The 57,671-nt window shown below is 41.8% G+C and carries 44 protein-coding genes (2 of these 44 cut by a window edge); 14 read left to right on the top strand and 30 right to left on the bottom strand.

Annotation, left to right across the window (positions count from 1 at the left end; translation table 11 throughout):
• Together FQV37_RS02245 and FQV37_RS02240 are read right to left on the bottom strand one after the other, a co-directional pair.
• Positions 1-991, bottom strand: partial view of a 4-phosphoerythronate dehydrogenase gene (locus tag FQV37_RS02245; protein ID WP_160021155.1) — the 5' portion only. It extends 119 nt beyond the left edge of the window; the window shows 991 of its 1,110 coding nt (coding positions 1-991); its start codon is at positions 989-991; its stop codon lies off the left edge, out of view.
• 280 nt (positions 992-1,271) lie between these two features.
• The gene (locus tag FQV37_RS02240; protein ID WP_134292593.1) at positions 1,272-2,399 is read right to left on the bottom strand and encodes an AI-2E family transporter; all 1,128 of its coding nucleotides are present in this window, start codon (positions 2,397-2,399) and stop codon (positions 1,272-1,274) included.
• An 853-nt stretch (positions 2,400-3,252) separates the two neighbouring features.
• Between FQV37_RS02240 and FQV37_RS02235 the strand changes: the two genes are divergently transcribed.
• Together FQV37_RS02235 and paeA are read left to right on the top strand one after the other, a co-directional pair.
• A complete protein-coding gene (locus FQV37_RS02235) occupies positions 3,253-4,944 on the top strand; it encodes an NAD+ synthase (protein ID WP_160021104.1) in 1,692 nt (563 codons plus the stop codon).
• Between the two features lie 214 nt (positions 4,945-5,158).
• Complete coding sequence (gene paeA / locus FQV37_RS02230) at positions 5,159-6,433, top strand: polyamine export protein PaeA (protein ID WP_057758257.1); 1,275 nt, start codon at positions 5,159-5,161, stop codon at positions 6,431-6,433.
• A 46-nt stretch (positions 6,434-6,479) separates the two neighbouring features.
• Here the strand turns inward: paeA and FQV37_RS02225 are convergent, their stop codons facing one another.
• Positions 6,480-7,196, bottom strand: a complete 717-nt coding sequence (locus FQV37_RS02225) for a YggS family pyridoxal phosphate-dependent enzyme (protein WP_160021103.1) — start codon at positions 7,194-7,196, stop codon at positions 6,480-6,482.
• A 353-nt stretch (positions 7,197-7,549) separates the two neighbouring features.
• Here FQV37_RS02225 and FQV37_RS02220 point away from each other — a divergent pair, with 353 nt between their 5' ends.
• Positions 7,550-8,605, top strand: a complete 1,056-nt coding sequence (locus FQV37_RS02220) for a type IV pilus twitching motility protein PilT (protein ID WP_160021102.1) — start codon at positions 7,550-7,552, stop codon at positions 8,603-8,605.
• Between the two features lie 132 nt (positions 8,606-8,737).
• A complete protein-coding gene (locus tag FQV37_RS02215; RefSeq protein ID WP_160021101.1) occupies positions 8,738-9,859 on the top strand; it encodes a PilT/PilU family type 4a pilus ATPase in 1,122 nt (373 codons plus the stop codon).
• A gap of 126 nt (positions 9,860-9,985) precedes the next feature.
• Here FQV37_RS02215 and fur read toward each other — a convergent pair whose 3' ends face one another.
• Positions 9,986-10,420 (bottom strand): ferric iron uptake transcriptional regulator, encoded by a 435-nt coding sequence (gene fur / locus FQV37_RS02210; protein ID WP_057758249.1) that lies wholly within the window; start codon positions 10,418-10,420, stop codon positions 9,986-9,988.
• 317 nt (positions 10,421-10,737) lie between these two features.
• Between fur and FQV37_RS02205 the strand changes: the two genes are divergently transcribed.
• On the top strand, positions 10,738-11,157 hold the full coding sequence (locus tag FQV37_RS02205) for an outer membrane protein assembly factor BamE (protein WP_057758247.1): 420 nt from the start codon (positions 10,738-10,740) through the stop codon (positions 11,155-11,157).
• Positions 11,158-11,191: 34 nt separating this feature from the next.
• Here FQV37_RS02205 and FQV37_RS02200 read toward each other — a convergent pair whose 3' ends face one another.
• From FQV37_RS02200 to FQV37_RS02185, 4 genes are all read right to left on the bottom strand, one after another.
• Positions 11,192-11,563: an RnfH family protein gene (locus FQV37_RS02200; protein WP_240990914.1), complete on the bottom strand. Its 372-nt coding sequence runs from the start codon at positions 11,561-11,563 to the stop codon at positions 11,192-11,194.
• The gene (locus FQV37_RS02195) at positions 11,551-12,684 is read right to left on the bottom strand and encodes a hypothetical protein (RefSeq protein ID WP_160021100.1); all 1,134 of its coding nucleotides are present in this window, start codon (positions 12,682-12,684) and stop codon (positions 11,551-11,553) included. Before FQV37_RS02195 ends, FQV37_RS02200 begins: the two co-directional genes overlap by 13 nt.
• Positions 12,685-13,042: 358 nt before the next feature.
• Complete coding sequence (locus FQV37_RS02190; RefSeq protein ID WP_101205531.1) at positions 13,043-13,711, bottom strand: c-type cytochrome; 669 nt, start codon at positions 13,709-13,711, stop codon at positions 13,043-13,045.
• 318 nt (positions 13,712-14,029) lie between these two features.
• Positions 14,030-14,365: a c-type cytochrome gene (locus tag FQV37_RS02185; RefSeq protein WP_160021099.1), complete on the bottom strand. Its 336-nt coding sequence runs from the start codon at positions 14,363-14,365 to the stop codon at positions 14,030-14,032.
• A gap of 404 nt (positions 14,366-14,769) precedes the next feature.
• Here FQV37_RS02185 and yihA point away from each other — a divergent pair, with 404 nt between their 5' ends.
• Complete coding sequence (yihA, locus tag FQV37_RS02180; RefSeq protein ID WP_102078084.1) at positions 14,770-15,540, top strand: ribosome biogenesis GTP-binding protein YihA/YsxC; 771 nt, start codon at positions 14,770-14,772, stop codon at positions 15,538-15,540.
• A 124-nt stretch (positions 15,541-15,664) separates the two neighbouring features.
• On the opposite strand, the gene FQV37_RS02175 is transcribed toward yihA, so the two are convergent.
• On the bottom strand, positions 15,665-16,372 hold the full coding sequence (locus FQV37_RS02175; RefSeq protein ID WP_160021098.1) for an HAD family hydrolase: 708 nt from the start codon (positions 16,370-16,372) through the stop codon (positions 15,665-15,667).
• Positions 16,373-16,505: 133 nt separating this feature from the next.
• Positions 16,506-17,516 carry an RluA family pseudouridine synthase gene (locus tag FQV37_RS02170; protein WP_160021097.1) on the bottom strand — a complete coding sequence of 337 codons (1,011 nt, stop codon included), beginning with the start codon at positions 17,514-17,516 and terminating at the stop codon, positions 16,506-16,508.
• Between the two features lie 1,188 nt (positions 17,517-18,704).
• On the opposite strand from FQV37_RS02170, the gene FQV37_RS02165 reads away from it, so the two are divergent.
• Positions 18,705-22,883 (top strand): Rne/Rng family ribonuclease, encoded by a 4,179-nt coding sequence (locus FQV37_RS02165; RefSeq protein WP_160021096.1) that lies wholly within the window; start codon positions 18,705-18,707, stop codon positions 22,881-22,883.
• A 116-nt stretch (positions 22,884-22,999) separates the two neighbouring features.
• Here the strand turns inward: FQV37_RS02165 and FQV37_RS02160 are convergent, their stop codons facing one another.
• Positions 23,000-23,941, bottom strand: coding sequence for a DUF808 domain-containing protein (locus FQV37_RS02160; protein WP_134292602.1), 942 nt, complete (start codon positions 23,939-23,941; stop codon positions 23,000-23,002).
• A 405-nt stretch (positions 23,942-24,346) separates the two neighbouring features.
• Between FQV37_RS02160 and FQV37_RS02155 the strand changes: the two genes are divergently transcribed.
• From FQV37_RS02155 to FQV37_RS02135, 5 genes are all read left to right on the top strand, one after another.
• Positions 24,347-25,201: a DsbC family protein gene (locus tag FQV37_RS02155; protein ID WP_160021095.1), complete on the top strand. Its 855-nt coding sequence runs from the start codon at positions 24,347-24,349 to the stop codon at positions 25,199-25,201.
• Positions 25,202-25,634: 433 nt separating this feature from the next.
• On the top strand, positions 25,635-26,990 hold the full coding sequence (locus FQV37_RS02150) for a homoserine dehydrogenase (protein WP_160021094.1): 1,356 nt from the start codon (positions 25,635-25,637) through the stop codon (positions 26,988-26,990).
• A gap of 109 nt (positions 26,991-27,099) precedes the next feature.
• Positions 27,100-28,281: a thiolase family protein gene (locus FQV37_RS02145; RefSeq protein WP_057758226.1), complete on the top strand. Its 1,182-nt coding sequence runs from the start codon at positions 27,100-27,102 to the stop codon at positions 28,279-28,281.
• 398 nt (positions 28,282-28,679) lie between these two features.
• Complete coding sequence (locus FQV37_RS02140; protein ID WP_102090798.1) at positions 28,680-29,528, top strand: DUF2382 domain-containing protein; 849 nt, start codon at positions 28,680-28,682, stop codon at positions 29,526-29,528.
• 243 nt (positions 29,529-29,771) lie between these two features.
• On the top strand, positions 29,772-30,338 hold the full coding sequence (locus FQV37_RS02135) for a YsnF/AvaK domain-containing protein (protein ID WP_160021093.1): 567 nt from the start codon (positions 29,772-29,774) through the stop codon (positions 30,336-30,338).
• 124 nt (positions 30,339-30,462) lie between these two features.
• On the opposite strand, the gene FQV37_RS02130 is transcribed toward FQV37_RS02135, so the two are convergent.
• A complete protein-coding gene (locus FQV37_RS02130; RefSeq protein ID WP_160021092.1) occupies positions 30,463-30,996 on the bottom strand; it encodes a hypothetical protein in 534 nt (177 codons plus the stop codon).
• Positions 30,997-31,237: 241 nt separating this feature from the next.
• On the bottom strand, positions 31,238-34,039 hold the full coding sequence (gene secA / locus FQV37_RS02125) for a preprotein translocase subunit SecA (protein ID WP_160021091.1): 2,802 nt from the start codon (positions 34,037-34,039) through the stop codon (positions 31,238-31,240).
• A gap of 462 nt (positions 34,040-34,501) precedes the next feature.
• On the opposite strand from secA, the gene mutS reads away from it, so the two are divergent.
• On the top strand, positions 34,502-37,642 hold the full coding sequence (gene mutS / locus FQV37_RS02120; RefSeq protein WP_160021090.1) for a DNA mismatch repair protein MutS: 3,141 nt from the start codon (positions 34,502-34,504) through the stop codon (positions 37,640-37,642).
• 92 nt (positions 37,643-37,734) lie between these two features.
• Positions 37,735-38,058, top strand: coding sequence for a ferredoxin FdxA (gene fdxA, locus FQV37_RS02115; RefSeq protein ID WP_160021089.1), 324 nt, complete (start codon positions 37,735-37,737; stop codon positions 38,056-38,058).
• A 133-nt stretch (positions 38,059-38,191) separates the two neighbouring features.
• Here fdxA and FQV37_RS02110 read toward each other — a convergent pair whose 3' ends face one another.
• The 17 genes from FQV37_RS02110 to gspF all read right to left on the bottom strand — a co-directional run.
• The gene (locus FQV37_RS02110) at positions 38,192-38,698 is read right to left on the bottom strand and encodes a pilin (RefSeq protein ID WP_160021088.1); all 507 of its coding nucleotides are present in this window, start codon (positions 38,696-38,698) and stop codon (positions 38,192-38,194) included.
• 86 nt (positions 38,699-38,784) lie between these two features.
• Positions 38,785-40,197, bottom strand: coding sequence for a sulfatase-like hydrolase/transferase (locus FQV37_RS14135; RefSeq protein ID WP_160021087.1), 1,413 nt, complete (start codon positions 40,195-40,197; stop codon positions 38,785-38,787).
• 21 nt (positions 40,198-40,218) lie between these two features.
• Positions 40,219-40,962 carry a TfpX/TfpZ family type IV pilin accessory protein gene (gene tfpZ, locus FQV37_RS02100; protein ID WP_160021086.1) on the bottom strand — a complete coding sequence of 248 codons (744 nt, stop codon included), beginning with the start codon at positions 40,960-40,962 and terminating at the stop codon, positions 40,219-40,221.
• Positions 40,963-41,276: 314 nt separating this feature from the next.
• Positions 41,277-41,786, bottom strand: a complete 510-nt coding sequence (locus FQV37_RS02095) for a pilin (RefSeq protein ID WP_160021085.1) — start codon at positions 41,784-41,786, stop codon at positions 41,277-41,279.
• A gap of 326 nt (positions 41,787-42,112) precedes the next feature.
• Positions 42,113-42,586 (bottom strand): type IV pilin protein, encoded by a 474-nt coding sequence (locus tag FQV37_RS02090; RefSeq protein WP_160021084.1) that lies wholly within the window; start codon positions 42,584-42,586, stop codon positions 42,113-42,115.
• Positions 42,586-43,152 carry a type IV pilin protein gene (locus FQV37_RS02085; protein ID WP_160021083.1) on the bottom strand — a complete coding sequence of 189 codons (567 nt, stop codon included), beginning with the start codon at positions 43,150-43,152 and terminating at the stop codon, positions 42,586-42,588. Before FQV37_RS02085 ends, FQV37_RS02090 begins: the two co-directional genes overlap by 1 nt.
• Positions 43,152-47,609 (bottom strand): pilus assembly protein, encoded by a 4,458-nt coding sequence (locus FQV37_RS02080; protein WP_160021082.1) that lies wholly within the window; start codon positions 47,607-47,609, stop codon positions 43,152-43,154. Before FQV37_RS02080 ends, FQV37_RS02085 begins: the two co-directional genes overlap by 1 nt.
• 76 nt (positions 47,610-47,685) lie before the next feature.
• Positions 47,686-48,504 carry a pilus assembly PilX family protein gene (locus tag FQV37_RS02075; RefSeq protein ID WP_160021081.1) on the bottom strand — a complete coding sequence of 273 codons (819 nt, stop codon included), beginning with the start codon at positions 48,502-48,504 and terminating at the stop codon, positions 47,686-47,688.
• Positions 48,505-48,617: 113 nt separating this feature from the next.
• Positions 48,618-49,604 carry a PilW family protein gene (locus FQV37_RS02070; protein WP_160021153.1) on the bottom strand — a complete coding sequence of 329 codons (987 nt, stop codon included), beginning with the start codon at positions 49,602-49,604 and terminating at the stop codon, positions 48,618-48,620.
• The gene (gene pilV / locus FQV37_RS02065; protein ID WP_160021080.1) at positions 49,604-50,104 is read right to left on the bottom strand and encodes a type IV pilus modification protein PilV; all 501 of its coding nucleotides are present in this window, start codon (positions 50,102-50,104) and stop codon (positions 49,604-49,606) included. The genes FQV37_RS02070 and pilV overlap by 1 nt, the downstream gene beginning before the upstream one ends.
• A complete protein-coding gene (locus FQV37_RS02060) occupies positions 50,104-50,604 on the bottom strand; it encodes a pilus assembly FimT family protein (RefSeq protein ID WP_240990913.1) in 501 nt (166 codons plus the stop codon). Before FQV37_RS02060 ends, pilV begins: the two co-directional genes overlap by 1 nt.
• Positions 50,605-50,932: 328 nt before the next feature.
• Positions 50,933-51,769 carry a ComF family protein gene (locus FQV37_RS14190; protein ID WP_240990912.1) on the bottom strand — a complete coding sequence of 279 codons (837 nt, stop codon included), beginning with the start codon at positions 51,767-51,769 and terminating at the stop codon, positions 50,933-50,935.
• Between the two features lie 75 nt (positions 51,770-51,844).
• Positions 51,845-53,293, bottom strand: coding sequence for a phospholipase A (locus FQV37_RS02050; protein WP_160021079.1), 1,449 nt, complete (start codon positions 53,291-53,293; stop codon positions 51,845-51,847).
• A gap of 385 nt (positions 53,294-53,678) precedes the next feature.
• On the bottom strand, positions 53,679-55,808 hold the full coding sequence (gene dsbD / locus FQV37_RS02045; protein ID WP_160021078.1) for a protein-disulfide reductase DsbD: 2,130 nt from the start codon (positions 55,806-55,808) through the stop codon (positions 53,679-53,681).
• Between the two features lie 47 nt (positions 55,809-55,855).
• Positions 55,856-56,404: a protein-disulfide reductase DsbD domain-containing protein gene (locus tag FQV37_RS02040; protein WP_102094697.1), complete on the bottom strand. Its 549-nt coding sequence runs from the start codon at positions 56,402-56,404 to the stop codon at positions 55,856-55,858.
• Positions 56,405-56,649: 245 nt separating this feature from the next.
• Positions 56,650-57,087: a type II secretion system major pseudopilin GspG gene (gspG, locus tag FQV37_RS02035; RefSeq protein ID WP_102090915.1), complete on the bottom strand. Its 438-nt coding sequence runs from the start codon at positions 57,085-57,087 to the stop codon at positions 56,650-56,652.
• 521 nt (positions 57,088-57,608) lie between these two features.
• A protein-coding gene (gspF, locus tag FQV37_RS02030; protein WP_057758190.1) for a type II secretion system inner membrane protein GspF crosses the window boundary here: on the bottom strand, positions 57,609-57,671 show its 3' end. It continues 1,140 nt past the right edge of the window; the window shows 63 of its 1,203 coding nt (coding positions 1,141-1,203); its start codon lies off the right edge, out of view; its stop codon occupies positions 57,609-57,611.

The raw sequence follows: 57,671 nt of genomic DNA, 5'->3' as shown, positions 1-57,671 counted from the left end.
AAAACTTTGGCAGTCTGTCTGGATATGATTTTAGTTCAGACCATAAGAACATATTTAGCGGTAGCAGATTGGACATAGACTGAGTTGGAGGTATCGTTAATTTTTCACACAAGGCATCATAAATGATTTGTGTGCCACGCAGCTTACCTTCTAGCGTATAGCCAGCGATATGCGGTGTGGCAATAGCGAGTTTGGATAGTAAGCTTTCTTCAATTTCTGGCTCATGCTCAAACACGTCTAGCACCACTTGACGTCCAGTACGCTCAATGTCTGCTTTAAGTGCGCTTTCCTCGATCACAGGCCCGCGTGCACTATTGACCAGCATCGTATCGGCAGGCATCATTACTAATGCAGCTGCGTTAATAAGATGACGTGTTGGGTAATCACTACCTTTAGAATTCGTCGCATTCCTTTCATTGGTTAAAGGCACATGCAGACTAACCACGTCACTTTGGCTAAGTAACTGCTCCAAGCTAGCATTATTAGTTTTAGAGGTTGGTAACAAGGGATCATAACCTAGCACCTGCCAACCCAAATCATAGGCATACTGAGCAAGCGTATTACCGATATTACCAAGGCCAATGATACCTAAGGTTAATGACGCCGACTGCTGCCAATACTGCGGACGCAAAGTGAAAATAGCCGTCAATACATATTGAGCCACAGAATGCTTGCTACAACCAGCCGCATTGGCAAAAGTGATATTGCGAGACGCTAGATAATCTTGATCTACATGGTCGGTCCCAATAGTCGCAGACCCAACAAACTGCACACTGTTATTATCAGCCAATAGCGCTTCGTTTACTTTCGTCACCGAGCGTATCAACAAAATATCTGGCTGTACTTCGGCAAGTAGCGCTGCATCAATATCTCGACCAGCGACAGTGATAATTTTAACCCTATGCTCAGTCAGATGGCCAAGCGCAGCGTCATTAAAAAAATCATTCAGACTGGCGATATTACTGTCCGCTAAAATAGTGATATTTTTAATCGCGCTTAACTTATCGGTCTTATTATTCATCGATTCTGTCATATTCTTATTTATCATTTGCCATCATCCCTATTGATAATTTTTTACATCGTATTTTCTAGGGCGTGTCTTCATTTCAAAAATGGAGATAAAAATGAGATAAATTGCCGTCAAACAAGAAAAATAGCGTAGATAATATCAGGATATTAAATAGCTATTTGACGATGTTTGGCAAAATTTAGCCATTTTTAGCCCATTTAGATGGACATCGGGTGAATTGAAGACACGCCCTAATGACTTGTTATTCTGGTCCATGCACAGGATCTATCGCACGAGGGTCGGAAAGCATTACCTCTTGCTGAGCAAATATCTCATTCTTATGCTGCGATATCCACTCGCGCCATACCGCAAGCCCGATAGCCAATACGACAGGCCCGATAAATAAACCAACAAAACCAAATGCTGTAAGACCACCTAATACCCCAATAAAAATAATGATAAAAGGAATTTTGGTCGCGCCGCTAATGACGATAGGACGAATCAAGTTATCTACCCAGCTAATCACCAGTACACCCCACAGTGCCAAACCAATACCTTCTGCAGTATGCCCTTGACTCAATAGCCAAATCGACACACCGCCCCAAACGAATGGTGTACCAAAGGGAATCAAGGCAATAATAAACGTGACAATGGTCAATAGGATAGGACTTGGCGCACCAGCAAAGTAATAGCCGATACCAGCCAATAAAGCCTGAGCCAATGCCGTCAGCCCGATACCGTATACCACGGCACGCGTAGTTGTACCCACAGAGTCAATATAACCGTCGATGCGATTGCCGATGATATTGCGCAACGCTTGACGAATCTGCCGAACCAGACTAGTGCCATCACGATAAAAAAAGAAGAGCGTCATTAACGCCATACCCAGCTTGGCCAAACTACTGAACACCACGTCAAATGCTATTTTGCCATAATATAAATGCGACTGAACCCAAATGCGAAAAGCTTCTAGCGTTCCTTCTGGGTTTTTGTTAATGCGCCACAGTACATCTTTGACTTGCTGGCCGATGATAGGCAAATCTTTGAGGGAGTCAGGCACATCTAAGTAACCTACCTTGATACGGTAAATCAAGTTACTGATCAGACTCAAAGCTTCTTGCTGCAAGATAAACACACCGATGACCACTGGCACGCCAATTATCAGTGAAATGCTCACCGTCATAATAGCGGCACTAAAATCTGGGCTTAGCTTCACCTTTTCATGGAAGAAATTATAAATAGGAAAAGTCACATAGGCCAAAATCGCTGCCCACAGCGCTGGTACAATAAAAAACTGCACCACTTGAAAACACAATACGAATAGCACCACTAGCAACGTAATTGCCAATAAGCGCTGAATAATAAATTCTTTTGTCCAGTTTTCAATCATAGCGTATAAACCAAAAGCGGACAGCAAACGATAGTTTTGCTGGCGAGTTTATAAATGTGTGATGAATATCAGCTCTTAGACACTGTCTGTAAGCCATATCCATTAGCGAGAGTTGTGAATCATACAAAAAAGTATTGGGTCGGACTTATGAAGTCATATGAGGATTAAGTAATATGACAATTAAATAGTATGACTATGCCCAGTTTCATACCACGAATTCACAGCCATTTATTATTGTAAATAAAATAATAAAAATACGGCTAGCACGCTTTATTATGCAATAAAGCATGTGAATTATATAACGTGTTGTTGTAATCTTTACTTACAACTTTGTCTATGCAAGCTTACTAGATGACGACGATAATGACTAGCGCATAATGCATGAATTTAGTGTGTAAAAATGATGTATTGAAAACTGCTTTTATGTTCAGCTTTTAAACTGTTATCTTATAAGGGAATCCACTGGTGCGTTCTATTTGTCGCGACAATTGATGTTATACTAAAGCAATTATTTTAAGCTTTTCAGTGTAGTTAAGTTTATTTGCACATGTTTATTTACAGCGTTGTACAGACATGGAATCCTCTGAGACAGATTCTGACACCTGCTTATATCGTCTTTTTTTAGACTATCATAAGTTCTAATTTTGGGGTGTTACTATCACTTAGAATGAGCTACTTGAACAAAATCATAAGTCTTTTATAAAGGCTTACAGGAGATTCAGACTCAGCATATTAGCTCAATATTTGAGATTTATATGTAAGAGCGCAGTTTTGAGTTAATTTCGGATTTGATTTTATTTGAATCAATACAGACACACCAAATTTTAATAATATATCGATAGGAACAATAACAATGTCAAAAGACACTGATAACCCCAACTCTAACACCTCAAACGAAGCCAGTAAGAACAACAAACCACAAGATACTGTCACTTTTGCTTTAGCTCAATCGCATTTTTTGGTCGGTGATATCTCAACCAACGTCGAAAAAATGCGTACCCTAGCATTACAAGCACGCGAACAAGGTGCTGACGTAATCGTATTCCCAGAGTTAGCGCTACTAGGCTACCCTCCACAAGATTTATTGCTACGTCCAAGCTTGTCAGGTCGCGTCAAAAGCGCTTTGTCTACTTTGAGTGATATCGATGATATCGTAATGATTGTCGGCTATCCGCATGTCGATCATCACGGTACTTTTAACTCTGCTGCCATCCTACACAATGGTCATCAAAAAGGCTTTTACCATAAGCAAATTTTGCCAAATTATGGCGTGTTTGATGAGCGTCGCTATTTCGATAAAGGTCGCAATCAAGTTTTATTTGACTATAAAGGCATTACTATTGGTCTGCTTATCTGTGAAGATTTGTGGGAAAAAGGTCCTATCTCTGAGCTTAAAAAGCAAGGTGCTGATCTAATCGTAAGCTTAAACGCTTCACCTTTTGAGATTGAAAAGCAAGACAATCGCAAAACCATGCTTGCCAAGCGTAGCCGTGAAAACAAACTACCTATCGTCTATGTCAACGCAGTGGGCGGGCAAGACGATCTAGTGTTTGATGGTGGCTCTATGGCTGTACAAGCTGACGGTAGCATTGCTCATGAAGCACCACGCTTTATGAACCAGTTGCTACTGGCTACGTTAGATGTAAAAACTGCGAAGTTTAACGAGCAGACCAAAGCGCCTCTAACCTTAAGCCGTGAATCTGAAATGTATCAGGCGTTAGTCGTCGGTCTACGCGACTATGTCAACCATTCAGGGTTCTCTGGCATTATTGTCGGGTTATCAGGTGGTATTGACTCAGCATTGACGCTCTGTATCGCTGTTGACGCTCTAGGCGCTGACAAGGTATATGCAGTCATGATGCCATACGAATACACCTCTCAAATCAGTCTAGAAGATGCTCAAGCACAGGCACGTCGCCTAAATGTTTCTTACACCGTCTGCCCTATTTTTGACGCTGTCGAAGGCATCCGTCATACGTTAGCGCCGTTATTCAATAAGTCACCAGCGGATACGACCGAAGAAAACATCCAAGCGCGCGCTCGCGGTGTGATTTTGATGGCACTGTCTAATAAATTCGGTCATTTAGTTATCACAACTGGTAACAAGTCAGAATTGGCTGTTGGTTACTCAACGCTATATGGCGACATGGCTGGCGGCTTTGACGTACTAAAAGACGTATATAAGTCTCAAGTTTATAAATTGGCAAGCTATCGTAATCGTTTAGAAGATACGCCTGTCATTCCTGAGCGCGTTATCACTCGTCCACCATCGGCTGAATTACGTCCAGATCAAAAGGATCAAGACAGCTTGCCTGACTACGATGTGTTAGATGGTATCTTGACATCATATATCGATGAAGACATGGGCTATCAAGAGATTATTGATAAAGGCTTTGATGCTGAGATGGTCGCTAAAGTCATCAAAATGGTAGACAACAGCGAATACAAACGCTTGCAATCTCCTATCGGTACTAAGATTAGCCACAAAGCTTTTGGACGTGAGCGTCGTTATCCGTTGGTTAATAAGTGGTCAATCAAAGGTTAATTACCATACACCTCTTAACTTCTACTATCTATAAGTTGAGAGGTACTAGTTAGCCAGTTTTACAAGATATCGAATTTTTTACTATTAGCTGGGTGCTTGCCCAGCTTTTTTGGTTTTTATCTACCAAAAATTTTTACACCTAGCCATATTCTTTTCTACACAGTTTCACTAACTATTTTGCCTTAATTATCTTTATTCCTTTTTCGAGTACGTCATGAGTTTGCTAACCGCTAGTGTTTTTCTTCTTTTACTGCTTGCCTTAAGCACCTTTGTCTCTGCTGCCGAGATTGCCATCGCCGCAGGCCGCAAAATCAAGCTCCAAATTATGGCAAAAGAAGGCGATGTTCGCGCACTTGATGTGCTCAATATGCAAGAGCATCCTGGTAGCTTTATCACCGTCGTACAAATAGTGCTAAATGCGGTCGCTATTTCAGCTGGTGCCGTGGGTGAGTCGGCCATTAGTCCTTATCTCGAGCAGTTATTAAATAGTGAAACGATAGCATCAGTTATATCATTTGTACTTATCACGAGTTTATTTTCACTACTTGCTGATCTAATGCCTAGGCGTTTGGCCATGTCAAATGCTGAGACGATAGCGGTACGGCTCGTACGCCCAATGATGTTGTTGATATTTATACTAAAGCCTATTATATGGGTGTTCGATGGGGCTGCAAATATTCTGTTTAAGCTTTTTGGCATCTCAACCATCCGTCAAGATGATATGACACCAGAAGATATTTATGCAGTGATGGATGCTGGTGCTGAAGCGGGTGTACTAAAGAAGCAAGAGCATCACTTGATCGAAAACATCTTTGATATGCAGGAGCGTACCGTCACCTCAGTGATGAATCCTCGAGAAAATATCGTTTATTTTGATACCAAGACAAGTACCGAAGAAGTCGTGAATATCATGATTGAGCAGCCACACAATAAGTTCTTGGTCTGCCATGATGACGATTTAGAACATATCGTTGGTTATGTGGAATCTCGTAGCTTTTTAGCTTTGGTTTTGAACCAACAGGAAGTTAGCCTGACAAACAAGACTCTATTAAAACCAGCACTTTTCGTGCCTGATACGTTGTCTTTGTTTGAAGTATTAGAGATGTTTAAATCTACTGGCGCTGATTTTGCGGTCATCGTGAATGAATACGCCCTAGTCGTTGGTGTTATCACATTAAAGGACGTGATGAGCATTGTGATGGGTGAGTTGGTAACGTTAGAGGAGCAACCTATTGTCCAGCGCACTGACAACTCGTGGTTAATCGATGGCATGACCCCTATCGAAGATGTGATTCGTGCATTAGATATCGTCGACCTACCACGCAGTCAAAATTACGAGACTATCAGTGGATTTATGATGTATATGCTTCGAAAAATCCCTAAAAAGACTGACACGATTGAGTATGCCAATTATCGATTTGAGATCATTGCGACTGATAATCTTAAAATTACACAGATGCTAGTCACTAAATTAGAAGATGTCATTTAACTTACTGGCTAGTTAAAGAATACTTAGCTAGCCTATTCACATTTTTTTAAGCACGCTGACCAAAGATAGCAGTGCCGACACGTACCATTGTTGTGCCGTTTTCTATCGCTTCTGCCATATCACCACTCATACCCATACTAAGCGTATCCCAGCTATCTAGCTCTGGACAATCGGCTTTAACCTCTTCAAACAACTGCTTAGTTCGAGCAAAGGCATTCGTATTTGCTTTAGCAGGAATAATCATCAGACCACGTAGCTGTAGACGCTCGTAGCCTTTTATCGCTGTTATCAGCTCTGGCAACTGGGCTGGCAAACATCCGGATTTGCTATCTTCGTTATCGATATTTAATTGGATCAGCACATTCAATGGTGGCAGGTCAGCTGGTCGTTGGTCATTCAATCGTTTGGCGATGATATCGCGCTCAACAGTTTGTACCCAATCAAAGTGCTCTGCAATGTCACGTGTCTTATTACGTTGAATACTACCGATATAATGCCAAACGATACTTTTGCCTACAGGCTGAGCTTTAAGTTCAGTAATTTTTTCGATGGCTTCTTGTAGATAGTTTTCACCAAAATCACGCTGTCCCTGCTTTGCTAAAGTTGCAATCATATCGGCAGGTTTCGTTTTCGAAACAGCCAGCAGCATAACATTATCAGCCTGTCTGTCAGCATGATCACACGCTTGCTTCATCTGCGTATTAACTTGTTGCCAGTTATCGATAAGTGTCACTTCATCAATATTGCCATTCATTTCCTTCATATTTTGCCCTTATTGCTTGATTAATTTTTTGAAATTTTTTTCTGCAATTTTTATTATAAAAAACATAACTATCCGATTTTTAAAAGTAAATTAGAAATAACTTCTATGAAAATTATTTCAAAACGATACAGTTCTGGTTTTTCTTAATTTAGTAGATGGTTAAATACTCACAGTCTTGTTATGATATTGTTACATGCTTTAACATATGCTGCTGAATATGCTAGTGATGGTAAAGACCTGTACTGGTGAGCTTCTTATCATCTTTTATTATATTAAGGTTATCGATAAATAGTTTACCACGTACTTTTATAGTGTTTTGTCTTACCTAGACTAAGTGATAGGAATATCAAATTATGGCTGAAAAAAATAATCTTAATATCGAAGACTTGCTGCGCTTTACCGTTAAGCATAAGGCGTCAGATTTACATATTTCAGCGGGTATGCCGGCAATGATACGTGTTGATGGTGAAATGACCCGTATCAATATGCCAGAGATGACCCATCAGGTCGTGCATCAGCTTATTTATGACATCATGAATGATAAGCAACGTGCTGACTTTGAAGAGTTTTTTGAAACGGATTTTTCTTTTGAAATTCCTAATCTAGCACGTTTTCGTGTCAACGCTTTTAATCAAAACCGCGGTGCAGGTGCTGTATTTCGTACCATTCCTTCCAAAGTATTAACGATGGAAGACTTAGGTATGGGCGATGTTTTTAGACGCGTTTCAGACTTTAAGCGTGGTGTGGTATTGGTCACGGGCCCAACAGGTTCAGGTAAGTCAACAACACTTGCAGCGATGATTGATTATATTAACGAAAGCCGTAAAGAGCATATTTTAACTATCGAAGATCCGATTGAATTTGTTCATGAATCAAAGAAAAGCTTGATTAACCAGCGTGAAGTACACCGTGATACTTTGGGTTTTGAGCCAGCATTGCGCTCTGCCCTACGTGAAGATCCTGATGTTATCTTGGTAGGTGAGCTACGTGACCTTGAGACTATCCGCTTAGCGTTGACCGCAGCAGAAACTGGCCACTTAGTATTCGGCACCTTGCATACCAGCTCAGCGGCTAAGACGATTGACCGTGTTATTGACGTATTCCCAGCTGCTGAAAAAGACATGATTCGCGCGATGCTGTCAGAATCATTGCAAGCTGTTATTTCACAGACCCTGTTACGTCGTCAAGCAGGTGGACGTGTGGCAGCCCATGAAATCATGATAGGTACCCCTGCTATCCGTAACTTGATACGTGAGAACAAAATCGCTCAAATGTACTCTGCTATCCAAACAGGTGCAGGCGATGGTATGATTACGCTCGATCAAACATTAAAGAACTTGGTAAGTAAAGGAACTATTAGTAAGGATGTTGCACGTCCTTATGCCAAGCAGCCTGAGGCATTTTTATAGTACTGACAGATAGTATTGACAGATACCATCAAAAATAACAAACAACTCATGGTCTCTGTAATTACTTTCTTACTTTTTATTGACGTTTTTAAAATATGATTTTAACTGACTTACATCTGGTACAGGTGCGATATGGACATTGATAAACTATTACAGTTGATGATCAGCAAGAATGGCTCTGACCTTTTCATTACTGCTGACGTAGCACCTTCCATGAAAGTGAATGGAAAAATCTTACCTGTCGGTAGAACACCTTTGAGTGCTGAGCAAACCATGAGATTGGTCAAAGGTGTAATGACGCCAAGCCAGCAAAAAGAGTTTGAAGAAACCAACGAGTGTCAATTTGCTATCTCTGATGAAGCACAGCAAGCTCGCTTTCGAGTCAGTGCATTTGTACAACGCGATATGGCAGGAATGATTTTACGGAAAATTGAAAACAACATTCCAACGGTCGAAGAATTACGTTTACCGCCAGCGTTAAAAGAATTGGCCATGAAAAAACGCGGTATTATTCTATTAGTTGGCGCAACAGGTACAGGTAAGTCTACTACCCTTGCAGCAATGATAGGACATCGCAATCAAAACTCTCATGGTCATATTATTACGATAGAAGACCCTATTGAATTTGTTCATAAGCATCGCGGCTGTATTATTACCCAACGTGAAGTTGGTATCGATACTCATTCATTTGAAGCAGGCCTAAAAAACACGCTACGCCAAGCACCCGATGTCATCTTAATCGGCGAGATTCGTAACCGTGAAGTCATGAACTACGCTATCCAATATGCTGAGACAGGTCATTTAGTGTTTGCAACGTTGCACGCAAACAATGCCAACCAAGCAATTGATCGTATCATTCACTTCTTTGAAACCAATCGCCATAATCAGTTGTTTATGGATTTGTCGCTGAACCTACAAGCTATTATCGCGCAGCAACTTATCCCCACACCTGATGGTAAAGGACGACGCGCTGCTATTGAGATTTTGCTAAATTCGCAGCTGATTAGTGACTATATCCGTAAAGGAGAAGTCCATGAAATCAAAGATGTGATGACACGCTCACGAGACAGTGGCATGCAAACCTTTGATCAGGCACTTTTTGATTTGTATGAACAAGGAGAGATAACGTATAAAGAAGCGATTTTACATGCCGACTCTCCTAATGATCTACGCCTAAAAATTAAGCTCAGTAGCAAAAACGGCAAGGCTAATTTAGATGAAGGTGCTGATAGTTTATCGTTAGATGTGAGCTAAATTATTGCGCTTTCTAGGCATAATAGACATATAAAAAGAAACCCTCGTTATAAATAACGAGGGTTTTCTACTGTTCAATATCGTAGTACTAGTAGAAATAAGCGTTTCTACTAGTACGCTAGACAATTATTTCGCGCTATCTCTACAGGCTTGATCCGCACAAATGCCATATAGCACGAGAGAATGCCCAGACAGTTTAAAGCCATGTTTTTCTGCTACTTTTAGTTGCTCTTCTTCGATGACTTCATTATGAAACTCTATAATCTTGCCACACACATCACAAACTAGGTGATCGTGATGCTCTTCTTGGGTAATCTCAAATACAGATAGATTGTTTTCAAAGTTATGACGCTCAACAATACCTGCTTGTTCAAACTGTGTTAGGACACGATAGACAGTGGCAAGACCTACATCTTCACCTTGCTCGATAAGTGCCTTATATACTTCTTCTGCACTCATGTGATGCAGCTCTGCGCTTTCTAATAGCTCTAAAATTTTGATACGAGGTAACGTGACCTTGAGTCCTGCTCTACGTAAATCTTGATTGGTAAAAGAAGCCATAATATCCCTTTTGACTGTGACAGCCTTAACAGATAGAAAATATGAGATAAATAATCAACAAAGATTATTTTTATTTAATATAAAGTAAATGATCAATAATAAACTGATGAAACTTACGCAGACATCTCTCTTATTATTTTCTAAATATCGAGATGCAAGCCTATGAATTTAAAATATAATTAATCTAACTATTCAGATTGTGTTTGGTAAATAATGTCGTAAGTGGTAGGCAATTGCAAGTAAATGACGTATCATTTGTCCAAGATTGTCGGTCAGACTGGTACGACCTAACACTGGCCACACCTAATTCATTTCTTATGAGTCATCTTACCATGATAAAGACATTAAATTTCCGTCCGTTAAGCCACACAAGCGCATTACGTAAGATCGTTATCACCAGTATGCTTAGCGCTACTGTTGCTATGTCTGGCTGCTCATTATTGAGTGTTTATAAGATTGATTTGCCACAAGGCACAGCGATTACGCAAACCCAAGCCCAGAAGCTAAAAGTGGGTATGAATCAAAACCAAGTTCTTTATACTCTTGGCAGCCCTGCGATTCGAGATACGCTTGAACCTAAACGCTGGGATTATATCTATGACTACAAAGCAGGCACTGAAGGTAGCCGCAAAGGCATCGCAGATGTCAAAAATGCTAGCCAGCATTTAGTTGTTTACTTTGATGATAATGGTTTGGTCACGCGCATCGAAGGTATTGAGAGTCTGCCAGCATCATAGTCAGCGAAACCTATTAGCTTAGATAGTTAACGGTTTAGCTACGAGATTTATTTTTGCGCTGAGACATAGGATCAGCGCTTAAACTGCGATATACCTCGATACGATCAAAAGGCTGTAGCAAATAGCTTAATGCCTGTTTCTGTGCATAAATACCCACATGCCAACATTTCGCAGTTGGCGTGGTGATACCTATTACTTGCTCACACCACGCTGCGAGTTCTGCAAATTTCTCAAGCCATCCCGCTTGCGCCAACGCTTCATGCAAACTAGTACCTTGTTTGACCTGCAAAGCTAGATAATGCTGGCGCTGCTCATCTTCAGAATACGCCAGATATACGGTCATTAAATTAGCTTGCGTAGACTGTGGCACACTGTTGTCACGACCTTCGACTGTTAGCTCAACCACTGCATCACCCAACCTATCAGTGCTAGCAGTAATGCTAATGGTACGACTAAACGTATCGCCACTCGCCACAAGTTATAAACTGCTTCATTACTAAAATTTAGTGACTTGCGTAGATGGCTAATCTTCATCTGCCAACCCGCAAATACTGATAATAATAGTACAGCAATGCTACTAATAATGACCAAGATGCCAACTAACCATGCTGTCGGAATCGCAATCACTAATAGTAACGCTATAGCAAAAGTGATTATCAAACTAACTAATAATCCAAACTTATGCGTTAACTGTTGAGTGCTGTAATGTAGCAAGTAACTAGCCACAAATAACACCCCGCCCCAATATAATAGTTGTCCAACTGGCGGTAGCGACATACCGCTAGTAAATAAAGCCACTACTCCTATCAGCAGTTGCAATATCCAAATCGGTAACACTAACTTGGTTGCACGGTACTCACGAGTAGCTGCTCTGTTTTTTGCTTGCTGACTGTTTGCTTCTACCGCTGTGATTGTCTGCTTACTCACCAAGTTCTGACCGAACCAGTATAGTCCTGTACCCGCACCGACACTCACTAATGCTAACGCGACTGCGCGTGCCCATTCCGTCAAACTGACATCAGTCATGGCAAAACCAGCACTTGGTACATCGTTTGCGAACCCTAGCAGCAACCCTATTACCATCAATCCTAAACCAATAGGTAGAGGCGTAACACCTAGCAAGCTTAAAAGTAACGCAATGACCATCAGACCTGCAGCAACTGCGAAGTTCGGTACATCAGGTACGCTATTTAGCTCAGTTAATGCAGACAATATACCTGTACTTGCACCAGATATAACCAACGCTGCAATCACAATAGAGACCAGCGCCGCTAACCAACCAAAGCTGCGCCATATCGGACTGACATCTGCTTCACGAGTGAGCTTTTGCATACCCGCTAGAGGTCCTTCGACACTGCGATAGGCCAACGCTATCTCAGCGTAAACAACTGGCAGCGCAACCAATACCATGGCTAACAGCCATAGTAACCAAAAGTCAATCTCACCAATTGACGCAGGTGCAAACCAACGAAATAGCAATAACGGTAGTAGCGCCGCGATAAAATAAGAAGCATAACGGATCATCATAATTTCAATCCAAACGATCTAATGAATACCATTCACAAAAACCAGAGTAGCAAACAAAACAAGTGCAGTTGCCACGCATAGTAGACTGACCATGTTTTACACGGCTAATCGTATTTTGAAAATTGGTATAAAGTGAATAACGATAATTTATAATTATACAGAGCAACGACTGGCTTCTGTAAATGAATTCAGCTAAATACTGTCTTAATATAAGGGACAAACAGTTATAAAAAAACCCCGAAATCGGGGTTTAGTCATACAAATATAATCAATATGCGATTCAGTGCTCAGTGGTTTTACTCAATGACCTTCTATGCAAAGCAAAGCAGGTATCAGATATTAAATCAGTGCGAAACAATTAGTGAATAGCACTTACATAGTCTGACAAGATACGAATGTCACGATCTGATAGTTTCGATGCAACCGTTTGCATCATACCCATTTCGCCTTCTTTGGCTGCATCATTGACTCGCTTTTGATCATCGCTATCGATATCATCAACTCGTCCAGCAGCACGGAATAGTTTTAGCTGAGTAGCAATATACTGAGCGTGCTGTCCGCCTAGCTTTGGAAATGCAGCCCAAGTGTTACCTGCAGCATCTGGACCATGACAGCCGGCACAACCAATAACACCGCGCGACTTATCGCCACCCAAGAATAGCTTAGTCGCTTCTTGGTTGGTTGCAGGGTTGCCGTAGCCAACGCCCCAAGGCGCTTGACTGGCGTAATAACCTGCTACGTTGGCTAGGTCTTGTTGAGACAGATTAGCAACTTGTGACTGCATGATACCGTTTTTGCGATAGCCTGCTTTAAAATTGACTAGCTGTTTATATAGGTACTTTACGTTTTGGCCGCCAAGGTTTGGCTGTGCAGGAACAATGCTGACGCCATTAAGACCATGACAAGCGGCACAAACGGTTTCTGCAACTTTTTGACCTGCATTGACGTCATATTCAGGAACAATAATAGCAGCTTGTACGCTGAAACTTGCAACGCATAAGCTGGCAGCAGCGATTAACTTTTTCATTGATACAAATCCTACTAGCTCGGCGTAAGCATTATTTAGAGTGATTGCACTGGTAAGATACCTGATATAGCCGCCTCTTTAATCATGAGAATGGCGTATATTTTGAGGTCTTGGACACAAGCAGTCTGAAAGTACTTACTAACATCAGGGTTTATTTTCGATTATTATAGCAAGACTTTGTATCATTTGCCTACTTAATCATAGTATCCATCAGTTTTCTGACAACACAATATACAATATGACGCAAAAACAAAAAGCGCAGATAGGTTGTTAACCCAGCGCTTTATTTTATATGTTCAAATGATATTTATAAGTCGATTATTTGCTCATATATTCGATAAGTTTACGATAGTCGTCATCACTACATTTGTCGCAAAGACCACCTGCTGGCATCTGCGGCATACCACCTTTAACAGACTTAATGAGTGTCGGCATACTTTTTTGTTTAATCAGCTGTTGCCATTTGGCACTATCACCTTTTTTGATGGCATTTAACGCCCCACTATCGTGACAGGCTGCACATGAGTTATTATAGGTAGTGGCGATATCCGCCGCACTTGCGCTGCTAATCACAATGCCACTTAATAATAGTGCAGCACTGCCAGCCGTTATAGCGCGATAACTCGTGCTAAGAAGTTTACTGATTGAAAACATAGAGCACCTCCTCGTGATATTTCACGTGTCTCATCAATCGTTCTATTAAACATCCTTCGTTAAACATTGTAACAATATATGTCATATAAACATAGAGAATTTGGATATGACTTTGTTAAAGCTGAGAACTTGTCTTAATGACTGACCAACTTTAATGTTATCCTACTATTTATATGATGCTAATCGCAGTTATTTCAATAAGTAAGACACGGAATAGTATAGAATAGCCAGTAATATTAAATAACTACTTTTATGATTTGCACATAACTGCATCGATGAAAAATAACCTTTTAACTTGATTTACCTATCGCTTGACCAATTACTTGACCGCACCGATGACTTGAATCATCAGCTGACTAAAATTTTATAATCGCATCCAATTTTTTAAGATTAATGAGCCATTTATGAGTACCCCGTTTAACGATGTCGCCGCTGAACATGCCTTGTTCAATACCAAATCTCGTCAGAAAATTCAGCAAACTGAGTTTATGATGTCAGCACCTACTTTTCGTCTCTGTCCGCCTGATATGGGATTGGAAGTCGCTTTTGCAGGTCGCTCAAACGCTGGCAAATCATCAGCCATCAACGCCTTAACCAATCAGCGTCAATTGGCTCGCTCGTCTAAGACACCTGGACGCACGCAGATGATTAACTTTTTTAGTATCGGTGATACTGACAGACGTTTGGTCGATTTGCCTGGTTACGGCTATGCCGCTGTTCCGCTAGAGATGAAAAAAGAATGGCAAGTTGAGCTAGAAGAATACTTGGTATCACGCTCAAGCCTTGCAGGTCTGGTTCTGATGACAGATATTCGCCATCCGCTTAAGTTTTTTGATGAGCAAATGCTACACTGGGCAAACGATGGTGAGCTGCCAGTACATATTCTGCTGACTAAAGCAGATAAGCTGAAGTACGGTGCTTCTAAGAACGCCCTTCTTGAGACTCGTAAACGCCTGAAAAAACTGGGCTTAAACTGTACCATTCAGTTGTTTTCGGCGCTCAGAAAAGAAGGTCTCGATGAGTTGGCTGGGATAATGGGCAACTGGTATGAGTATCAGCTTGATGCAGACAAAATCATTGAGTCTTCTTTTGCATTGCTAGAAGGTGCTGAATTAGAAGATGCTATTGAAAAAGAAAGCGGTGAAAAAGAAAGCGTTGATAAAGAAAACAAATAGATATCGTTGTCTTTAGCAAAAAAGGGTTTATCGCTATTACGATAAACCCTTTTTTATTACCTGCTTAGTAACTCATTATTATCATCGGTATGCTATTAAAATAACGAGAATGATAAAAGTAGCTCTACCCGCATAACAAGTCTACTAGCGCTTGTGGAGTATCAACTTGATAGGTTGGATTTTGTGCAGCAAGCTCTGCACTCGTTGCCGTACCATAGTTCACCGCTATACTGGTCATGCCTAATGCTGTTGCCATTTGAATGTCATAGATACTGTCACCGATAAACACAGCATCAGAAACCTGCTGCTGCGTATAATCCAAGATATCGGTCAACATCTGCGGATCAGGTTTTGAGCCTGACTCATCAGCACAACGCGTAATCGCAAAGTAATCATGGCTATCGGAGGCATCTAATACACGATCTAGCCCTTTTCTTTTTTTGCCAGTTGCTACGGCGAGCGTTTTTCCCTGCTGCTGCAAAGTTTGCAACATATGCTCTATCGGTTCAAATAGCGGCGTACTATGACTATTGGCAATATAGTACTCTGCATAGGTTTGCTGAATCTCAAGCAACTGCGTATCGTTTGCCTGCGGATATAAAATCTTAATCCCATTCATTAAGCTCAGACCAATGATATCTTTTACGGCTTTATCAGTCGTCTCAAACCCATGTGCCTCCCCAGCCACATGCATAGAATCAACGATTAGACCGATTGAATCCATTAGCGTGCCGTCCCAATCAAAAATAATCAATGTCTTATCAGACAACCGATGTTCTGCTAATGGTTGAGCATTTATAACACGCTCTGAAGTTGTAGCTGGTTTGGTCATGGAGTCACCTTAATGAATATCAATAATAAATAGCAGATACTAAAACGTCACGGTGGCTTATTCGCAAAAATAAGATATCGTGACGTTTAGGGAAATACAAAAATAGTTGGGCTTAAAAATTTATTCTGAAAAACTATTCAGGTAGTTTCGTTGCTTCTGGTAGCCAATCTGCCATATCGTCTGGCAATGGCGCAGTAATGGTCTTGTAGCCTGGAATATCTAAGCGCCATGCATGTAGACACAGACGATGGACACCTGATTTATCATGGACGTTATATTTGTCATCACCCAAAATGGCATGACCGATATGTGCCAAATGCACACGGATTTGATGAGTGCGACCCGTCAATGGCTTGGCTTCAATTAAGCTGACTGGCTGACTATTAATCATAAAGCGATCATGGACAATGATATCAGTCTGGCTTTCTTTCGCTTGTGGATCTTGGCTATCTACTTTTACTCGGCGCTCACCACTGGCAAGTGTATAACGTAGCAATGGCGCATTGATACGCTGCTCATTAAGCGCAGGTTGTCCTTTGGCTAGACATAGATAGTGCTTTTGAATGGTCTTGTCTACCAAATGCTGCTGCAACACTTTGAGCGTTGAGCGTTTTTTGGAAATCATCAGCAGCCCTGATGTGTCTTTATCGATGCGATGGATCAGCTCTAGATATTTTTTACCCGTCACTTCACGCATGGCTTCGATAACCCCAAAGTCCAAGCCGCTGCCGCCATGCACAGCGATACCAGAGGGTTTATTTAGCACTAGCAAACCGTCATCTTCATAGACCACACGAGCCAGTAAGCTTTTGGCGAACTCGGTACTAATAATTGGTTTTTCGCGCGTTGCTAGCTCTACAGGGGCAATACGTACCACGTCTTCACGCTGCACTCTATCGTGTGCTTTGCAGCGCTTATTATTGACGCGTATCTCATCTGAGCGAATCATTTTGTAGATATGTGATTTTGGCAAACCTTTTAAACGGTTTAACAAAAAGTTATCCAAACGCTGATCGTGTTGATGGCGCGTTACTTCGAGGTAGTTCACCTTACCGAAGTTGCTAATCTCATCGTCAGCGCTTTGTGGGCGTGTTTTGCTATTAAAAATAGCAGGGGCTTCATGGGTAGTAGCGTCGTCAGTCATTTTTGAGTTTGTCATTTTTAGTTAGGTATTTACACAAAGATTTGCTATAGTTTAGCATGTTGAGCGACAATTAAGCAGAGGCGACAGCAATAATCATTGTTGTTACAAATAGTTGACCACCGTTTTATTGCTTGTCAGTTTTCTACTACTCGCCAGTAAAGAGGTTGACACTATTTATCCTGCTGACCTGACACGTTTCATCTGATTTTAGGGCGCGTTATTTATTTAGAGGTACTACTTACCAAATATAGCCCTACAAATTAAAAATACTGTACTGAATGTTATTCGGTACCATAAAATAAATAGTGACACTAAATACCATCGCGTTAATCACTCTGATAATAAATCAGCTTATTAACCGATTACAACACAACACTGACTCACTAATTGCATGACAACGACCGTACTCGATAACCAATCATTATTTAATGACTATTTATCTGATGGTTCTTTATGCCAGCATAGTTGAGCAAGTATGGGTAGTTTAGCGTTAGGATCGAAAAGTATATCGATAGCTGCCTAAGTATTGGTGGTCAAACAGATGACGATAACAATGTAAATACGATACCACGCTGACAAGCTGGTCCATTACTCTGTTTGCCAAGTACGCCCCGCTGATAACAAAAGCTGCGACAACTAACCTTGAGACACCCAAGATATTATTGACGTTATACAAAGAACGATAAACAAAGAGTAACCAATTGCTTCGCCTGAATAAACAACCGCTGAATGACGCCACTATATAGTAGCAATCATGACCGCGATATTATTGTTAGACTTTGATGGATGAATGGCAACAGCACCACGCCTTTTTAATATCAGTATTTTTTAGAACTGTAACTGACCCTCGCCCACGCTTACAACGTGCGCTGAAATCACTACCAATAGAACGTACTGAGAATAAGAGCGCTTTGACTCGCTGACCCAATCATATATGTACCAAGTTTACTGATGATAAAATATAAGTACCATAGCCTTACACCCTATATTACTGATATTAACGTGAGCACTGCTCATTACTTCAGGTAAAAAAGAAGCTGTTGAAAAAGCCCATGTGCTTTATAAACCCACGATTTACGTTCTACCGTTAATGAACATCTACACACGCTAATCACAATATTAGCCACACTTGCCACTATGTCCTAAAGACTGTCTTATCGTTATCATGCGTACTCATAGGATACAAATATGAAACGCATTTTGATCAACGCCACTCAAAACGAAGAGATTCGTGTCGCCTTATGTAAAGGCAACCACCTGTACGATTTCGACTTAGAAAACCGTACTCGCGAGCAAAAAAAATCTAACATCTATAAAGGCCATGTGACCCGGGTCGAGCCATCGCTTGAAGCAGTATTTGTCGAATATGGTTCTCAGCGCCAAGGTTTTTTGCCAATCCGTGAAGTCTCTGCTGAATACCTAAGCGGCAACCCACGTGACGAAAATATCAAAAAACTGATCAAAGAAGGCGACGAGCTAATCGTCCAAGTCGAAAAAGAAGAGCGTGGTAATAAAGGCGCTGCCCTATCGACGTATGTGTCATTAGCCGGTCGCTATCTGGTATTGATGCCAAATAACCCTCGCGGCGGTGGTATCTCACGTCAAATCTCAGGCAAACTGCGCGAAGATATGAAACGCATGCTGAGCAACCTTGATTTACCAAAAGGCATGAGTGTCATCATCCGTACTGCTGGTATTGGTAAAACTCAAGAAGACTTGCAACACGATTTAAACCACTTGCTCAATATTTGGCAAGCCATTCAAGAACAAAACCAAAAATACCCATCACCGCGCTTGGTTCACCAAGAAGCGGGCGTTGTCACACGTGCCGTTCGTGATTATCTGCGTGATGATATCGCTGAGATTTGGATTGATAACGAAAACGCTTACATTGAAGCGGCTGGGTTTATCGATGCGGTAATGCCAAAACAAGCCGAAAAGCTACGCAAATATACCGATTATGAACCGATGTTTTCGCGCTTCAATATCGAAAAACAAATCGAAACCGCTTATCAGCGTGAAGTTCGTCTGCCATCAGGTGGTTCAATCGTTATTGACCAAACAGAAGCACTGGTCTCTATCGATATTAACTCAGCTAAGTCAACCAAAGGTTCAGACGTTGCTGAGACCGCTTACCATACCAACTTAGAAGCAGCCGATGAGATTGCTCGTCAGCTTCGTTTGCGTGATATGGGTGGTTTGATCGTCATTGATTTTATTGACATGAATGACAATAAGCATCAAAAAGAAGTAGAAAAACGTCTAATCGACGCGACCAAATATGACCGTGCTCGTGTTCAATTTGGTGATATTTCTAAATTTGGTCTGATGGAAATGAGCCGTCAGCGTCTACGTCCTTCATTAGAAGAGTCAACAGGCTATATCTGCCCACGTTGTCATGGCAACGGTATGATTCGTGACTTGCGTTCATTGTCGCTATCTATCATGCGTCAAATTGAGCAAATCGCTCTAAAAGAACGTCAAGGTGAAGTACAAGCAGAAGTCCCAACAGACATCGCAGCATTCTTATTAAATGAAAAGCGCGATAGCTTGGTTTATCTTGAGCAAGACAGTGGCACTCGTATCACTATTTTGCCACACGCGCATTTAGAATCACCAAACTTCAAGCTCCATTTCAACCGTGATGGCTTTGCACCATCGAGCTATGAGCGTATCACTGATACTCAGCAACAAGAGCATAGTGACCTTGGCTACAACGTTGACTGGCAGACTGCTGAAAAAGAGCGCCCTGAACAGCAGCCTACTCGCCAGCCTCGTAAAACTGCAGATGATAAGCAGAGCCGCTCAAACACACAGCAGAATGCAGCCACGCAAGCACAGAACGATACGGTAAATCATAGCAATGATCGTCGTAATCATAAAAACACCAACGATGTGTCGCCTGCACATGCACCGCAAGCCAATAAAACTGCTAGTGTTGCCGCTCCAGTAGCACCGCAGACACAGAGTGTCGAAGCTACTGCTCAACCAAAAGCCGTTGCGTGGTTATCAAACCTATTTGCTCAAGCACCGCAAGCCACTACGACACCTAGTGTTAGTAGCCGAGATGCCGCTGAAGCAATCGAAGCGCTAGTAAACACGGGCGCGCAAAGCTTAGGCTCGTTTGGTCAAGTTGATAGCAATGCATTGAATAGTGCCGCTGCAACTGGCGAGCAGCCAACTCAACAAAGCAACAGCCAGAAAAACGACAGTCAACAGTCAGAAAACAACGCTAATCGTCAACAAACGCGTCGTAATGACAGCGATACTGACGACAACAGCAATGAAGACAGAAGAAGACGTAAGCCGCGTAAGTCTAGATCTTCTAAGCCGCGTCAAAGAAAAGAGACAACTGACGAGAATACTGGCAACGTAAACAGTAGCTCAGACAGCGCTGGCTCAAACAATGCTGATGACAAATCGTCTGATACTCAAGACCAAAGACAGCAAGACAAGCGTCAGAACGATAACAGACGTACGAACGATCGCAATCGTAATAACCGCCAAGATAGCAGTCAACAGAACAGCAATCGTAACGCAAGCGAGCGCAGTGATGCTGATAACGAAAACAGCTCTAAAGCAGATGAGCAAACTCGTACTAAGCGTAAATCGCATAGCCAACGCGGTTCACGCGGTAAGCTAGAGCGCGGTGAGACACTAACGGCTGACAGCGTTAAGCATAGCAAACAGCAGAACGCTAGAAACAACGATGCTGCCAATAGCAAAAATCAACATAGCGCACGCCGTAATCAGGACCCTAACGAGGTCGTGCTACAGGTTAATGAAGCGCCAACTGAGCTAAAAGCCCCTGAAGTGGTTCATCTATCTTTAGATGATAGCAAATCTACACAGGCCAAAACTCAGCCTAGTGAGAAGCAAAGTGCGACAAATAACGTAGCGAAAGATGAGTGTTCAAACGAAACAGCTGCTCAAAAACCTACTGATAAGCATAGTAGCAATGAGCAGAACACTGATAAGCAAAACACCAGTGCTTCGAATGCTGTTAAGAAAAGCGATAACGAAAAAAGTATGGTGGAAGCAAATGCCAATCAGGTAAATGACGATAAGCGTGCATCTACCGAACAAGCTAAGGTGCAAAACGATATACCTAAGCATGAGCAGGCTGCTGAAGAGAAAAAAGCACCTGTAGCTGTAGAGGCACCATCGACCTCTATGAGTAACACCGAAAGTAAAGCGGAAGCTCCAACGTTGGTAACTGCTGATGCTGAAAAAGCTACAGAGACTCCAAAACAGCAGGAAACCAAGACTGCTGAAAATGTGAGTAAGGGTGATGAAGCTCAAAGTACTCAGGCTGACAGTAATAGTGCAAGCACAAGTAGTGTGAGTAACTCAGCACTTGAGCTAACCCATGAAGCACTATTTGGCACACGTTACGTGACTGCTGAAAAGTTTGGGCAAGCGAGTAACGATCCACGTGTAGTACTCGCTAAGCAAGCCACTCAAGCGGACAAGCCAGCTGCTACTAATGTGCCAGCAATACGTGGTACGGTTGGTGAGTTTATTCGCACCACGCTACCAGAGGCGCAAACGCGCTTAGCAGAAGAAGGCATTATCAACTGCTTTATCGCGACTATTGCTTTGCATAATGAGCAATCTCAGAGTACTGATAACAGTCCTAATACTGCTAGCCAGAACTTTGACTTTAGCAACTATGGCTATCAACCATTGGCTGCCGACTACCTTGCACGCTTCGAAGCGATGACCCAAGCTGTCAGTCAATTCGCAGCAGCACAAGGTAAGACAGACGTTGAGCCACATGCTATCACTAAGCGTGCTAGCAACGATCCGCGCGGACAGCATCCTGATTATCAGGAACCCGCTGTATTGAGCGTACCTGCTGAACAAGTAAGTGACGCGGAACCAGCTATCACTGAGCAAACCGATAGCGAAGTCGATGCGCATGACGTTGAAGCAACTGCCCTCGCCAATCAGGCTCAAACTGATGATGTCAGTGATGATAGTGAGCAATTGCTAGAAGTCGAGCGTGCTCAGTCAGAAGCTAAGGACGCAGAAGTCGAAATCCCTGCAGAGCAAACTGGCAATGAAGTAGAAGATGCTGCAGAAAACATAGCTGCAGAGACTGAGCAAACGACTGAATCGATAGTAGTAGAAACTACTAAAGAAGCTAGCAAAGATGACAGTCAGGCAGCTAAGTCTAAGACGACTATAGCCAGCTATAAAAACATGATCGAAAATGTGGCTGAGCAATTACTACCACAGACTGGTATGTTCAATCTGACTACGCCAAAAGTACCAAAGGCGCGCAGTCGTAAGCCTAAGACGGAGCATAAGAAGCCGACGCAAGCTGAAAAGCTCGCATCTGATGATACAGATAGCGACAGTTAGTCATATAAGCTCAAATGTAAAAGCCCCAAAGCTATTCGTAGCTTTGGGGCTTTTTATTTTAATACAGCCGAACTTACTTGCTAATTCAAACGAGAGACAATAAAAAGCAAATAAGCTTAATGTGCAGAAGACGCTGTGTCATCTTTACCACGGATTTTACCAATAGTAGTAACAATAGCTACCACAATAGCGCCAACAATCAGTCCGACCAATCCATTTAATAACGAAGCGGTCAATCCTTCAAATACCCCAGTAAGATGGGCAATGTCTTCTACACTGTGATGCAAAAAGCTGATACCGTGAACGATAATACCGCCGCCCACCAAGAACATCGCAATCGTGCCTGCTATGGACAAAAACTTCATAAGCTTTGGCGCAGCTGCAAGCATAAACTCGCCAAACTTGCGCTTACTATCACCTGCTTGTGAGTTTTCAATCAAATGCAGACCCGCATCATCAATCTTTACGATGCCTGCAACTAAGCCGTAAATACCGACGGTCACGACAGCAGCCACTATTGAAAGTACGATGCCCTTTTGGACAATATCGCCACCAGCTGCTGTAATTGCGCCTAAAGAGATAACAATAATCTCAGCTGATAAGATAAAGTCTGTACGTATGGCACCTTTGATTTTGTCCTTTTCAAACGCGACCAAATCTACCGACTCATCTGCGTTGGCTTTTAAACGGGCATTTTGCTCTTCATCATGAGGCAACAACTTCGGCCAAAATTTGTGAATGACCTTCTCAGCCCCTTCATAACTCAGGTATAGCCCTCCGATCATCAATAGCGGAGTAATCAACCACGGTATAAAATAACTAATCAATAGCGCCGCTGGTACTAAAATCACTTTGTTCACGGCAGAGCCTTTGGCAACTGCCCAAATGACGGGGAGCTCACGATTTGGCTTAACCCCTGTGACCTGCTCGGCGTTGAGTGCTAAATCATCACCAACTAAGCCCGCGGTTTTTTTGGCAGCGACTTTGGTCATGACGCTTACATCATCCATTAAAACACTGATGTCATCGAGTAAGGTTAATAAACTGGCACCTGCCATGTGTGCTCCTTAAAGCAAATTTGTTAAAGTAAGTCGTTCTCAAATGGTTCATACAATGCACTTTATACAGATTTTTATAGAAACAATGCGATTAGCCATAGATTACAAGTTCAAGCAACTATGTTAAATAGCACAAATGTATCTTGTTTTTTGAATTTATGTTGATAGCCATTCTTTAAAGTTGGCTTTATTGATACTTCTTGGCTGCCTTCCGTTCGCTATTATTTGGCGTAAATATGGTAATATGAAGGCTATTACTGCCTATCTTTTATTATCAACAAGTTATAAAAACTTCTTCAATGTTAGACCTTTAAAACACTGCCAAGACACATTACTATATAGAAAAGTTTATAGCGTTTTTTATAACGAACTCATGATTAGGCGCGACGCCTATAGGAAACCCGTATGCCGTTCCCCACTATCAAAAATACCATCTTGCGTAATGCCCTTTCTCGTACCATTCTATCTCGTTTTATGATGAGTGCGCTGCTGGTTGGTATCGCTGCTGGCTGCTCAAACAATGCCGCTGATGCAACTAGCAATACCAGTGTTGTAAACGCTGCACAGACAAATGCTACTGCTACTAATCCCTCAGCTGGTAATGATGCAGCCGTGGTGAAGGCGTTACAGGCAAACCTAAAAAGCTCTGGTATCGAGGAAACTATCGTTTCAGCCGTACCGACAGATATGGATGGTATTTATTGGGTGACCGCTGAAGGTCTACCTTCTTTCTTTACTGATAAAGCTGGCAAGCATATTATTCAAGGTCAGATCATCGCTGTGGGTGGTGCCGCTCCAGTTGATATCAGTGCTGACCTAGTTGCTACGACAGCACAAGAAGCGCTAAAAGCCGTCGATAAAAAAGACATGGTGATTTATCCAGCAAAAGGTAAAACCAAGGCCGTCATCTATGCCTTTACCGATGCAGACTGTGGCTACTGTCGCAAACTACATTCAGAAATGGATGATATCAATGCGCGCGGTATCGAGGTTCGTTATCTGGCATGGCCACGCAGTCAAGAGTCTGTACCAAAAATGGAAGCGATCTGGTGTAGTCAGGATCGTAAAGCTGCAATGGATCAAGCAAAAATCGGTGCCAATATACAAGCCCCTAGCTGTGCCAACCCTGTACAAGAACATATGGCTCTAGGCTCAAGACTTGGTGTGCGCGGTACGCCTGCGGTATTTACCGAAACAGGACAACAAGTAGGTGGCTACTTGCCTGCAGCAGAATTGGCACAAGCAGTAGGCGCTAACTAATCATTTGAGTTATTAATATTAGTCACTCATATTAGAGCGACTAATATGAGTGACCCAGCATAAATGACATATACATATGCCAAACAAGATTGAAGCTACCGCTTTTTTATAATCGTCAGCTGATATAACCTTGATGACGTTGTCTTTGTAACATTAGTCTTTATGACATTAACCTTCAGAACATTGGCTTTTATGACATGAGCTTTTATGGCATTGTATAGACGTCACAATGCCTTGTCGGTATGATACGATAAAGCGCAATGCAAAATGAGCAACACCCTTTTTATTTGAGCTTTTTTTATTCAACTATGATGAAGTAGATAGGCAGGCAGTACTAGACAATGCGCACAGACATTCTGTTTGATGTCGCAGACTCATTTGACACTGTCACAGCTTATACTGACTTCATTGTATTTAACCTCTTGAGGATACTGTGAGTAATTCCATCAAACTAGCGATACTTGGTCTGGGCACTGTCGGAACGGGCGTGATCAATCTGATCAATGACAATTTAAATGAGCTAAAACGCCGTAGCGGACGCGACATTATTATTACCGAAGTCGGTACGCGTCGTCAGCGTGATGATATTGATACCAATATCATGCAAAACAGCGATCTGATGGCAATTGCCGCAAGCGATAATGTCGATATTGTTATCGAAGTGATTGGTGGTACCACCTTAGCCAAAGACGTCATTATGCAGGCCATTAAAAACGGCAAACATGTGGTCACGGCAAACAAGGCTCTACTCGCTGAACACGGTAATGAGATCTTTGCCTTCGCTGAAGAAAACAATGTGCATGTTGCTTATGAAGCAGCGGTAGCAGGCGGTATTCCAATTATCAAGGTAATGCGTGAAGGCCTTGCTGCCAATAAGATTGAGTGGTTAGCTGGTATTATCAATGGCACTGGCAACTTTATCATGACTGAAATGCGTGATAAAGGTCGCCCGTTCGCCGACGTATTAAGCGAAGCACAAGCACTTGGTTACGCAGAAGCAGATCCTACTTTTGATGTTGAAGGTATTGATGCCGCTCACAAATTGGCGCTACTTGCCTCAATCGCATTTGGTATCCCGCTACAGTTTGATAAAGTCTACTGTGAAGGTATCACTGGTATTACCCTGCAAGACGTGAACTATGCCGAAGAGCTTGGCTACCGTATCAAGCATTTAGGGTTTGCCGTACGTCGCGATAGCGAAAACGATGGTGACGCAGGGGTTGAATTACGCGTACACCCGACACTTATTCCACAAGATGCGCTATTGGCGAACGTCAATGGTGTAAAAAATGCAGTATTGGTTAACTCACATCCACTTGGGCAGACACTCTATTGCGGCGATGGCGCTGGTGCTGGTGCAACTGCTTCTGCAGTGATGGCCGATGTCATGGATTTGGTTCGTGTACTGGGTAGCAAAGACCGCGACGATCAGAGCAACAGTAATCAAAGCAACCACGGCCATCATGTCCCGCATTTAGCATTTATCCCTGATCAGCTATCAGACACGCCTATATTGCGTGCCGATCAGATGGTAACTGGCTATTATTTGCGTGTGCATGCTTATGATAGCCCAGGCGTACTGGCAGATATCACGCGCATCCTAAGTGATGCTGGTATCAATATTGATGCAATCTTGCAAAAGCCTGCGCATAAAGTAGGTCAAGTGCCGGTGATTATTCTGACGCTACCTGTGGTCGAGAGTCAGATGAATCTCGCTATCGAAAAAATTGAAAAGTTAGAGACCATTACTGATAAAGTAGTACGCATACGATTAGATGAGCTAGCATAAACCACATACTGAAGAAGACAGATGCTTATAATATAAGCAAAAGCTAGCCAATCGGCATCTGATTTCTTGGTAGATACTTAATCAAAACGCACAACAAGGAATAATAACGATGTCAAATGATGCAATTGTAATCCTAAACGGCGCACGTACACCAATGGGTGGCTTTCAAGGCGCACTAAAAGACATGAGTGCTACCGAGCTGGGCGCCGCCGCTATCAAAGCTGCTGTCGAACGCTCAGGTGTTAGCGCCGACAGTGTTGATGAAGTCATTATGGGTTGTATCTTGACGGCAGGTCTGGGTCAAGGCCCTGCTCGTCAAGCCATGCGTAAAGCAGGTCTACCGGATGCGACTGGTGCTGTCACTATTAATAAGCTTTGTGGTTCAGGTCTAAAAGCAGTCATGCAAGCGCATGATGGTATCAAAGCGGGCAGCTTCAACGTCGCTGTTGCAGGTGGCATGGAGTCAATGACCAATGCACCATATATCATGCCAGGTTCACGTGGCGGCTATCGTATGGGTCATAAAGAAGTTAAAGACCATATGTTCTTAGATGGTCTAGAAGATGCCGATACTGGTAAGCTTATGGGTATGTTTGCTCAAGAAATGGCCGATGAAAAAGGCTATACACGTGAGCAAATGGATGAGTTTGCAATTGAGTCATTAAACCGTGCGCTGACTGCTATCAAAGACAACCACTTCAAAGATGAGATTGAGCCTGTTACGTTTGCCACTCGCAAAGGCGAGCAAACTGTTGATACCGATGAGCAACCTGCCCTTGCTAACGCTGATCGCATTCCTACTTTACGTCCAGCATTTGCTAAAGACGGCACGATTACTGCTGCAAACGCTAGCTCAATCTCAGACGGTGCTGCAGCCGTCGTAGTAATGAAAGAGTCACAAGCGAAAGCTGAAGGCCTTGATTATCAGGCTCGCATTGTTGCTACTGCCTCAAACTCACGTCACCCAAGCGAATTCACCATTGCGCCAATCGGTGCCATCGAAAAAGTACTATCAAGTGCTGGTTGGTCAGTAGATGATGTAGATCTATGGGAAATCAATGAAGCCTTTGCGATGGTTACTATGGCTGCAATGGACGAGCTGAAACTTGACCATGCTAAAGTAAATATCGAAGGCGGTGCATGTGCCCTTGGTCATCCAGTAGGCTGTTCAGGTGCTCGTATTCTAATTACACTTATCAATTCTCTAAAACGTACTGGTGGCAAAAAAGGCATCGCAACGTTGTGTATCGGTGGTGGTGAGGCGGTAGCTGTTGCTATTGAACTTGCTTAAATAAAGTAGGTTTAACTGACTTAGAATAAGTCAATTGAATAATAGCTAGATAATTATTGTTTATTGAGAAACCGCGTTACTAATGGTAATGCGGTTTTTTTGTGTCTGCTTTCTTTCGATGAATGTTGAATATTACTCTGTGTAAAGACTCGTTAATTTCTACCCCCTTCTATGTTATGCCATTTACAGCCTATTACACGCAATTACTGCAAGTGCACACTTTGCTACCTTGCTCATATATCTCATCAAAAATCACGGTGTTAGGATAGCTACAAGTTGATAGGGAAGCTATTCATTTGGCTTACCATTAACTGTAATAAATACGGTTCTACTAAAAATTAATAACAACATCAACCATTACATTATAAAAAATAAACTCGCAAAAAAGGAATATAACAATGAGTCAACTAATCCGTTTAAAAGATATTCAAGCTACTCATCAAGATTTGATTGGTGATGACTATTATGACCCAACGCACAAAACTGCTTACGGTATCAATGAAGAAAAAATCGGTAAAATCGAAGGTGCCTTAGTAGAAGACACGACTGGTCGTATTCGTTACTTAATCGTAGATGCAGGCGGCTGGTTTAGTTCAAAAGAAGTACTGGTACCAGCAGGTTTAGCACGTATCGTTGGTGATGATGTCTTCTTTGATAGCTTGACCAAAACACAAGTAGAAGCCATGGAAGTATACGATCACGATTATCAATACAGCTATAAAGAGCAGTACGAAAGAGATCGTCAAGCATTTACTGCTGATACACTCCCTGTAGAAGATCGCGTCGATATTGCAGACCACTCGTATGATGCACCAAATACATTAGAGTTATTAGAAGAGCGTTTAACGGTAAATAAAGACCGTATCGTTGCTGGTCTAGTAAAAGTAGGTAAGCATGTCGTTACTGAAGAGCGCAATGTCGATGTAGATCTAGAAGAAGAACATGCCAATATCCAACGTACTAGCGTAGATCGCCCAACAGATCGTCGTATTGGTGATCTCGATGCTACTGAAACAGTTGAAGTTGAGCTACAGGCCGAACGTGCTCGCGTCAGCAAAGAAACCTATGTTTCTGAAGAAGTAAATGTTGGCAAGACGACCGATCATCACACTGAAACTGTGGTTGAGACCATTCAACGCGAAGAGCTAGATGTTGATGGTGACGGCAATGTGGTTGACCGTGAAGGTAACTTAGTAGACCGTGATGGTATCACAGCAGAAGATGTACGCCGTGCTCGTGGCATGTAATATGCTAATACATCATAGTTTAATGACGTAAATTTCCTATATCATCATTTAAATATGATAGTAACAAGTAGCTAAGCTCATCTGTTTAGCCATTAAGATCAGAGCATGTCTCTGGTCTTTTTTGTATTCATAACATGAGCGAATGGTTTATAGTATTAAATGTAGCTAGTTAATATATGTAGTTGGCATATAACGTTTTAGATTGTTGAAAACTCATCATTTTATAATTATAAAGGAACAACAATGACTACTGAAAATGGAAACAGCCTTTACCGAGATAACTTGGATAAAGAACAAAATATCTCAACGAAGCAGACGAATAATACCGTCAATGTTGGACACTTAGAGCTATTAGAAGAGCGTCCTGTGATTAACAAAGAACGCTTGGATGTGGGTAAAGTAACCGTCACCAAGCGTTCACGTACTAAGACTGTTGAAGTGCCAATTGAGTTGGTAGAAGAATATATCACCATTCGTACTGATTATCATGACGCAGAAAGCCAAGATTTACTCTCTGGTAACTACGATGAAAAAGATATATTGCGCCACGTCGAGCCTTCTTTGGATAGCAAAGCTGTAGTGACCATTAATGGTAAACAAATAGAGATTGGCGATGAACCGATTGATATTGTGCTATCTCGCCAAGTGGCTACTGTTACCAAAGACACCTACGCTATTCAAGACATCGAAATCAATAAGAGCACTCATGTACATACTGACAACATTCAAGTAGAGCTCAGACATGAAGAGTTAGATGTGACTGAAGAGGGTCTGTTGGCTCATGGTTCTGATAAAACTCCGTTAAAATAAGCGCTTATAGTTTAACCACTACGAAATCGTATGATTGATAAAGATTATTTCACAACATAAAAAAGCAACGCTATCTTAGCGTTGCTTTTCTGATGCTTATCACTCGTTAAGTATGGAAGACAAATTATGAGGCTTCATTACACTCAAATGTATTAACATTCGACTCATCTGCACCCGCAGTACGCATGACGCCAGTTTTACGAGCTTCATGCCCTACACGCCACTGTGTGAAGCCTTGACCACCATCAATTGCGGTCGCCACTTCAAACACTTCAGGATTACTACCTTCATTGGTCTGGTTCAACGTTACTGTACCCATATCGGTTGCGACAACAACTTGATTGGCATCTTCTTTATAAGTCGCCTCAACTTTTAGTTCAGGTGTACATAGATATGACATCTGCATGACGGCGCTATTTACTGAAGCGGTGGTATCACCTTCTACTTCATTAAGCGAAGCGTCTTCGGTATCGACGACGACATCACTAGGTTCAGCAGGCTCCGCTGACATTGGAACGGACTCTTCTGTATTAGCACCGTCTTCCATGCCCGACTCCGGCTCTGCCTGTTGCTGACAAGCACTGACCGTCAAGGCGCCAGCCAACAAACTTGTTAAAACTACTGAGCTGCGTACTTTTTTTAAGAATTCTACACTCATGACACTCTCCCAAATAAATATGTTAAACACTATAGCGTGTCCATAAATTCACGCCTATGCTGAATTTGTAAGTAATCAATACAAAGTGTTTGTTGGTCTTAGTCTAGCAAGTTTTAAGTTTGCATAAGTTATCTAACAGATATAAAAAAGCCCTTATCTACTTAAGATAAGGGCTTTTTTAGGTAAGAGCTTGCTTTAATAGCAGTTCAGTAAATAACTATTAACTTGCCATGACTAACGACTAGATTTTACCATGACACTGCTTGTACTTAAGACCTGAGCCACAAGGACACGCTGCATTACGACTGATGTTCATACCTGCATATGGGTTTGGTTCATTAGCATTACTACTGTTACCTGCTATAGCAGCACCAACGCCAGCTGCCGCAGCACCGCCATTTAGATTACGGCTTTGTGGTTGCGGCTGGGCAGCTGAACCACTCGCATTGCTATCCAAGTTATCTACATCGTCATGCTCAAACTGCATTTGCATATGGGCAGCGTTCTCACGTTGCTGAATTTCTAATGCTTCCAGTTCTTCCTTGGTTGGGATATGTACACGTGACAAGTCTTGTACGGTCTCAGACTTAATCGCACCAAGCATCATCTGGAACAATTCAAACGACTCACGCTTATATTCCTGCTCAGGGTTTTTCTGTGCATAACCACGTAAATGAATCCCTTTACGTAGCTGATCCATCTGCGTTAAGTGCTCTTTCCAATGCTTATCTAGACTCTGTAGCATGAAATGACGCTCAAGCTGAGCGGCGTCTTTTTCACCCATCTGCTCGCGACGACTATGATAACGATCTATCGCCGTTTGAACGATTTTCTCACGCAGACCTTCTTCATCCAGACGACGATCCTCATCTAACCAATCATTAATCGGCATCGAGATTTTGAACTCGTCTTCTAACTCGTCTTCTAAGCCGTCAATATTCCACTGATCATCAATAGATCCAGGCGGAATAAACTGATTGATCATCGCGTTATATACTTCATGATGCATCACTTCGATAGCTTCTAATAAGTCCATCTCTGCTAATAAATCATCACGCTGACCGTAGATAACTTTACGCTGTTCATTGGCAACATCATCGTATTTCAGTAGGTTTTTACGAGCATCAAAATCGCGACTCTCAACTTTGCCTTGCGCGTTTTCGATCGATTTAGAGACCATTTTATGTTCAATAGCTTCATCTTCTTTGAGACCCATCGCACGCATCATATTGACCACGCGATCGCCTGCGAAGATACGCATCAGATCATCTTCGAGCGATAAGAAAAAGCGTGACATGCCAGGGTCACCCTGACGACCAGCACGACCACGTAGCTGGTTATCGATACGGCGTGATTCATGGCGCTCAGAACCGATGATATGCAAACCACCAGCTGCTACAACTTGGTCATGTTTGACTTGCCATTGAGACTTTAGACGCTGCATCTCTTCTGGGCTAACCGCATCAATATCTTCGATAAACGACTGCCAGTTACCACCAAGGATAATATCCGTACCACGGCCCGCCATGTTGGTCGCGATCGTGACTGACTTCGGACTACCTGCCTGTGCAATAATTTCTGCTTCACGCTCATGCTGCTTGGCGTTTAGAACGTTATGCTTAACGCCTTCTTGGTCAAGCAAGTAAGACAATTCTTCACTGGCTTCAATCGTCGCTGTACCAACCAGTACTGGCGCGCCTTTGGCTTGAATTTCTTTAATTTCGCGAATGATGCCTTTGTATTTGCCTAACTTAGTTAAGAAAATCTGGTCATCCATATCGATACGAGCAATTGGCTCATGCGTTGGAATCACAATGACATCTAGATCGTAAGTAGATTTAAACTCGGCAGCTTCGGTATCAGCGGTACCTGTCATACCAGATAACTTGTCATATAGACGGAAGTAGTTCTGGAATGTCGTGGTTGCAAGTGTTTGGTTTTCTGCTTGGATCTCAACGTTTTCTTTCGCTTCTACTGCTTGATGCAAACCTTCTGACCAGCGACGACCAGGCATGGTACGGCCTGTATTTTCATCAACGATGACCACTTCGCCTTCATCGACGATATAATGAACGTTTTTGACAAATACGTGATGCGCACGGATGGCAGCTTGAACGTGAGCCAGAAGTGGCAGACGACTTGGGCTATATAAGCTTTCGTTCTCACCCAGCTCACCCACTTCGATTAAGAAGCGCTCGATTTTTTCATAGCCTTTTTCGCTGATCTCAATCTGGCGATTTTTTTCATCAATCCAGAAGTCTTCTTCTTCGTTATTCTTGTTTGCTTCTTCATCTTTTGAACGAATCAACACAGGAATGATGGTATTAATCAACGCGTACATGCGTGATGAATCTTCAGCTTGACCCGAAATGATAAGCGGCGTACGAGCTTCATCAATCAAGATTGAGTCAATTTCATCGATAATACAAAAGTTTAGCGGGCGCTGTTTTTTCTCAGCAAGACTAAAGACCATGTTATCGCGCAGATAATCAAAACCGTATTCGTTATTGGTACCATAGGTAATGTCGGCTTGATAAGCTTCGATTTTTTCTTGTGGCGGCTGCTGTGAGTAAATCACCCCAACAGTCATACCTAAAAACCCAAACAACGGACGGTTTAGCTCAGCATCACGTGCAGCCAAATAATCATTGACCGTGACCAGATGAACCCCTTTACCGCTGATCGCATTTAGGTACATGGCCAAGGTTCCCATTAGGGTTTTACCTTCACCAGTTTTCATCTCAGCGATTTTACCTTCGTGCAAGGTGATACCGCCGATCAGCTGCACGTCATAGTGACGCATGCCGTTGACACGCAATGATGCTTCGCGGCAGACAGCAAAGGCTTCTGGCAATAATGCATCTAAGCTTTCGCCTTTTTGATGTCTGGCTTTAAATTCTTCAGTTTTTTGTTGTAGTTGCTCATCAGACAGGGCTTGTATTTCAGCCTCTCGTGCGTTGATCTTGCTGACCACTTTACGCATGCGTTTTAATTCGCGGTCATTTTTGGTGCCAACCACACTGCCTATAATCTTTGATAACATAATTTTTTGACCTATGGAATATTCGATAATTAGTGCGCATTAGCCAAAGCTTAGCTCTCTGCCTTGTCATCACCCGACTAAGTACTACCTAATTTAGTATCGCCCAATTAAGTGTGCCGTCATTATATATGGTTATGACGCTGATGGATACAAGGGCAACGAGTAGATATTTGCCACAGTAAAAACCTAGTAGGACGTGTTAAAATAGCGAATACCTTCTTAAATTTCTTAGCTTTTTTAGCGACTTTATTTATTTTTTACATTTTGATTTTTATACGCTTGCTACCACTGCATCTTGGCTCAGAATTTGTCGTTAAGCCATTTATCTACAAGTGACTGGCTTATTGATAAAGCCAAAGCTCAAAGCTATACATCAAACTCATACATAAGACAAATGACCCTTTAGTACCCCTATCACAAAATACTCATTACCACTCATTAAAGCACTATAAGAGACTCTGCATGACCGTAAAGCCATCTGGACAAAATCAGTCGTCAAATCCTAACTCATCAGAAAAACCCTTATCAAAACAAGAGACCTCTGACTGCTTAAGTATAGGCGATGACGTCTACAATCTAGCAGACCATACGCCGATGATGGTGCAATATCTAACCATGAAAGCCAACTATCCACAAGCATTGCTCTTGTACCGGATGGGTGACTTCTATGAGCTGTTCTTTGACGATGCTAAGCGTGCGGCGCAAATACTAGACATTACATTGACACGCCGTGGTACGGATAAAGCAGGCAACACGATAGCCATGGCGGGTGTGCCATTCCATGCAGCCGATAGCTATATGGCACGCTTGATTGCTGCTGGTCAGACAGTAGTCGTATGCGAACAAATTGACGAATCGACAACTGGCAGCGCTGATAATAAGTCTAATGTCCCTGCGATGGGCGACAAGCAAAAGAAAGACAAAAGTAAATCTGCTGCTGGTAGCATCATGCGCCGTGAAGTCGTCAAAACGCTGACAGCAGGTACTATTACTGATGATGCACTCATTGCACCAAACCATACACCGACTGTCGTTGCCATTGATATTGCTCATTTAAAAACGCAAGATAATAGCCAGACGTTACAAGCAGCTGTTAGCCAAATGGATCTAGCTGCAGGTACATTGACTACCCAGACGCTAATAGCAGATAAAAACGATATAGATGAGTTGCAAACTCAGATGCTGACGGTGTTGGCACGGTTTGCACCCAGTGAATGTATCATTAGCGAGGCACTGGCAAGCGTCAGTGGTACTGATGCAGAGTGGATCCTATGGTTACGGCAACATCTGGACTGTCCCATCATAGAAGTTGCAGCTAATGACTTTCACCGCGTGCACGCGAGCGACACGCTTTGTCAGCAGTTTGAGGTGCAACGTCTTGATGGCTTGGGTATTGCAGATAACCTGCTGGCGCAAACTAGCTGTGCTGCGCTTATTCATTATGCACAGCAAACGCAGCAGCGCCATGTACCGCAAGTCAATCAGCTTATCGTCGAGTACAGCGATGACTACCTAATTATCGATGCCAATAGCCAGCAAAACCTTGAGCTATTTACCCCTGTTAGTAGCAATGGCACTTCTTTGATATCTGTACTAAACCACTGTCAAACTCCGATGGGCAAACGTTTACTCGTGCAGCAAATGAAGCGCCCATTGCGTCAGCATTCACGTATCAATATGCGTCTAAATGCGATAACTTGTTTGCTAAACCCAAAGAGTGACTCAATTGGATCAAACCAAGATGTAAAAGATAGCTTATTGGTTACACGTTTACGAGAAATGCTGAATACCATTGGCGATATTGAACGAATCAGCAGTCGAATCGGGCTAATGAGTGCTAAACCTCGTGACTTACGCAAGCTTGCAGATGGTATCGCTAGTAGCGCCCAGCTTACTACCTTATTAATAGCATCGGGAATCAGTCCTGAAGACGCTGGCCTATTACCAATGTTGATGCAGCAATTGCCAGATCAACTACCTGCTGTTCAATCCGTCGCCGAATTAATCGAACGCGCTATTGTCATTGAACCGCCTGCGCATATCCGCGATGGAGGAATGCTAGCAGCGGGCTTTGATGAAGAGTTTGATCGCCTTACTCATTTGCATGACAATATTCAATCGACGCTAGACGAGATGGTCGAGCGTGCCCGTCAAGACAATCAATTACCGAGTCTAAAAGTTGGCTTTAATAAAGTCAGCGGCTTCTATTTCGAACTGCCCAAAATGCAGGCGAAGAATGCCCCTGCCCACTTTATCCGTCGGCAAACGCTCAAAAGTAGTGAGCGCTTTATCACTGATGAGCTAAAGGAAGTCGAGACAGAATATCTAAGTGCCCAGTCCTTAGCGTTAGCTCGTGAAAAACAGCTGTATCACCAACTGTTGACACTGTTAAGCAGCCATTTAGCGGAACTACAACAGCTAAGCGCGGCTATTGCACAAATAGATGTGCTTAGTAATTGGGCGCAACTTGCGATTACTTATAACTGGCGGCGCCCAGTCATGAGTAAAGACTTAAAAGAGGCTAGCGGCTTAGAAAATAATAACTTAGAAAATAGCTTGAATAATAGCCAAACCAGTATCGATATCAAAGCAGGTCGTCATGTCGTCGTCGAAGCGGCGTTAAATCCAGCCAATACTGGAAATACTGTTAATAAAATCAACAATTCTCAACCTACGAGCCATTTTGTCGCCAATGATTGCGCTTTAGGCAGTCATGCAAACCCTGAAAGACTGTTAATGATTACCGGCCCTAATATGGGTGGTAAGTCGACCTTTATGCGCCAAACAGCATTGATTGTCCTACTGGCGCATTGCGGTAGCTTCGTCCCAGCAGCGCGTGCTTATATAGGTGACATCGACCGTATCTTTACTCGTATTGGCTCGGCTGATGATTTGGCAGGCGGTAAATCCACCTTTATGGTAGAGATGATTGAAACTGCTAACATTCTTAATCAAGCGACTAATAAATCGCTGGTATTAATGGATGAAGTCGGACGTGGTACGGCGACGACTGACGGTCTCGCAATCGCCCACGCTTGCGTCAATCGCTTGGTCGAGATTGGCTGCCTGACGTTATTTGCCACCCATTACTTTGAGCTGACAAAATTGGCGCAGAGTACAAATTACGCTGAAAGCAGCCATGCCAATATTCGTAATGTCCATGTCGCCGCTAGTGAAGTCGATGGCCAATTATTACTATTGCATCAAATACGTGAAGGCGCTGCCAGCTCTAGCTTTGGACTACACGTCGCTAAGATGGCTGGCATCCCTACTCAGGTATTGAATGATGCCAAGCGCTATTTAGTAGACAACTTGAAAATAAATAGCGTAAAAACAGAAAATGAAAAAGTTGTGATAGATAAGGTTGATGACAAAAATGACTTAGCTAAGTCAGTAAAGGATAAACGCCAGCAGGCTTATAATGACGAGGCAGAAAAAGAAAATGGCAGCAGTAATAGCCAAACTAGAACTACGAATAATAATCCACAGCAAAATCAGCTATTTAGCTTGCAAGATGAGCTTAACGCTATTAACCCTGACAACCTAACACCCAAACAAGCGCATGACCTGCTCTATCATCTTAAGAAATTCATTAGTCATTAAAGGGAATTGTCAAATAGCGGTAAAGGCGCTAAAATATGCTTTATTTTTCAAATATTCTATTTTGCTCAATCCAATAACAGGTAGACATCACTATGACCTTTGTCGTTACAGATAACTGCATTCTTTGCAAATACACCGACTGTGTGGAAGTCTGTCCTGTGGACTGCTTTTATGAAGGCCCAAACTTCCTCGTCATCGATCCTGATGAGTGTATCGACTGCGCGCTATGCGAGCCTGAATGTCCAGCCAATGCGATCTTCTCAGAAGATGAAGTGCCCAAAGGGCAAGAGATGTTTACGGAGCTAAATGCTGATCTGGCCCAAAAATGGCCGAATATCACTGAGATGAAAGGGCAATTGCCGGAAGCTGAAAAGTGGGATGGTGTCGAAGGTAAGATTCAGTATTTAGAGAAGTAATTGTATCTTCAGTTCTACTCAATATATTTAGACAATAAAAGGCCACCTAATAGCGATATGCTGTTAGGTGGTTTTTTTATAATTAACGAGAATTGGTTAGTCTAACTTTCTATAAGATATAAAATCCAAACAACTAATAAGCTCCCGTACATGAGCTAGGTAAATACTGAGTAGGAATAGTGGTACCATCTGTTGCTGAACCACAACGCCAGCCAGCAATGGTTTTCCCACCATCAGACGTACCGACCAATTCGGTAGTACCTGCTTGTATAGGGACAAGCGTCAATGTATTAGTTGCCACACTTAAAATTGGCAGATTAGCTTCATCAGCTGAAACTGTGATTACACCGTTGGCATCCACTGTAGCGCTTTTCACATATTTAGTAGTGATAAAAGTACATGTATTAATCAGCTCAGCTGATACATCGGTGTTTGAGGCTTGCTGTATACTTTCGGTTACTGAAGTTCGACACGAATAAGCAGCCAATACTAGTTCGGTAACTTGTGCTCTAACAGAGTAATTTTGATAGATAGGTAAGGCTATTGCGGCCAAAATACTTATAATAGCGATAACTACCATTAACTCTAGTAATGTGAAACCAATTTGAGCCTTTGAAAAATTATTTGAACTAAAAGACATGATAATATTAGACCGCATTATAACTGATACTATATTTCACTGCATACTATGTGCCATTCTTTCTAAAGTAAAAACCACTCCAATTATTATTTTATTTTATAATGCAGCCATGTGACTGACAAATGCTCATACTCTTTAATTTTTATTGCTCCATCAATTAAAGGCGGCACATGATCACCTACTAATATAACCTCGACACCTTTCATTTCAGGAAGAGTATTGAGCTTCGCCAAACCTTCAAAGAACTGTGCTTGTAGAGTCATGTTTCTACAAACCTCGTTGTCTTCAATATCATAGTATTTACAGTCGAGGCGTTTACTATAAATGTCTTTTTTTGCATATGGTGCATGTGAAGTAAGCGTCATCCAATAAAAGAATGCTTTCCGATCATCTTCAAAGTACTTTTTTATGATAGGAAAAACCTCATCATCACAGACGCCATTAAATGCACTACATCGCTCTGCTTCAACAAGGTTTTCAGAAAGAATTACCTCTTTGAATCCTGCTTTTCTGTACCAACTGAATCGATCATATAACTTACCACTTGCACCATGCAAAGCTGTTGTTTGATACCCTTGGTTCGCCAAAATTTTAGGTAAGCAAAGAGGAAAGCTTGAGTCAGGAACCAGGCGTAGTCCAAAACCTCTGATATCTTTAGCACAAAGCTCTTTGATTTCAGCTCCTACAGTAAAAGTAGGCGCCTCAAAAAAACCGTTGTCATAATGATCGAATAAATATTGTTGCTGATTTAAAGGCTCTAAAATTTCTTTCTGCAGACCAGGGTTAGAAGCTGCACCTAGTGACTCAACAATTATAAGTAAAATCTTATCATTCAAAGGTTTATCAAGCTTAGATACAACACGATTAAATTGGCTAGGAGAAAAGGAAGTCATGACTCCAGCCTCTTTAAAAAATACTGAATCTTGAAGTTCAATATAAAGTTCGGTCTGACTTGCCGCAATATAGTTATTTTCAGAACCAAAGGTCAACTTTGATCCTGCGCTATATTCAATATCACTCATGGATATCAAGTAAGTTAAAAGTAGAACAGAACTACCAGCTATCAAAGCGTGCAAACTGTCTATCGGTTTCGAAAAAGACTTGATTAAAAACGGTAATAAAAAAGTATATATAAAAGCAGCCAATATAAATATTATATAGCGAATAGGACCTTCTAGTATAAAAGGTGCTAAATATAAAACTCCCTGTAAATCCATAAATGGAAATAGCTGTATGACGAACATAGCAATGTCAGGAATTGTCATGATAGCCAAGCTAATAATACCAAGCCACTTTAACAACTTGTTTTTTAATAGAATAAATATCACTGGTATAACATAGTCTATATTTATTAATGGTCTAGAGGTTGTAGTTATAAGACTTATTACTAGAAAAACCAAATTCGGCAGCAGTATAAGCAATATTGCATAGATTATTTTATTAAACTTTATAGGAGATGACGGTAATTTGTATTCTTTAGACCATATAGATTCGGACATAAACGATAAGCTCTTATTTTATTACCAAGGACGTAAGTCTACAATTTTTATGACTTTTCCACCGCCTTGTTTTTCGATAAGCACTGTCATATCAACGGCATTTGCTTTAAGAGGCAGAAAGCTATCCGCTGTTGGATATCTCTCCAAAAATTTTCTTACTTCTATAGCATGGTTATAGTTATTCAAAAGATTAACATCTTGGCTATTTTTTATCACTAAAGGTTTGGCCAACTCAAAATCATTATAAAACTTAGGTTTTTGAGCAGGACTAATATTATACGTTGTCTCATCCAGTATGGAGTCTAATTTTTCACTAGCACTAAGGCTTGCTAAATCAACATAAATATATTTTGGACCAAACTTTGGTAGATAGTAGATTTGTTCATCTTCTTGAAGTATGTCATTGGCTCGAACCAGCTCAAACCTATCAACTACATAAGCAATCCATACGGGGCGCGCCTGATAGACTGAATATAAACCATAACCTAAAGCACTTAACTGAATCAAGACAATAACTGTCAAATCTAAAATCAACTTTTGTTTGTTACTTTTATATATAACGAAAGTTAATAATGGACCTAATATCAGATCTATTATTAGAATCATAATAAAAATCTTGCCGGCATCAGTAGCCTTAAATAGCGGTGCAGGATACCATAACAAGTTTATAAGCATATAAGCAGCTAATACCAATGTTAAGCTGATAGCGAGGTGAATAATAAATGCTTTTAATTTATCTTTAAATATTTTTGCATCATAACGCATGATGATCTCATCTTAATTTAAACATTCAATTAGCTTTACGTTGTTATCTAATACCAAACCCAAAAAGTGCAATTAACGTTGTCAAATTTGCTAAGACTACTAGGTGTAGTACTTGCGCAATTTTTCCGCGTTACTCTAATTTTTGGGAATGGTATAAAGTAAAATAGGTATTTAAAACCATATTACAAAATCAACAACTATCACTTTCCCTTGTAATTTGGTCGACCTTGCTCATACTTTAACGTACAAAAAAGCCAAACAAGATGTTTGGCTTTTTGACATGACTTACTAGATAAAATACTTACTAATAAAAATTAGCGACAAGATGCTGGTAAATATTTATCTGCAATACCATTAGTGGTAGGTGCTCCACATTCCCAAGCAACGATAGGTTTAACAGATGAGCGGTTAAAGTCAGCGGCTACACTTGCAGCTGCACCAGCGCCTGTAGAACTAACAGTGCTATAAGGTGATAATGTGAGTAATACATTATCACCAAGCTGGTTAATGTTTTGAGCAGTTGCTGTAATCACACCATCTTTACTAGTAGAGATATTCTGTACATATTGAGAAAGAGGTTTAGAAGCAGTGCCACCTTCTCCACAACCAAAACCATCTTTAGCATCTGGAGTTGCTTTGAGCCCAGTCTGTGAAGCTTCTGTAATAGCAGTACGACATGTTGATGCAGCTAATACCACTTCGCTTACTTTTGCACGAGCAGTATAGTCTTGATACGCAGGTAGAGCGATCGCCGCTAGGATACCGATAATAGCGATTACGATCATTAATTCGATTAAGGTAAAACCTTTTTGTACAGTGTTCATAGTATGTCCTTTAGGGGTATATAAGGATAAAGTGGCTATTGTTTCTACTAGCGCATTTTATCTTTAGGGATATAATAAATTTCTTTCTTGTTATAACTAATGCAGATAGCATGCCAAATATTCATTATTATTGTTCTTATAGCCCAAATAAGATTATAACTCTTAGAATCAGTACGACTTAAACATTTATTGGCTAATTTCTCCTTACAAACCGTTACCATTATTGCTACTAACCTACTAAAAATTGTCAATTGATATCTTTTTAAGAGCAGATAGTAAATTTTACTGACGCTTTTTGTCAGTTTTTTGGTGACAATTGTAAAATATTATCTATTCCATTCATTGCTATTACCGCATATACTCCCTCGACACTTTACGTTACGGTAATTTAGACTAAGGTTACCGTCAACTGCCATTTGACTGCCAGTTTTTGGCACAGCAGTGATTATCCATTTGTCAGTCAGTATATTATCCGGAGGCGTTAATGTTAGTGGATTAATAGTAACATCGTATAGAGCATTGCCCTGTTTAGGATACTCAACTGCAAACTCTGTTTTGATACTTGAACTGATATCACTATAGCTGCCCTGTGCCAACTTTCGGCTTTCTATCACTGAAGCAATATTCTGCATCTCACTCATCATATCGGCACGCTTGGCTTTGATGATGTATTGCTGATAGCTGGGATAGACAATAGCAGCCATAACACCAATGATAGCGATCACAATCATCAGCTCAATCAAGGTAAATCCATACTGAGTTTGAGTGATCTTATGTCGCTTACAATACGTTGTTGCCATCACCACTCCTCCTGACCTGTACCGCAGTTAGTCGCCGTAATCGTGATACTACTCTTGTTTTGACAACGTATACCTGTGCTGGTCATTAACATATTGTTCGCTTCTTTAAAGGTACCTGTACTATTAGGCGTTGCCAGCATCTTCCATGTCCTGCCTGTCGCGTTATCAATAGCGGTATCAGTTGTCACCAAAGACTTCTCAGGGTCAGCAGCACCATCGACAAGGGTAATCTGGTAGCGATAGTTGGTGGCATTACTGCCTTGTGGTACATAAATAATCGTGTTGCTGGCATCGTAACCATAGCTTGCCTTATTATCAGCGCTATTAATTGTCTGCGGTTCAAAACCTTTATAAGTTAATGCGGATGATCGCCATCGCTCCAGCTGCAACTCTAAATTAAGCATTTTAGCTTGCACATCACGCTCGGCATTTCTTATCACATATTGCCTATAGCTGGGAATAGCAATGGCCGCCAATATGCCGATGATAATGACAATAATCATCAGCTCTATGAGCGTAAATCCTGAGCTGGCGCTCTGATTAGACTTAGCGGGACGGATAAGCATTAGTTACTCTCAAACCACTGCGTTGGAGTCAGCTCAAACCTTGGCTTGAACAAAATACTGGCCATGATGCCATCACCATCGGTCGTAGTCGCGTTGCCATAAGGGTTAGGATTGTCAGGATCGGTAATAAACTTAATAGGATCTTTGTTCGGGTCACTTCCATAGCCTAACCGCGGATCATCCATACGCTCGCTCAAAGTACGGATACCTAACAGCGTTGTGGTATCTAGATTTTGCGCATTGACTGCTCCTAGCGCAAGCTCCTGAATACCCTTACCCGCGGGCAAGAAGCCACCGGTACCGGTAAGAGAGCTTTCGTCCATGCAGACGCCGTAAGGGAGACAGTATAGCTGAGTCTCTGAACCACCGAGCGTTTGTGCCTCACAGACATTGCCATCGTTATACGATATATTAGGATCGTAGATTGACGTATATAGGAAGCTATTGATGACGCGATAATCGCCTACGGCTTTTAGGTGTGAGACGTTTTCATGTCCTGCGAATCGGGTTAGTGGATAGTACCAGCCATTTTTGGTCTTATTGACCATCTCGGCGATTAAGTTTTCTTTAGCAGCACGCAGACCCGTACTCGCATTTGTCCTTAGTTTATCGCCGCCAAGCTCAACCAAGTCATCATCGTCCATATTCCTAACGTTAAGAGTTGATGTGGCTACGGTCAATAAATCAGGCAGCACTATATCTCTGTCGATTATCCCGTAAATCCGGTTGGCTTTGGAGTTATTAGTACTATTAACGTCACGACGCTTGGCTAAAGGTGAGCTACGATCCCCTGAAGCGAGGTTCACTAATGCAAATATCTTGCTCTGAGCATCTCTATAGAAGCTTACGACGGGACGATCGTAGAAACGGTAAGGCATCTGCTTTGCAGCGTCGCTACTAGAGGCTTCTAGCACTCTTACTACTCGTACATTGCTATAAGTTTCTGTCTTACTATTGATAAAGTCAGCACGGAACACATTTCCGCCTAAGTCAGCAAAGTATAAGTGATCAAATAGACCATCGTTATTACGATCAAGCGGGGTGACACCTGCGACGATACTATGATTATACGGGTTGTCCCACGACCATATATGCTCGCCTGTCTTGGCATCAGCGATGTATAGTGAGCTTCCTCTAGCAGCAGTGGTAGGTACAAACTGCGGATCTTCATAAGCCATATCATAGCCGCCACCGAAGATGATCACATCTTTGGCTTTGCCATTGGCCGTGCCAGCACCTATGCGTGCGGTAGTAACCCGATTCCAGATTTGACCTACATTGCTATAATTACTATTCACTGTGGTCTGTAACGTACCGTTATTATTCTGGTGTAGCACAGGCGTAGCATTAGTAGTATCAGCAGTAATACTAAATAATATCTTAGGCTTATCTTTATCCTCTAAATCTAAGCCGTATAGTCCATCAGCGCCCATACGAAAGCCGCCGTAGGCCGCCATAGGCAAGAAGTTGCTGGTGTTAGTAACGTCGTCTGCATTGCTACTATCAGGCTTATATAATGATACTTTGCGAATCTTGGTACCATCATTAGTCGTGGTTGACTGATAACGATATTTTGCACTCACTAACCAAGGAGCGTCGACCCCAAAACTTAACTCTCCCATCGCACCTTTGATTAACGCTTTGGGCTGCTTACGGAACATCTCATGTAGCACTAGCGCCCACTGCTCCTCACCAGTCTCAGCATCCACCAGATGCAGCGCTCCATCCATTGAGCCAAATAATAGATAGTCCTCACGGTTGTCCGCAGTAATGTTACCGGCTTCATCTACCTCTGCACTATAAGAGACTAACGTGGGTTTTGAATGAACCACACCGCCGACCTGACGAATAGTGTCAGTTGGAAGGTGGTTTTGCATTTTCATCTCGTCTATATAGGTAACCGTACCGTCACTATCTCTATAGTCAAATAAGTAATCAACGTCATAACCTAAAAACTTTAACATAATGCGTTTGGACTGCAGTAGTGACAAGCCACCAGAGCGATAAACGCTATCGTTGATTTTTGGGAAGCCTATCGGAGTACCTGTACTATCGACACCTACTTTGACTACGCCGCTAGGTATGGTTGTGTTATCTAAAACTTTGTAGTTTTCAATAAATACATTGCGCGTACTAGCTACTGCGCTGAGAGTAGGAGCGCGCAGACGAGAATAAAACCCGCCGTTAGTGACTGAAGCATTCCCTAGTATAGGGCTAGACTGCTGCCACTGATCCGCTGCACTATCATTAAGAGTGCCTTTTATATCGCTGTAGAGACGATGGTTATTCTTACCATATAAGGTGCCGTTCTTAGTTTCGTACTTTTTAAGATTGCCCGGCCATACCTTAAAAGTATCGCCTACCTTAGGCTCAATCATTGGCAGATAAGCGTAAGGCAAAGTGGTACTGGTTCTATATGGATCTTCAGGCACAGTAATCGTACCTGCTGGAGTGGTATTAATAATCTGATTTAAGTCAGTGATGAACTTTTGCACACTATTGGCAATATCCTCAGAGCTTTGTGCATAAAAGAAACCACCGTTACCGTAATTTGGCCCACCCCATTTACAAGCGTTTTTGGCATCTAGACTGGTTGCCGCTTCGCAGTTATAAGTACCATCGCTATTTTTAGGGATGCCTGCAAATGATGAGCCAAAGCCTGCTACCGCTGTTCTAATACTAGCCCCAGATGGATTCTCGGTTTTGTCATATAGTTTTTTGGCATATTCACCGATATATTCCCAACCGCCTGTTTCACCAACGAAAAGGTTGGATTGTAATTTTGGTGAGACCAATCCAGTTGGTACACCACTTATTCCATAAGAATTAGTTAATGATCGGTTCATAATCGTACGCGCCATTTCAGGCTTAGTCGAGTTTGGCGCGCCATCGGTTAAGAAATAGATACCATTACTATCACAGGTCTCTGTGCTACTACCTTGAATATAAGCTGTGCCATTAGGGTTTTTAGTGTCGGGTGCTGAGTACCTCAAACCGCCAAATAAGTTCTCTGTATCAGGAACTATGGAAAACGGGCTGGTTCGATAGGACACTAAGCCTCTAATACCCTCACCATAGCCCCATACTGTACCAACGATAGGTTCGATATCCAGTGGTTCTTGATCTACTTTTAACCAACCGCCGTAACGCCAGCCAACGGGTAGCGCCTCATAAGTGTCCCATAAGTCATTTATGGAGACATCTTTACCAGTTAAACTTTTTATTTTCGTTTTAAAATCAGCTTGGCTAGTCACTCTTCCCCATCCACCAGAACCGTTAGGGTAATAAATACCGTTATTGACAGTACCCTGAGCGATATTACTGCCATTACGTCCTGGCCAATTGTTCACGCATTGTTCTACAACGGCTCCGATTGCTGAGGTTTTATTAGTACCTAACTCAATGCAAACAAAGTATACCTGTTTATCTTCATTAACAGATTTCTGCTTCACCATATAGCCATCGTAAATGATTCCTACATTTTTTACAGTCTTAGTATCTACACCTGTACCAGTCCCCATCATATATGCCCCTGCTTCTGCATAAGCATGAGCAGTAGGTGTACCACTTGAGGGCTTAGTGACATCTGGATAGCTATCGCTAGAGAGCTTGAGATCAGAATCCTTTTTACCCTTTTCATCTGTGGTGGTGTCAAGTGACTGAAAGCCTGCCAGCTCTTTTGCTATTTTCTGGCGCTGGGCTGTCGTCAAAGGTGCTGCAGGCACTAGTATGCGCCCGGAGTGACCATCTACTAATACGTTAGATGCATTACCAATAGTAATCGGCTCACCTGCGCTAGGCTCTGCCTTTGATGAAAAGTGTCCAAGTCCCATATATACAGTATCACTGATCTGATCACTGGCTAATAAAGGTAGTAAGGCATCTTTTAGACGCGACAGTCGATCTAGTTCTGTAACCGTTTTGGCATTCGCTCCCTGTCCAACCTCCTTCGTACAGCCGCGCACATAATAATCAATCGTTTCAGAACCAATCGTGACGCTCTTTTTTATAGAGGTTTTATTGAAAGTCTCGTTAGCTGGATTTTTATCGGTGAGGTTATAAGCCCATTCAAAAATATTATAAGCCGTATTTCTAGAGTTATTATACTCTGCGACTGGGACACGATCACACAAGGGGACATCTACATCACCCGGACTACCAAAAGGGTTGACTTTTGGTAGTACTAAAGAGCTGATCCCCATCGAACCTGAGGTATCAATCATCATCATCAGGTTAGTACGTGCAGTCGCAGCCGGCTGATAGATACTCAAATCACCAATTTGGCTGACTACGCCATCTTGATTGACTGCCGCTTGCGACATAGTCATGCAAATCATACCCAATACCGCAGCACTCAGACTAGAGACACGCCACCAAGGTTTACTGATATTTTGAGCATTAGATGCAATAGCTTTAGCCACGGAAGCTTGAAAACGATTGATAGGTTTGAGTTTCATAATATTATCTCTTAATCATAGCTACCATAAGCGTGACAGCATTTGTGTAATAGCTCTAGGATCAGCTGTGCGTGACTTAGCTGTTTCTACACAAGGCATTTGAGCTACCTGTTTTGGTACTATTACCGAAATAAGTACAGTAATCGCTACTTTCTATATTGGCCACATCGACCTGCTCTACCAGCATTTTATTAGGTATGTTATTGTCGCTCATACATTTTGCCACACCGTCTACGTCATCCGAGGCATCTTTTGCAAAGCACTCTTTTACTTTCTGATTTTTGGCATTACCATAGGCAGGTAATACTGAGGTCGAGTAAATATCAAAGGTATACATTTTTGAAGTTTTTTCTTCAGAGTCCGAGCCTAGGCTCATCTGCTCAAAAGGCCCACTATTAGCAGTAGAGCTCACGTTTTTGATCATAACTTGCGTCATGGTAGTGTTACGACTGCTCGTATAATCATCAGCCTGAGTGGGGTCACAATACCCAGTAGTATTATTGACTATCTTGCCACCACCACGGCGTATAACTGCGTTATCAATATTGAAAAAGGCGGAACGGGGTCGATAACAAAAATCGATCAGGTCATCATCATTATCACCCAAAAAATAGTAGCCAAAAATACCGGTAATCCCCATTATCTGCTTGTATTGCTCACTAGAGGGCAAGCCGTTTACCGACATCTCGATCTTGTTATTGACACTATCTGAGGACTGCAGTAGTACCGTATTTATCTGATCGCTAGTCGCTAGCTTAAGATCGGTACTACTATTACGTACCGCAATCACACCGACTAATATAATCAAGGTCAAAAATAATAAGACCACAATCAATACCGCACCGCGCTGGGCGGAAGCTATTGAAGGATAAGTGCGCGAGCGGTTGCTATTCATAGCTAACTATTACCTTTTACAGTCAAGATAAGCTTGATCTGATGGATTGATCAAAGAAGTTGTGCCACTGCCACTAAAATAAACTAGATAAACCTACTTTTCTATATTAGCTGCTAACTTCTAATAATATTTACGATTCTAGCATTACGTAATAGCGTATTGGTGGTATAGACTCTACGTAAATAGTTTGGCGCGTCCGTTTGTGGTTTTAGAGTTTGCTCTACACCAAATATGTCAAACTTGTTGTTACTATCTACTGGGCTATTCGCCGTACTTCTAGCCAATATGGCCAGCTTAATATTAGTAATAAAAGGCTTATCAGTAGTGAGATCCATGTATTGTTTGACTGTCATATCTCGATATTCATAGCTACTACCTCCTCCTGCTGTAGGAACTTCTTGTTTTACACCTAAACGAATATTAAATTGATCTACATTTCTAATGACAGTTTGACCAATATCACCAAAGTCTTGGTGTTCGTATTCAGTATCATTTTTCTTTTCTATTCTACCTGCATCACAATTCAGATTTAAGTTCTTTCTATCTAGACCAGTTTTATTATCGTCTTCTGCTATAAAATAACGAGTAATTACGTGCTCATTCACTTCCACATTTTTACCTTCGCAATCTTGTAGCACCTGACCTGTAGTATTAGTATATTGAATAGTAAGCTGGTCACTAGCAACATCGGTGTTAGTCAGACCGTTCCATCTACGATCTTTATTTCCCGTACTGCTCATATCATGACTACGAGTCAAAAAACCATCCTTTAGCTCGTTTGTAGTTAAAACATTGACAAGATCTGTATCATCGTCGCTAGAAGTAAGTACCACACCGCCTATAGTAGTTTTGTCATTAAGAGGCACTCCATCATTGCCAAGATTTGCCAGTCTTAACTGATATTCTAAACCTTGCAAACCAAATATTGCTGAATCCTGAATTTCAGAACCTGCATTCTGTATGCGATCTACACGTTGACTAGTAATAAAAACCTGAATTACAGCAGCTGATATTAACAAGCCTAAAACTAGCGAAATCATAAGCTCAATCAGTGTAAAGCCTTGATGATATCTAATGTTTATAGGTATATCGGATTTCATCAATATGTCTCCACAATGATACAGTTACTACCACTGTTATAAATACCATTTTCATTCGCACAAGCATCATTGTCACTATCATCCATTAATGGCTTAGTATCTCTCCAGGCCGCGATCACACATTTGACCTGAGAAAAATCAGCTGTTCCTGGACAAATAACCATTTTCACACTAATACCATAGTCGTTTAACTGCTCAAATGCTGCTTTAGACTCATTAATAGCAATCTGCTCAGCAGTACATTCAGTACAGCTTTCAACGGTCTTTGTAGCATCATTAATTGTCTGTTGATAGGTATCAATTTGTTGCGAATTAGCACGCATATTCTCCGCTAAGCCACGGATAACACTGAGTGCCTGAGTGCGTAGCAAGCTCTCATCAGTAGCACTAATTGTTCGCAATTGTAGAGCACTAAATCCAAGTACTGCAACAGATAGTAATAGAATCGCAACCATCACCTCTATCAGCCCTACGCCCTCCTGTGTAGACTTCGCTTTCATCAGCAGCTCCCAACGTTTATAGTATTGATGTTAGCAATTTTATTAACACGCACTTGCCCAAGTGTTTCATTACTAGAGCCGCTATCGCAGATTAAGTATGATATCTCATTGTCACTAGCAATCAACTTATTAGGCTGGAAAACAATCGTAGTTTCTGTAGTAGGTGTGATACTGATAGTGCTTTGTTCACTAATATTATAGCTAGATATGCTGATACTATTAGCTTGTAAGGTAATCTTTTTAGGAGTAGTAGAAGCGTCATATATAACACTAACGTTTTGACGACGAATAATACTTTCGGCTTTAGCTTCTTTCAGTGCATTAACTAAAGTAGCTGTTGTCGACTTCACACGCTGGTTTGCAAGTTGAGTGCTAATACTAGGCGCTGCGATACCGACAATAATAGCTAGTACAGCAATCGTTACCATCAATTCAATCAAGGTAAAACCTGAGCTTACGTTCTTCAGCTTAGGTGGTAGAATGTTCAAAGATGCATTCACATCGTGTTCCTATTTAAAACTGCAATTATCTGTCTTTTACTTACGGCGTATTGAGTATGAGTATCTTATGTTTTTACCTTACTACTACCATGACTTCTTACATATATTTATTCAATAATATGCAATTTTCATTCCACGATATTTAATGAACATCATCTAAAAATGTCTACAGATGCTCTCTGAAGTCCTTAATTAATGTATTAGTTCGCCAAAATATCGTTTAGACATTTAGCTCAGAACAACAAATTAGTATACATAACTATAATAATATAGCGTTAAGGAAATATATTAGCAATAATTAGATATTGCTGACAAAAATATACTAGGTTTAGGATTTGCTGCCATGTGCTAATACGTAAGCAGAAATTTGATAACTATTATGGCCGCTATCTGTTACTGACTTTATTGCTGTAGGTGAAATGAACGCTCGCGCTAATGCTTGTAAGCTTGCCCCTGTGGTAGATACATCATCAAATAATAGCAAGCGTTTTGTAGGAGGCTTTTCGATTAGAGCAAACGCGTTATCTAAGTTACTAAGACGTTCGGCACGAGACAGTCCTTGCTGACTAACTGTATCGTCAATACGCTTAATGCCCTGCCATAAAGGAATTTGCCAATATTTAGACAATTGGGCAGATAGAATACTGACAGGATCGAACCCACGTTTGACCAATCGTTGACTTGTCGTTGGCATAGCAACAATCACACTGTTATTGCGATGACAACCGTGTGGACGCGGTAATTGACGTATAGCATGCAATAATAACGGCAATTTCGTCATATCCTCCTGATGCTTAAATGCTCGGATAGATTGACGTATTGGATACTCGTAGTAAGTAGAGGCTTGGATAGATAGAGATATACTAGGAGCGATATCCACTTCAAAAGGTCTTGGCAACCAAGTGATATCGTTGTGACAGTGAGCACAAAGTAAACCACTGCTTAAATGGCTGTTTGCTTGATGAACGATATTAGTAAGAAAAGAGTGTTTCTTTAAGGCTGTCCGTGTAGGCGGCGCATCCACTATATTATGTAGGCTAGATGGTGCTTGATGGCGCAATAATTGAGATTGTGGTGTACTACGATAAATACGGCATAGTTGGCAGCGCATATCCATATACTCTGCCAACCACAGTCCAGTTTGATAAGGCGCTAAACCGCGCATAAACTATAACTTGTCATAACTTATCATAAATTCCACCTATATTAGAGCCTTTCTCAAATTGGTGTCCTTTCCGAATTAAAGCCCTTTCCAATCATTCAGTACGATACCGAAGCCGATAGAGGTATTTTCATGATTGTAATCAATGATCGACTCACCATATCCCTGGAATAGCTGAACCATACCATTAACGTTTTCTGAGATAGGATAGATATAGTCGATTTGCGCAGCACCTTTATTGGTACCTGGATTGTAGCGCAAGGTACCGCTAATGCTCTGATCAGCCGGCAAGTCATATAAGAATTTGATATCACCGTAGCCCATGTAGTCTTCGATATCTGGATTATCATCATCGCTACTATTTTCACTATTTACTCGAGCCCATAGGCGCGGTATGACCGAGAGTCTGCCCCACTCTGCACCTGCCATGAGATAGGCACGATTCCATGAACGTGATAATGGGTCATCTTGTCCATTCGAGTGATGCACAGCACCTGCGCCCAACATACGCAGACGTCCACCAAAAGGCAGATCTGCTGTCACAGGTTGGGTTAAGAATATTTCAGGTTGATAATCGGTAGCACGGAATGGACGCGAGTTGTCTTCGTTATAAACTTGCCAATGTGATTCTTGGGTATAGCCAAACCATAGGTCAGCACTGGTATCAAACAAATCTTCTGCGACTTTTGTTTTTAAGGATAATTGGAACTTTAACTCAGTCTCACGTATATCATTAGAATCAAAAGGATCTGTTTCTTGCGATGGTGTACTTGGATTTAAATTGGGATCGAAAGTATAAAATAGTGGCAACAGATACGTCGGTCGATATGGTCTGACCGTCCAAGTACCACGCTCACTATTTTTGTCTAGGTCATAAGATAGACTGAGTGGCGAGAATTTTTCGATATCTGTTTGAGTGACACCTACATTTTCTAAAATCTGTGCCTCACTATTCGTTTCAGCATCTACTTCTACGTTACCGTTTGCCTTCAATTTGCTGGCTGCTGTTTGCTGATTGGTCATTAAGATGGTATCTGCATCTTCAACTGTCGTCCCGCTCATCGCCGTTTGAGACTCAGCCAATATCACTTTTGGATTACCTGAGACCGTACTTTGAAAGGTCTTTGCCAAATCAATTGGTTGTTTGGTTGAGGTATAGCTTGGTGTCTTACCTTGTTCAGCTACCTTATCAAAACAAGCGAGTCGAGCAGCACTAGACTGAACTTGGGTACATTCAGAAAATAGCTTGGCTTGCTGAGCAATAAATTCTTTGCTAATTATTTTGCCACTTTGTGTACTCATATCAGAAGATATCGCACTGTTATCAAGACTCTGTGATAGGTCAAGATCCTCGTATTCAAACGCAGCTTCGGGCGCTGGCAGTTCGTTATAAGTCTGAGAATCATCAGCAGCTTGTACTTGTATCGCGGTACAACTCAACGCAAGAGCAACTGCAATACGAAGAGGCATATGCGCATTCTGGTAAGACGGCTGTTGGTGACGCTGAGTAATGGTATGGGCAAACATAAGTGTCCTTTATCTAACTAGCATTAGCGCTAGCAGAGTATATGAGGTAATTAATATAGCCATTAGCGTTATCGCTAAAATAGAATTGACTGATACTATCAGCTAATCGCAGATACTAGGAGCGGAAAAAATGACAATTAGTGCCCCTGCTGCATTGTTTCTTTATTGTAATGAAAATATAAGCACGATACTAGCTTTATCGATAGTTAAAATAACCACCTATCAATATAATTGCTTATATAACAAATACTTAATAAATATTCTATAGTATGAATTTAATGGCATCAAAAAAGCCAGCATACTTTTCTTAGTATACTGGCCTTCTTAACATTCTTAAGAGTTTTCGAAATATTACACTGGTTTCTTAAGTGTTCATTATTAAATGTTAGTTGTTCAACGCCGATAATGTTTGCTCAAATTCTGAGCGACCGATCTCACCAACTTGCTGATTTACTAGCTGACCATCAATATAATATAGTAGCGCTGGTGGACCAAAGAGTTGGTAACGAGACAACACGGCTTTTGAGTCTGCTGTCGTCTCAGTGATATCGAGCTTCACTAATTGCCAATCTTGCATCTGCGCCGGACGATTATGAAACAGGTTCTTGTCCATAATCCGGCACTCAATACACCACTCTGCCGTTAGATCGACAATGACATTCGGATTGGCTGCGACAATGGTATCTAGCTCTGCAAGCGTCGTGATCGTCTTATCAGTGGTACTATCACTATTCACTGGTTGACCAGACGTTGACTGTACCATCATCGGTGCTGCACCCAATGACGCTAGTGGATGTAAGCTATCGTCATTGCCCAATGCAGCGCCAACTATTAGGCAAGCCGCCCAAATACCAGCGATAAGGCTTAGTGCTTGGGTCAGCATACGACCTTTACCTAGCCAACTCCATGCCCATGTTGCCACGACCATAAACCATAATGCCCATACCATAAGCATGACTGGCGATATAAAGACGCGCTCAATCAATAACAGTGCCACAGCAAATAGTAGTAAAGCAAAGCCTTGCTTGACCCAATTCATCCACTCGCCTGCCTTTGGCATAATCTTGCCTTGAGTAGCACCGATTAGGATAAGCGGCGCTGATAAACCAAAACCCAGCATGAATAAAGCGGCAAAGCCGAGCAACGGACTACCAATGGTAGAGACCGCTAATAATGCCCCAAATAATGGCGCAGAAACACAAGGTGACACGACTAGTGCTGATAGAAACCCAGCGATTAAACTGCCGCCTGTACTACCAAGCTTACTGTCACCTGCTTGGCTTAAGCCTTGCATCTTTCGACTGATCGCTTGTGGTAATCGCACACTGAAAAGACCTAACATGTATAGTGCGAGAAGTATAAAAACAATAGCAAAGCTAATGAGAATAATTGGATTCTGCAGCCAACCAATAATACCTAAAGACTCACCGAATACTGCGATAACAGCGCCCAAAATACCATAAGCAGTCGCTACCCCAATCGCGTAACTGGTGGTCAAGATGACACCGCGTTTGACCGTTGGGTTTTGTTCGCGGGCTACAATGTTGGCCACGATAGGTAGCATCGGTAACACACATGGCGTCAAAGCTAAGCCTAAGCCTGCTAAAAATAATAGTACTAATGCCAACCAAGGGTGAGAGGCCAAACCAAAAGGATCGCTATCAACGAAACTGTTGCTCAAGGTACTTTCGCTATTGGCCGTCTCGCCTGTTACGCTGCTATTTGCTGCAGAAATCGTATTCATCGCTGCACTACTATCTAAAGAATCATACTCTACAGCGCTGTCATCAATGAGATCATAGTCAATAGCACCATCGTCTGTCAGTGCTTGCGCCTCATGAGGCAAAGTATTATCAAGAGCTGTTGAGCTTACTTCCTCTGGTGTCGCCGTAGCACTATTCTCTGAGTCGGTCGAGCTCGCAGTACTCTCACTATCTGCTGATACCTGTGTCGATGCGGCTACAATATTGACAGTCGTATTAATCTTTTCAGGTGGATAGCATAGTCCTGCTTTTGCACAGCCCTGCCAGCCGACGACGATAGCGGCACTATCTATATTCTTACCACTATTGTTCGTCAGTGTGGTGGTAGCGACCATATTCGCTTGGTCAAATACCTGTACTTTGCCAAAAGTCGGATCATCTATCGAATATGGTGTCTGGCTAAAGGTAAAAGGTGCAGCCGTCACGCCAGCGGGTAGCGTAAGCTTAATTTGCTTTTTATAGACGTAATGTTCAGGAGTGATATCGAAATTAATAGATAACCGCGTACCTGCTTTGACAGGGGTACTATCTGTACTCACCTGAAACGCTTGATCTACTGGCAAAAACTTTGACTTCGATGAGCTTTCACTACTACCAAAAAGGTCGCCTAACCCTGCCGCTTGTACCGTCGATGTCGCTGATAAACCTGTCAGCAATGAGCCACTAGCGATGGCAAGCGCTAAGATATGGGATTTTTTCGAATGGGTAGATACGCTAAATGATGAAGACTTTGGTGATGTCTTGATGGACATGAATGGCTACCTATTATTACCGATATTTTAATCAATCTGCTCGCTATTTATCTGCGTGTCGCAGCAATGTCTATTTTGGTTTTAACTTTTTCTGGTGGGTAGCATAGCCCAGCCGTTGCACACCCTTGCCAACCAATAATAACAGGCGCGTTTTTGGCGCCCTTACCATTACTCGTCGTCAGTGTTGTGGTTGCAATGACGCTTCTTTGCGTAAATACAGGAACCTGACCAAAGGTCGGATCATTGATTGATACTGGTGATTGATTAAAAGCGAACGGCGTGGCGCTTATTCCTTTAGGGAAGCTCAACGTAAGCTTATCCTTGTAGACATAATGCCCTGGTGTAATTTCAAAACTAATCGACAACCGCGTGCCTTTGGAAGTCGCTTTGGTATTACTGACCACCTGAAAGGCTTCATCCACTGGTAAGAACTTTGATTTTGCCGAGGAGCTATTTTTAAATAAGTCATTTAACCCTGCTGCTTGTACACTGATCGATGTCATTGACAGAACCGTTACTAATGAAGTGCTTGCAACAGTTAGAACCAATTTATAAAGGTTTTTAGAAAAATATTTATTAGACTGTTGAATCGACATAGATGATTACCTTTAATTGCAGTTTGCGATGACTATTTTGCTGAGCGCATAGATATATTTATAGCACTGGCTATCAAACTTGTAATGAACAGCAGGCGATTTATCTACTGATAAAAAATATCAACCAATAAGAGAATATTGGTTGATATTTATAAATTGTTGAAAGTGCATGGATGAACGAATGTTTCATTCTACAAAGCTATATCAGTATCAGAATTTGTTCACTATACGTCTGTTATTAAGCCTTATAGCTGAGCATAAAGATCCGCATCTTGACCTTCACCACCTTGTTGACCATCAGCACCTAACGAAAATAAATCGTAAGGTCGCCCTTCACTACCTGGTGCAACATACTGCATCTCATTTTCCCAGCCATCGGTCGGATAGCCACCTTTAATATACCCACCTTCAGGATAGTTTTTTGCATCAGCTGGCGGTGTCGTAAGCGCCTCTAACCCTTGAGCGGTCGTCGGATAGCGGGAGTTATCAACCTTATACATATCTAACGCATTTGAGACAGTGGCAAGCGCCGTTTCAGTTGTTTTCACACGGGCCTTATCACTTTGACCAACTACTTTTGGTACCACTAATCCAGCAAGAATGGCTAGGATCACAATAACGACCATAATTTCGATAAGAGTGAATCCTGATTGACCAGACTTTTTTGTCGCACTGCGCTGCATAGCTGAAGAAGCGGTCTTATGGTCATTTACAATATTTGAATGGGATTGCGTATCCTGAATAGCACTTTTTGGCGTTATATTTACTTGGAGTTTGTCAGTCATAGTCATCGCTTTGGTCATCACAGTTATGTAAATAGTAAAAGTGGCGTTCTATCATAGCTCTCATTAATGATATATCAATGAGCTCTTAAACTATTGTCACTATAAACCATGGTTTTATTTTTATCCAGCGCTGTACCTAGTTTGGGTTTGCTATTTCAGCCGAAGCTAAATATTGAATGACACCAACTGTATGACTATTAAACCGTGCTTACTATAGCGCGGCGCTTGTGTTTGCCATAGCAAAAATAGCGTTCGTTCAACAATATACAACAGTAAGCAAACCTTAAGAAAGCTAGTCCAAGGTTTAGCAAGCAAGTTAGGTGATATGAATAGAGTAAAAGAGAACTAAATAGAGGTTTTGGAGATAGGAAGCTGTCTGTATGTGAATAGCATAATGAATCATAGGCTAGCGACTGAACCTAGCCTGCTAAATCGTTCATATTAACGATAGGTAGCATAACCGCCATTACAATAATCATAAC

Origin of the sequence: Psychrobacter nivimaris, assembly GCF_009812035.1 — a bacterium.
Classification (GTDB): Bacteria; Pseudomonadota; Gammaproteobacteria; order Pseudomonadales; family Moraxellaceae; genus Psychrobacter; species Psychrobacter nivimaris.
The sequence above is the reverse complement of the archived record's forward strand: the minus strand, read 5'-3'. Positions and strand labels throughout refer to the sequence as shown.

Coding starts and splice junctions, on each gene's coding strand:
- FQV37_RS02240 (WP_134292593.1), bottom strand. CDS start 2,399: ATGATTGAAAACTGGACAAAAGAATTTATTATTCAGCGCTTATTGGCA.
- FQV37_RS02235 (WP_160021104.1), top strand. CDS start 3,253: ATGTCAAAAGACACTGATAACCCCAACTCTAACACCTCAAACGAAGCC.
- paeA (WP_057758257.1), top strand. CDS start 5,159: ATGAGTTTGCTAACCGCTAGTGTTTTTCTTCTTTTACTGCTTGCCTTA.
- FQV37_RS02225 (WP_160021103.1), bottom strand. CDS start 7,196: ATGAAGGAAATGAATGGCAATATTGATGAAGTGACACTTATCGATAAC.
- FQV37_RS02220 (WP_160021102.1), top strand. CDS start 7,550: ATGGCTGAAAAAAATAATCTTAATATCGAAGACTTGCTGCGCTTTACC.
- FQV37_RS02215 (WP_160021101.1), top strand. CDS start 8,738: ATGGACATTGATAAACTATTACAGTTGATGATCAGCAAGAATGGCTCT.
- fur (WP_057758249.1), bottom strand. CDS start 10,420: ATGGCTTCTTTTACCAATCAAGATTTACGTAGAGCAGGACTCAAGGTC.
- FQV37_RS02205 (WP_057758247.1), top strand. CDS start 10,738: ATGAGTCATCTTACCATGATAAAGACATTAAATTTCCGTCCGTTAAGC.
- FQV37_RS02195 (WP_160021100.1), bottom strand. CDS start 12,684: ATGATGATCCGTTATGCTTCTTATTTTATCGCGGCGCTACTACCGTTA.
- FQV37_RS02190 (WP_101205531.1), bottom strand. CDS start 13,711: ATGAAAAAGTTAATCGCTGCTGCCAGCTTATGCGTTGCAAGTTTCAGC.
- FQV37_RS02185 (WP_160021099.1), bottom strand. CDS start 14,365: ATGTTTTCAATCAGTAAACTTCTTAGCACGAGTTATCGCGCTATAACG.
- yihA (WP_102078084.1), top strand. CDS start 14,770: ATGAGTACCCCGTTTAACGATGTCGCCGCTGAACATGCCTTGTTCAAT.
- FQV37_RS02175 (WP_160021098.1), bottom strand. CDS start 16,372: ATGACCAAACCAGCTACAACTTCAGAGCGTGTTATAAATGCTCAACCA.
- FQV37_RS02170 (WP_160021097.1), bottom strand. CDS start 17,516: ATGACTGACGACGCTACTACCCATGAAGCCCCTGCTATTTTTAATAGC.
- FQV37_RS02165 (WP_160021096.1), top strand. CDS start 18,705: ATGAAACGCATTTTGATCAACGCCACTCAAAACGAAGAGATTCGTGTC.
- FQV37_RS02160 (WP_134292602.1), bottom strand. CDS start 23,941: ATGGCAGGTGCCAGTTTATTAACCTTACTCGATGACATCAGTGTTTTA.
- FQV37_RS02155 (WP_160021095.1), top strand. CDS start 24,347: ATGCCGTTCCCCACTATCAAAAATACCATCTTGCGTAATGCCCTTTCT.
- FQV37_RS02145 (WP_057758226.1), top strand. CDS start 27,100: ATGTCAAATGATGCAATTGTAATCCTAAACGGCGCACGTACACCAATG.
- FQV37_RS02140 (WP_102090798.1), top strand. CDS start 28,680: ATGAGTCAACTAATCCGTTTAAAAGATATTCAAGCTACTCATCAAGAT.
- FQV37_RS02135 (WP_160021093.1), top strand. CDS start 29,772: ATGACTACTGAAAATGGAAACAGCCTTTACCGAGATAACTTGGATAAA.
- FQV37_RS02130 (WP_160021092.1), bottom strand. CDS start 30,996: ATGAGTGTAGAATTCTTAAAAAAAGTACGCAGCTCAGTAGTTTTAACA.
- secA (WP_160021091.1), bottom strand. CDS start 34,039: ATGTTATCAAAGATTATAGGCAGTGTGGTTGGCACCAAAAATGACCGC.
- mutS (WP_160021090.1), top strand. CDS start 34,502: ATGACCGTAAAGCCATCTGGACAAAATCAGTCGTCAAATCCTAACTCA.
- fdxA (WP_160021089.1), top strand. CDS start 37,735: ATGACCTTTGTCGTTACAGATAACTGCATTCTTTGCAAATACACCGAC.
- FQV37_RS02110 (WP_160021088.1), bottom strand. CDS start 38,698: ATGTCTTTTAGTTCAAATAATTTTTCAAAGGCTCAAATTGGTTTCACA.
- FQV37_RS14135 (WP_160021087.1), bottom strand. CDS start 40,197: ATGTCCGAATCTATATGGTCTAAAGAATACAAATTACCGTCATCTCCT.
- tfpZ (WP_160021086.1), bottom strand. CDS start 40,962: ATGCGTTATGATGCAAAAATATTTAAAGATAAATTAAAAGCATTTATT.
- FQV37_RS02095 (WP_160021085.1), bottom strand. CDS start 41,786: ATGAACACTGTACAAAAAGGTTTTACCTTAATCGAATTAATGATCGTA.
- FQV37_RS02090 (WP_160021084.1), bottom strand. CDS start 42,586: ATGGCAACAACGTATTGTAAGCGACATAAGATCACTCAAACTCAGTAT.
- FQV37_RS02085 (WP_160021083.1), bottom strand. CDS start 43,152: ATGCTTATCCGTCCCGCTAAGTCTAATCAGAGCGCCAGCTCAGGATTT.
- FQV37_RS02080 (WP_160021082.1), bottom strand. CDS start 47,609: ATGAAACTCAAACCTATCAATCGTTTTCAAGCTTCCGTGGCTAAAGCT.
- FQV37_RS02075 (WP_160021081.1), bottom strand. CDS start 48,504: ATGAATAGCAACCGCTCGCGCACTTATCCTTCAATAGCTTCCGCCCAG.
- FQV37_RS02070 (WP_160021153.1), bottom strand. CDS start 49,604: ATGAAATCCGATATACCTATAAACATTAGATATCATCAAGGCTTTACA.
- pilV (WP_160021080.1), bottom strand. CDS start 50,104: ATGAAAGCGAAGTCTACACAGGAGGGCGTAGGGCTGATAGAGGTGATG.
- FQV37_RS14190 (WP_240990912.1), bottom strand. CDS start 51,769: ATGCGCGGTTTAGCGCCTTATCAAACTGGACTGTGGTTGGCAGAGTAT.
- FQV37_RS02050 (WP_160021079.1), bottom strand. CDS start 53,293: ATGTTTGCCCATACCATTACTCAGCGTCACCAACAGCCGTCTTACCAG.
- dsbD (WP_160021078.1), bottom strand. CDS start 55,808: ATGTCCATCAAGACATCACCAAAGTCTTCATCATTTAGCGTATCTACC.
- FQV37_RS02040 (WP_102094697.1), bottom strand. CDS start 56,404: ATGTCGATTCAACAGTCTAATAAATATTTTTCTAAAAACCTTTATAAA.
- gspG (WP_102090915.1), bottom strand. CDS start 57,087: ATGCAGCGCAGTGCGACAAAAAAGTCTGGTCAATCAGGATTCACTCTT.